Genomic DNA, 56,629 nt, shown 5'->3' with positions numbered 1-56,629 from the left:
CGGACGACGCGTTTGCCCTGGCGGCCGAGATCGACGAGCAGCTCGTTGATCTCTTCCTGCGACTTGGAATGACAGCCCTTGCGCTTGCCGACTGAAAGGCGTTCGGCATCGCGGCGGCCCATATCGACGATCGCCTGCGGCACGAGCGCATCGTAGACGATGACATCGGCTTCCATCATCACGCGCTGGGCGCGCAGCGTCAGCAGATCCTCAGCCCCCGGACCGGCGCCGACAAGCCAGACATGGCCGGCGACCTTATCCATCGAAGAGAGCAGCCGGTCGGCGGCATGGCGGGCCTGCGGCAGGTTGCCATTGGCGACTGCGTCGGCAACGGGGCCGGAAAAGAATCGGCGCCAGAAGACCCGGCGGGAAACACCACGGGGAACCAGCTGATCGACCGATTTGCGATAGCTCGTCGCCAGCGCGGCCAGACGCCCGAGCGAAGGGGAAAGAAGCTGGTCGATCTGGGCGCGGATCATCTGCGCCAGAACCGGTCCCGCGCCTTCGGTGCCGATCGCAACGGCGACCGGGGCGCGATTGACCAGCGCCGGCGTGAAGAAATCGCAGTAATCGGGCTGATCGACGGCATTGGCCGGGATCTTCGCGGCGCGGGCGGCATCGACGATCCGGCGATCTTCGGCCTCATCGCCGGTGGCGGCAAAGACGAGGGCCGCACCCTCGACCTGGCCGGCGGCAAAGCCGGCGCGCACCGTCTCGATGCGGTTGGCGATCAGGAAGGCATGATAATCGGCTTCCGGCCGCTCGGCATAGGCGACGATCCGTGCCCTCGTGTTCAAGAGCAGCCGCACCTTGGCGAAAGCCTCATCGCCATTGCCGAAGACAGCCGTCTTCTGGGCTTCCACGCGAAAGAAAGCTGGAAATACCGAAAGCTGCTCAGTCTTGGGAGACATTACCAATCCACTTCGAAGTTGCCAGAATATGCCCGTGATCGACAAGCGATTGAAGGAACAGAAATTCGAAAGCCCCGGCAAGCGCGTATTCTTTTGCTCGCCTCATCGGCGATTTGAGAAAAGTCAACCGTGCCGACGACAACCACCTGTTCCCACTCTCTTTGTTGCGGTGCAGTGTAAAGCCTGTGACAAACGTCGTCCACCGGCGTTTGCCGCATTTCGCTCGTGCCGCCAAGGCGATAGACTGGGGCAAAACCGGAGACCATCAATGCCCGACAAGACCATTGCCGCCCGCCTGCTTTCGGTCATCGAAGAGCATATCCTGCCGTTGACCGAACGCGGCGTCTCCTTGGGCAACAAGGTGTTCGGCGCGGCAATCCTGCGCAAATCCGATCTGTCGCTCGTCGTCGCCGAGACCAATAACGAGCTCGACAATCCGCTCTGGCACGGCGAGGTGCATACGCTGAAGCGCTTCTACGAGCTCGGCGACAAGCTGGCGACCAAGGAGCTGATTTTCCTGTCGACCCACGAACCCTGCACCATGTGCATGTCGGCGATCACCTGGGCGGGCTTCGACAATTTCTACTATTTGTTCAGCCACGAGGATTCCCGCGATGCTTTCGCCATTCCGCACGACCTGAAGATCCTGAAGGAGGTCTTCGGGCTTGAACCCGGCGGCTATCGCAGGCAGAACGCCTTCTGGAACAGCTTTGCCATCGCCGATCTGGTCGAGACCGAGGAGGCTTCCCGGAAGACGGCGCTGAAGGCGCAGACCGCCCGCATCAAGGTGCGCTACGATGTGCTGTCTTCCACCTACCAGTCGTCGAAGAGCGCCAACGACATTCCCCTGAACTGAGGCACCATGGAACCTTCCAAAGACATTTCGCGGCTGATCGAGATCATGGCGGCGCTGCGCCATCCCGAAACCGGCTGCCCTTGGGATATCGAGCAGAATTTCCAGACGATCAAGCCCTACACGATCGAAGAAGCCTATGAGGTCTCCGACGCGATCGAGCGCGGCGATATGGACGATCTCTGTGATGAACTCGGTGACCTGCTTCTACAGGTCGTCTTTCACGCCCGCATGGCCGAGGAGGCCGGCGAATTCTCCTTCGGCGACGTGGTCAACGCCATCACCACCAAGATGATCCGCCGCCATCCGCATGTCTTTGCCCGCTCGGCAGCCGATACGCCCGATGCAGTCAAGATCCAGTGGGACGAAATCAAGCAGGCGGAAAAACGCGAGCGCGCCGAGCGCCGGGCCAGGCGCGGCATCACCGAGGATTTCAAGGGCGGCTTCTTAGGCTCGGTGCAGCGTAGCTTTCCGGCGCTGACCGAGGCGCTGAAGCTGCAGGAACGCGCCGCCAAGGTCGGCTTCGACTGGTCGGCGCCCGAGCCGATCCTCGACAAGATCGAGGAGGAGATCGGCGAATTGCGGGTGGCGCTTCGGGAAGGTGACCGGGCGAAGGTCAGCGACGAACTCGGCGATTTGATTTTCGCGGTCGTCAACATCGGCCGGCACGTGAAGGCTGATCCGGAAGATGCACTGCGTGGCACGAATACGAAATTCCGGCGTCGCTTCAAGCACATCGAGAACGTTCTTGAAGCGGAAGGCGAGACGCTGGAGGCGGCCAGCCTTGAGCGGATGGAAGAGATATGGCAGGCTGCAAAGGCGATCGAAAGAGCGCTCGTGGCTGGGTAGGTCAGGCTGAGTTTGGCGAGGAACCAACTCCACTCTCCGTCGTCCTCGGCCTTGAGCCGAGGACCCATGCCACGACTGCTGGCGGATGCCGCGTGCTCGGCTCAAGGCCGAGCATGACGGAGGGTGGGTTAAAGTCGCCGGAGATAGCTCACCCTCAGCGCGAGCGAAGAAGAGCATGAAGGGCGTGCCGTGTGCCCCCTCATCCGACCCTTCGGGCCACCGACCGGGGTCGAGCCACAGGTCTCGACCCGTCCTTCGGACCCCCGCTGGGGAGAAGGGAGTGCCTCACCGCTCCCAATCCTCACGCGGCGGCTTCGGGCCGTTGCCAATGCGGCGTTCGAGTTCGGCGGCCTCGGTTTCGGAGAGCCGCAGGTCGAGCGTAATCGAGCCGTCCTCATTGTCCTCGCGGCCGTCGACGATGGCGTGGTCGTAGAGCCAGGGCAGTAGCGCCAGCTTGTCGACGGGAAGGCGGATGGTCGTTTCGGTCATCACGCCGGAAAGCCTGCGGCTGATCTCATCCATCAGCGTGTCGACGCCCTCGCCGCTGACGGCCGAGACGGCGACGACATTGCTGGCGCCCGTCGCCCTCTGCACCATGGTGTCGTGGACCTCTGGCTCCAGCCGGTCGATCTTGTTCCACACCTCGATCAGCCGCTTCTCCGCTTCGGCCTCGTCGATGCCGAGATCGCCGAGAATGCGCATCACATCGGAGCTCTGCGCCTGGTTGTCGGGATCGGACATGTCGCGGACATGCAGGATGAGGTCGGCTTCCAGCACCTCTTCCAGGGTGGCGCGGAAGGCGGCGACGAGATGGGTCGGCAGGTCGGAGATGAAACCGACCGTGTCGGACAGGATGACGGTGCGGCCGTGCGGCAGTTTCATGCGGCGCAGCGTCGGGTCGAGCGTCGCAAAGAGCATGTCTTCGGCCAGTACGCCGGCGCCGGTAATGCGGTTGAACAGGGTCGATTTGCCGGCATTGGTGTAGCCGACGAGCGCGACGATCGGGTGCGGCACCTTGCGGCGCTTGGCGCGGTGGAGCTGGCGGGTGCGCACGACCTGCTCCAGTTCGCGTTCGAGCTTGATGATGCGGTCCTGCAAGAGCCTTCGGTCGGCTTCGATCTGGGTTTCGCCCGGGCCGCCCATGAAGCCGCCGCCGCCGCGCTGGCGTTCGAGGTGGGTCCAGCTGCGGACCAGCCGGCCCTTCTGATAGTTCAGATGGGCGAGATCGACCTGCAGCGTGCCCTCCTTGGTAGAGGCGCGGCGGCCGAAGATCTCGAGGATCAGGCCCGTCCGGTCGATGACCTTGGCGTTCCATTCCTTTTCGAGATTGCGCTGCTGCACCGGGGTCAGCGGATGATCGACGATGACGAGACCGGAATCGCGCTCGTCGAGAAGCGCCTTGATCTCCTCGATCTTACCGGTGCCGAGCAGCGTCGCAGGCCTGGGATCATTGACCGGCACGATCGAACCGTTGACGACGTCGAGATCGATAGCCTGGGCAAGGCCCGTTGCCTCTTCAAGCCGGCTTTCCGGGGTGCGGGTCGAGGCCGATTCGGTCTGGCCGCCGCGGTTGCGCGATTTCAGAACCGGCACGACGACGGTCGCGCGCATATCGTCCCTGTGCTTGGCGGCCTCAGGGATGATCGAATCGTTCTTGGTATCGCGTGTCGAAATGACGGCTGATCCTGTTAGGACGCGGCTTCTTCACTCTCGAACATCTGCATGGGCTGACCCGGCATGATCGTCGAGATCGCATGCTTATACACGAGCTGCGAGTGGCCGTCACGGCGAAGCAGAACACAGAAATTGTCGAAGGAGGTAACAACACCCGTGAGTTTCACGCCGTTGATCAAAAAGATTGTCAGGGAAATCTTTTGTTTGCGAACAGTATTGAGAAATAAGTCCTGCAAATTCTGAGAACGTTCCGCCATCGCGCCGCTTCTTTCTTTATTGCCGACCCGTGTTGGCCGGTAGAATATCAATCAACCTCTCCATGCGAGACCGGCAACACCCTCATTCCACCGGTCCAGCAAATCTTGGTATCAAATCGCAATCTTTTCCGCAACGTCGAAAAAGGCTTCGCGGATTTTCTGCGAGACGCTGCCGGGATGGCCGTTGGCGATAGGCAGACCATCGACGGAAACGACCGGAAAACAGATACTTGTGGCCGCCGTCAGGAAGACCTCGCGGGCCGCGAGCATTTCGGAAACAGAGAAATTCCGCTCGGCGATCTTCAAGCTCAGCTTGGCTGCCACATCCATCAATGTGGTGCGGGTAATGCCGCGCAGGATGCCGTGTTCGGCCGGACGGGTCACCAGCGTTCCATCCGAATCGACCATCCAGACATTGGTCGCCGCCCCTTCCTTCACCATGCCGTCGCCATCGACATAGATCGCCTCCTGGGCACCGGCTTCCTTAGCCTGCTGGCGGGCCATGGCATTCGGCAGCAGGCCGACGGATTTGATGTCGACGCGGTCCCAGCGGTTGTCGGTGACGGTGATCGCCTTGATACCGTTGGCATTCTTGGCGGCGATGATCTTCGGATCGGTGCTCTTTGCGGTGATGACGAGCGAGGGCGGTGTGCCCTCAGCCGGGAAGACATGGTCGCGGCGGGCGACGCCGCGCGTCACCTGCAGGTAGAAAAGCCCGTTGCGCACATGATTGCGGCGCAGCGTCTCGCGAATGACTTGCGTCAGTGCGGCCCGGCTCATCGGCCAGGCGATGCTGAGTTCCCCGAGTGAACGGCCGAGCCGGTTCAGATGGCGGGTGAGATCGACGATATAGCCGTGGCGGATCTCGCAGACCTCGTAGACCCCGTCGGCGAACTGGTAGCCGCGGTCCTCGATATGCACGCTGGCATCGGAATGCTTGACGTAGCGGCCATTGACATAGGCAATTCTCGGCATGGGAAACTTGATCTTCGGGATGTGGGAGGGACGCAGCGCGGCGGCGGGCCGCGCCGACAGGATCAGACGCCGAGCGACTTCAGCTTGCGGTGCAGCGCCGAGCGCTCCATGCCGACGAATTCGGCGGTGCGCGATATATTGCCGCCGAAGCGATTGATCTGGGCAATCAGATAATCCTTTTCGAACATCTCGCGGGCTTCGCGCAGCGGCAGCGTCATGATGTGATAATCGTTCTTGGCCGAAACCTTGGGCAGCATGTCTCCGAGGTCGGTCGGCAGCATGTCGGCGGTGATCGGCGTATCCGGGCCGTCGGTGCGGGCAAGGATCATCAGCCGCTCGATGTTGTTGCGCAGCTGGCGGATATTGCCCGGCCAGTCATGCGCCTGCAGCACCGCCATGGCGTCGTCGCCGATGCGGCGCGGACGAATGCCGGCCTGTTCTGATATCTGGCGCATCAGCTGGTCGACGAGGAAGGGAATATCCTCGCGGCGTTCGGCAAGCTGCGGCACGCGCACCGGCACGACGGCCAGGCGATGATAGAGATCCTCGCGGAACCAGCCTTCGGCGATGCGGCTTTCGAGATTATAGGCGGTCGAGGAAATGATACGGACGTCGACCTTGACGCGCTTGGACCCGCCGACCCGCTCGAACTGCTGATCGACAAGCACACGCAGGATCTTGTTCTGCGTCTCGCGCGGCATCTCGCCGACCTCGTCGAGATAAAGAATGCCGCGATGGGCTTCCTCAAGTGCGCCGATCTTGCGCGCCTGGCCGGGCGTGCCTTCGGTGCCGAAGAGCGCCACTTCCATGCGATCGGGCGTGATGTTGGCAGCGTTGAGCGCGACAAACGGGCCGTTGGCGCGGGCCGACTTCTTGTGGATCATCCGCGCCACCAGCTCCTTGCCGGAGCCGGATGCGCCGAGAATCATGATGCGGCTGTTGGTCGGCGACACCTTCTCGATCGTCTGGCGCAGCTGCGAGACGGCGACCGAAGTGCCGATCAGCTCCAGGGCGTCGCCCGTGCGCCGCTTCAGCTCGGAAACCTCGCGCTTGAGCTTGGAGTTTTCCAGAGCGCGTTCGGCGATCAGGATCAGCCGGTCGGCCTTGAAGGGCTTTTCGATGAAATCGAAAGCGCCGCGCTTGATCGCCGAGACCGCGGTTTCGATGTTGCCGTGGCCTGATATCATCACGACGGGGAGATCGGGATGACGAGTCTTGATCTCGTCGAGCAGCGACAGTCCGTCGAGCTTGCTGCCCTGCATCCAGATATCGAGGAAGATCAGCCGCGGCACGCGATCTGATATCGCGGCCAGTGCGCTGTCGCTGTCATGGGCCGTGCGGGTCTCATGGCCTTCGTCGGAGAGAATGCCGGAAACGATCTCGCGAATATCGTGCTCGTCATCGACGACGAGAATATCAGAGGCCATAAGCGCTTTCCTTGTCATTGGCTGCGGGAGCGGCGGGCGCTGGCTCCAGGCGTGGCAGATGCACGCGGATCATGGCCCCTCTTCCCCGGTCAAAATCTGCGGGCGCATCGTGTAGCTCGAGCTGCCCGCCATGTTCCTCGATGATCTTCTTGACGATGGCGAGGCCGAGGCCGGTGCCCTTCTCGCGCATCGTCATATAGGGTTCCAGAATACTGTGGCGGTTTTCCACGGGCAGGCCGCGACCATTGTCAATCACGTCGACGGTGAAACGGTCGCGGGCCACATCGAGCGCGGCGCGCACGAGAACCTTGCGCTCGTCGCGCTCATCACTCGGAACGGCTTCCAGCGATTCCACGGCATTCTTGATCAGATTGCCGAAAGCCTGGCCAAGCATGCGACTGTCGAACAGGCCCTCCAGCGGCTTATCGCCAAACTCCGAGAGGAAGGTGACGTGATGATTGCCCATCTCGCGCAAGAAGATCGCGTCGCGCAGGATGTCGCGCAGGTCGCTCGGCTCCTTGGTCGGCTTCGGCATGCGGGCGAAAGCGGAGAATTCGTCGACCATGCGGCCGATATCGCCGACCTGGCGGATGATCGTATCGGTACATTGGTCGAAGACGGTGCGGTCGTCCTGGTTGATCTGCTTGCCGTAGCGGCGCTGGATGCGCTCGGCGGACAGCTGGATCGGCGTCAGCGGATTCTTGATCTCGTGGGCTATGCGCCTTGCCACGTCGCCCCATGCGGTCGAACGCTGGGCGATGACGAGATCGGTGATATCGTCGAGCGTGACGACGTAGGATTCACTCATGTCGCGCACTTCCTCGCGGGTGACCTGCACGCTCAGCGTCCTCACCGTACCGCCGCGCACCAGCGCGATCTGCTTGCGGAAATCGCCGCGATGACGCACCGCCGCCTCGGTCAGCACCTGATCGACCTCGGGCGCGATATCGGCCAGCTGCTTGCCGAGCATCTCGTCGGCCGGCAGCGCCATCAGCGTTTCGGCCGAGCTATTGACGATGGCGATGCGGCGATCCTGTTCGACGCCGATGACGGCGGCGGTCACGCCAGACAAAACCGCTTCGATGAAGCGCCGGCGGTCGTCGACCTCGTCCTTGGCCTCGAGGATCTCGTCGCGCTGGGTGCGGATTTCCGAGATCATCTTGTTGAAGGTGCGCGACAGGTTGGCGACGTCGCCATCGACGGCATGCACCGGCACGACGATATCCATATTGCCCGATGCAACGCTGTCGGCCGCCGTGATCAGCAGCCGGATCGGCCGCACGATGCGGTCGGCGACGGCAATCGCCGTCCAGATCGCCGCAAGCAGCACGATCAGCGCGAAGCCGATGTAGAGCACGGCGAAGGCGATCTGCAGCGAGAAGCGGTTGGCCTCCATCGAGCGGTATTCGGTGGCGTTTTCCTCCATCATGCGCATGGCGCCCATGACCTTGGGATCGACGGCCCGCACCGTATAGAGAAACGTGCCCTGAATGGCATCGAGCTTGATGATGGCGCCGACGAGGTTGGTGACGCCGGGCGGAATGAGCGTCGGCTGGCCGGCCGCGGCCTTTTCCAGCGCATCCTGCGGAATGGCCGGCAACGGTTTTTCCGTGGTGATATCGGCCTGGACGACCACCGAACCGTCGCTTTCGACAAGGAAGGCGCCGAGCAGGCCGCGGCCCCTTGCCTGGCGCGTCATCAGTTCGGCAAAGCCCGTCCTGTCGAGGCTGTAGAGGGCGCGGTTGCGCTCCAGGTCGTTGGCCATGGAGACCGTCTGCCCCTGCAGGTAGCTGGCGTTCTCCATCATGTAGGCCTGGCCGATATTGCGCGACGAGCTGACGATCGACTGGGTGCGCAGCGCAAACCAGCGATCGAGGCCGGCATTCAGCGTGATGCTGGCGAAGATGGCAACGAGGATCGCCGGCGTGATCGCGACGATCGAGAAGAGCACGACGATACGAATGTGCAGGCGCGCGGCCGCCCTGCCCCGTGTGCGCGCCTTGAGCAGCCTTGACACCTCGCGGGCGATCAGCGCCAGCAATGTCAGGACGAAGAAGGAATTGACGATCACCGAGGTGATGACGACATGCGAGGTCGGCGCGATCGGCGTCAGGCCAAGCAGGATGAAGAGTGTGATCGTGGCGCAGAGAAGCGCGCCGCCGGCGAGCACCAGGCCGGGCACGGCGAAAAGGGCGCGGCGATCGGTCACCGTCGTCACCGTCTCGCCCGCCGCCGCCGGCGCTACCCCATCCTGCGTCATTCGGCCTCTCTCCAGACGGCACCCCGCCGTCCCGCCATCCGACCGAAACCAAAGAACGCCGGCTCAGGAGAGCCAGCGTCGGAACGACTCGATCGGGAGCGAAATGTCCAAAACCCTTGCGTGACCTTTAAGCAACGCATTGTGGCGAAAATGCAACGCGCCCCATTACATTGTCAAGCTGCGCGCGGCCGTCTGACGACGTTGATCACAAGTGCCTTCAGCGCGGTCGGACCGCAGAAGGCGGAGAGACGGAATGATCGGCTTGATGACAGGTTCTTACCGGGTCAGTGCCTGCTTGATGCCGGCGAGGCCGCGGCGCAGGAACGGGTCCGAATGGATGTAGAAGAACCGGACACCGATTTCGAGCCAGCCGGGAAGTTCGTCGGCCGTCACCAGCGTTCCCGCGACCTTGCCGGCAGCGAGGATCTTGCGTACCGCTTCGCCAACCTTCTCGCGGACCTCAATCGGACGCGGCTCACCGAAAGGCGGCGCCGGCGGAAAACCCATGTTCTGCGAGAGGTCGCCGGGACCGATGAAGAAGACGTCGATGCCGTCGACCTTCAACATTTCGTCGAGATTGTCGACGGCATCGACGGTCTCGATCATCGCGACGACCAGGCGCTTGCCGAAATCCGACGGAAGGGCGTAGCGGACAGCCTCGACAATGGCGCGTGCCTGGTCGGCATTGTCGACCATCGGCACCATGATCCCATCCGCGCCGGCATTGAGATATCGAATGAGGACGGGACGTTCATGGGAATGCGGCCGCACGATCGCGGCGCCGCCGACCGAGCGGACGATCTGCGCCGTCTCGCGGACATCCTCGAAGCTCCAGGTGCCGTGCTCGCAGTCGACGAAAACCGAGTCGGCGCCGAGCTCCACCAGCCGGGCGGCGAGGCCTGATGACGCGTGGTGCGGCGTGAACATGGTTATGGGTTCGCCGGCTTGAAGCCGGGCGCGCAGCTTTGCACCATTCATGATGTGCTCCTCCTGATTATGTCTTTGGCAGGTCCGGCGTGTCGGCGGGTGCGCCTACCCAGCGCGCGACTTCGATGTCGGCCGACGTGTCGCGCATGAAGGTCGGGCAGATATGCAGCTCCGGAATCATCGCGCCCCTTTGCAGGCTCGCGCAGAGCGCAATCGCCCTTGCGACGTCATGGGGATCGAGCATGACGTCACGCTCGCTCTCCAGCGGCGGCCGGGCACGGTTGTTCAGGATCGGCGTATTGGTTTCGCCGGGCAGAATGGTTGTCGCCCGGATGCCCTGATTGCGATAGGTATTGTGCAGGAAGGTCATGAAGTTCTTGACGCCCGCCTTGGCAGCGCCGTAAGCGGCGCCGCCGAGCAGGTTCGGGTTGAGCGCAGCAAGCGACGACACCGTGATGACGGTTCCCTCGCCGGCGGCAAGCATGTCCGGAAGCACCGCCTGGGTGAGATTGAAAACCGCCGTCAGGTTTATGTTGACGGTGGCATTCCATTCCTCTTCGCTCAGAAATCTCGCATTCAGTACCTTGCTGGCGCTCCCGGCATTGTTGACGAGGATGCCGACCGGACCAATTTCCTGTTTCACCGATTTCACAGCTGCGAAAATGTCATCGCGCGAGGCGACGTCGAGCGCCCTTGCGAATGCCGCGCCGTCCTCGGCGGCGATCAGCTCGGCGACCTCGCGCAGCGGCTCGATGCGGCGGCCGGTCAGCACGACTCTGGCGCCCTCCCTGGCAAGAAGCCGTGCCGCTTCCTTGCCGATGCCCGTTCCGGCTCCCGTTACGAGAGCGACCTTTCCATCAAGCAAACCCATTCCAACGCCTCCTATTCTGCGGCCACAGCACTTCTGCCCTTGTAGCCGTAGATGGTTCTCGCTGCCTGCGGCGTAATCAAGCCCTCGGCCAGATCCTGCTCGATAAAGGCGACGGCGCGCTCGCTTGCGCGTCCCCAGCCGCCGCCGCCGGGCGTCTCCACTTCCAGCCGCTCGCCTGTCTTCAGAACGACCTTGCCCTTCGGAAATTGCGGCCTGCCATCCTTCATGACCTTGCCGGCGGATCCGCTCTGTCCGTCAACCACGCCGAAGCATGGGTGGCGGACACGCTCGGAGGCCAGATAGATATTCATCGGCGAGGTGCCGCGATTGCGCAGGACGACGCGCTGGCCGAGGCCGCCGCGGTATTTGCCGGCGCCGCCGGAATCGGCGATCAATTCCTTGCGTTCCGTCAGCGCTGGAACGGCAATCTCGAACATCTCGATCGCGGTGACCTTGCAGTTGGAGGGGAAGCTCAGCGTGTCGAGGCCGTCGAACTCGGCTCGGGCGCCCTGCCCACCATGGAAATTCTGGACAGAGCCGTATTGGGAGCCATCGTCACGCCGGCCGACGCAATTGGCCGCCCAGATCGGCGCGCCGCCGCTATCACCCATGACCTTGTCGGGAACCACGCCTTCCAGGGCCTTGAAGATCAGCGAGGGAATCGCGTGGCCGATCAGGTTGCGGGAATTGCCGGCCGTCCACTGTTCGGGGTTGAGGATCGAGCCGACCGGCGCATCGTCGGTAATCGGCGTGATGCAGCCTTCATTGTTGGGCGTGTCGGGATCGAGCAGGCATTTCAGCGCATAGACCGAATGGGCGTAGCGATAATTCGTGCGGCAGTTGATGGAATGCAGGACCTGGGGTGACGTGCCGGTGTAGTCGACATGGATGGCGTCGTCCTTCACGATCACCGTCGCCTTGAGCTTGATGTCGACGTCGTAGCCGTCGAGAAGCATCTCGGCCGTGTAGCTGCCGTTCGGCCATTCGCGGATCGCCTTGCGGGTCTGGGCTTCCGAGCGCGTGTGAATCGCGTTTGCCAGACCATCGACGTCGTCGAGACCATATTCATCGAGGAACCTTACCAGCTCGCGGCCCATGACGTTGTTGGCGGCGATCATCGATTCGAGGTCGCCGCGCACCTCGGTGGGCAGTCGCACCGAGGCTTCGACGATGTCGAACACATCCTTGTTCGGTACGCCGGCCTTGAGCAGCTTGACGATCGGGAAGCGGATGCCCTCCTCAAAAATGTCGCTGGCTTCGGAATGGAGCGGCGCTCCGCCGATATCGGGCAGATGCGCGATGGATCCGGCATAGGCCACGACCTTCCCATTCTTGAAGATCGGCGTGATCATCGTCACGTCGGGCAGGTGGCCGGTGCCGATCTCGGGGTCGTTGGTCGCAAGGACATCGCCCTCCTCGAGCATCTCGACCGGGAATTTGGGCAGGAAGAATTTCTGCGCGGCGGCCGGCAGCGAGGTAATGAAGACCGGGATCGACCAGGTGCATTGGGCAAGCGCCCGGCCCCTGCTGTCGAGCAGCACGGTGACATAATCGTGGTTTTCGCGCACGATTGGCGAGAAAGCCGTCTTGCCGAGGACGTTGTCGGCCTGGTCCGCGATGAAGATCAGGCGGTTCCACATGACCTGGAGATTGATCGGATCGTTGAAATCGGTGACGGGCTTCGACATCGGATGTTCCCTAGAGAATGTTGATCACGAGATTGCCGCCGGCATCGACATGAAAGACGCCGCTCGGGCCGACGACCGCGGTCGATTCACGCTGCTCGACGATGGCGGGTCCCTGGATCTCGTGGTTCACCGGAAGCTTGTAATGGTCGTAGACGGACGTTTCGGCATAGGCGCCGAGCTCCTGGAAATAGACCTGGCGGCTGCCTTTCCTGGCTTCTGCCACCTGGGTCTGATGCGGGCGGGTCACCTGATCCTTCTCTCCGCTCGCGCGAAGACGCCAGGTGATGACCTCGACGGAGGCTGCGACCGTGCGGCCGAAGAGTTCGCGGTAGAGCTTGAAGAAATTGTCGGTGAGCTGCTTCAGGAACTCTTCCTTCGGCAGGTTTCTGTCTGGCAATGCGACAGTGATTTCATGGCCTTGGCCGACGTGGCGCATGTCGACTGTGAAGCGATTGGCAATCGTTTCCTTCGCCACGCCGGCGGCCGAAACCACTTCGGCGCCCTCGGTGGCGAGGTCATCGAGAATCCGGTTCATCGCATCGACGTCCCAGGCATTCACCGGCATCGGGTGGCTCATCGAGAGATCGACCGCGACGGGCGCGATCAGAAGCCCGATGGCCGAACTGACGCCGGCGCCCGTCGGGCAGATGATGCGCTTGATCCCGAGCTTGCGAGCAATGCCGTAGGCATGGACCGGACCGGCGCCGCCGAAGGCGACCATGGGCAGCGAGCGGGGATCAACGCCGAGATCGGTCGCGTGCATCGCGGCCGCCTTGCTCATGGATTCGTTGACGAGGTCATGGATGCCCCAGGCGCATCTCTCGACGGATACCTCAAGCGAGGCGGCAAGCTTTGCCATCGCCTCGTGAGCAGCGTCCTTCGACACCTTGAAGGAGCCGCCGACGAAGGAGCCGGTGCCCATGTACCCGAGCAGAATGTCCGCATCCGTAACGGTCGGCTGCGTGCCGCCGCGCTGATAGGCGGCCGGTCCCGGCATCGCGCCTGCCGAATGCGGGCCGACATCAAGCAGGCCGAGCGAATTCTTGGCGGCGATGGAGCCGCCGCCGGCACCGATCTCGATCATCTGGATCGACTGAATCTTCAACGGGAAGCCCGATCCCTTGCGGAAGCGCTGGTAATGGGCGACCTCCAGATCGGTGCCGACATTCGGCTCGCCGTTCGGGATAAGGCAGAGCTTGGCCGTCGTCCCGCCCATGTCGAACGACAGGACGCTGGTCTCCCCCGCGACCCGGCCGAACTCGGCGGCAGCGACCGCACCCGCCGCAGGCCCGGACTCGATCAGGCGGACCGGCAACTCGGCGGCGCGCCGGCTGGGCACCAGCCCGCCGGATGACGTCATCCACAGGACCTGCCGATCGATCCCTCTCTCGGCGAATTCCCGTTCGAGATGGGCGACGTGACCGGCCATCTGAGGACGGGTATAGGCATTGACGACGGTCGTCGATGCGCGGTCGAACTCGCGCATTTCCGGGCAGACCTCCGAGGAGATCGAAACGAATATGTCGGGATTCTCCTCCCGAAGGAGAGCGGCCACCCTCTTCTCGTGCTGGGGATATTTATAGGCATGGAGGAGGCAGACGGCGACGGAGCGGATGCCCTTCTCGCGCAGCCGTCCGGCGATCTCGCGCACGCTCTCGTCGCTGAGCTTCGTCATCACTTCGCCGTCGGCGGCGATCCGCTCTTCGGCGCCGTGGCAATTGGCGCGCGCCACCAGCGGATCGGGATATTTGATGTTCAGATCATAAAGGTCATAACGGCCTTCGTTGCGGATGCGGAGCATGTCCTGAAAGCCGTCGGTGGTGACGAACCCCGTTTCGACGCCCTTGCGCTCCAGCACGGCGTTGGTGACGACCGTCGTGGCTCCGAGAACCTGGAGCCGCTCCTTTTCGATCGATCCAGCGTGCATTTCCAGAAGCTCCGAAACGCCCTGGACCACAGCCTCGGCGGGGTTGTGCGGCGTGCTCAGGACCTTGTGAAGGTGCAGTTCACCGAGATCGTCGAGAAGCGCGAAATCGGTGAAGGTGCCGCCAGTGTCGAAAGCCAGTTTTGCCATGTTTCCCTCGAAGCAGAAGCTTGGCGCCGGATGCGCCGGTTGCCGCGGGCTCGACGGTCGAACCCTTTATCTTCCACAAGGTTAGGAGAGTTCCGCAGCGCTTGGCCAACACAACTACTGTCTGCCGCTATAGGGTTTGCTTATGGCGAATGCAGTAGCGGTTCCCGCAAAAAGAAGGACCGCGCTCGCAGGCGGCTGCGAGGCGTCCGCGCCCGAATCCAGATTTGATGTCAGACGGCGCGGATGCCCGGATGCTGGCTGCCCGTCATGTGGCCGACGATTTCGAGAAGGACCGCCCTAGCCGCAAGTGCCGGTTCCGACAACGGAAGATGATCCGATACGCATAAGGAAACGGTGGCGTCGATAACCGGTCGCGTGAGCGCCCTCACCTGCGCGCCGGCAAAAGACGGTGTTGCGGTGACCACCGACGCCGGAAGAATGGTCGAGCCCAGGCCATCGAGGACGGCGGCACTGAGGGCCGGCACTGATTCAATCTCCGAAACGACCGCGGGCGTCACCCGTGCGCGGGCGAGAGCATCGTCGATCAGGCGGCGAAGCAGATGGTTCTTGCTTGGAAGGAGCAAGGGCGTATCCGCGAGGGAGCCCAAGGGAAGAGCTTCGCCGGCACCGCCCGAGAGCTTCGTATCCGGCGGCGAAACCAGAAACATCTCCTCCTTGAACAGCGGCTGCAGCGTGACGCCCTTGATCGGATCGGAGGCATAGATCAGCGCCATGTCCATCTTGCCGGTCATGATCAGCTCGCTGAGGATCTGGCCAAAGCTGTCGTTGATGTGCACGACGATCTGCGGGTGCCTGTTCTTCATTTCCCGCAGAAGCGGCAGCGAAAGCGAGCTGGAGGTGGAATAGGTCGCCAGACCGATCGACACGCGGCCAGCCAGCGAATGTGCCGCCTGGTTCATGTCGGTCTGGGCCTGATCGATCTGCTTCAACATCAGCTGTGCATGGCGATAGAGAATGAGACCCGCTTCGGTGGGCGTGATTCCGACATTGCTGCGGATCAGGAGCTTGTGCTTGAAGTGCGTTTCAAGCGACGCGATCTGCTGCGACAGGGCCGGCTGCGCGGTTCGAAGGATCGCCGCGGCGCGAGACACGCTGCCGGTATCGACGATTTTTACAAAGCTTCGCAGCTTGCGGAAGTCAACGCTCATGGTTCCACGCTCTTTTGGTGGACCCTACTGCATAATTCCTCAAATCGGAATCGGTTTAGGGACAAATGACGCAGCAATTCAAAGTGCTGCAGCAGCCTTGGCGCGTCTGAAGGAAGAGCGACATTGTCGTCTTTCGGGCAGGACGCACCGAGAGGCCCCTGCCCGAGTGAGCCGGCCTTATCGAAGCGCCCGCACGGCGCTCTCGATCCGGTCGCATGCTTGCCTGATCGCTTCCATCGACGTCGCGATCGACAGCCGGAAATAAGGTGAGAGGCCGTAAGCGGCGCCTTGCAGCGCTGCGACGCCCACGCCATCGAGCAGGTAGAGCACAAAATCCAGGTCGGTCTCGATCACCCGGCCTTCCGGCGTCGTCTTGCCGATCACACCGGCGCAGTTCGGGAAAAGATAGAAGGCGCCGTCGGGCACCTGGCAGGAAAGACCGGGAATGGCGTTGAGGCGTGCGCAGGCATAGTCGCGGCGGTCCTTATAAACCTTGACGCTGTCATGCACGAAAGTCTGGTCGGCGGAAAGCGCGTAGGCCGCCGCCGCCTGGCTGACTGACGAGGGACACGAGGACATTTGCGACTGCAGCTTGTTGATGGCCGCGATCAGCGGCGCCGGTCCGGCCGCATAGCCGATGCGCCAGCCGGTCATCGCATAGGACTTCGATACGCCGTTCGTCAGCAGCACGCGGTCCTTCAGGGCCGGTGCGGCCGCAACCAACGTCGTCATCGGCTCGTCCCGGAACCAGACCTGGTCGTAAATATCATCCGAGAGGATAAAGACATGCGGATGCCGCAGGAGCACCTCGCCAAGGGCCTCCAGCTCCTGCCTCGTGTAGGCGGCGCCTGTTGGATTCGACGGGGCGTTCAGGATCAGCCACAGGGTTTTCGGCGTGATCGCTTTTTCAAGTGCCTCCGGCGTCAGCTTGAAGCCTTGCTCCTGCGGGCACTCGACGATGACGGGCTTGCCGTCATTGGCGATCACCATGTCCGGATAAGACACCCAGTAGGGAGCCGGCACGATCACTTCGGCGCCGTTTTCGACGCTTGCCATCAATGCCAGAAACAAAATCTGTTTGGCGCCGCCGCCGACGCAGATTTCATTGTCGGCATATTGCAGGGAAAGGCGCCGCTGAAAGTCGCCTATGATGGCCTTGCGCAGTGCCGGCGTCCCGTTCACTGCGGTATACTTCGTCTCTCCCCGGTCAATGGCCGCGTGTGCCGCGGCCTTGACGTTCTCGGGCGTGTCGAAATCCGGCTCGCCGACTGTCATGTCGACGATGTCCTTGCCCGCCGCCTTCAGCTCGCGAGCCCTTGCGGCCGCAGCAGTACTCGGCGAGATCTTGATGCGCGCCACACGCGACGCGGCAACGAAATTGGTCATGATTGTTCCTTGGTCTAGTGCGTGGTTTCGAGCTCGCCGCGCATCTTGCCGGTCAGGAATAGCTCGCCCAGTTCCTCGTGGGTGATGTCCTTGGGCTGGCCGTCCCAGATCACCTTGCCGAGACGGAGGATCACGGCCCGTTCGGCCACCTCCATCGCCTTCTTGGTGTTCTGCTCGACGAGCAGGATCGTCTGCCCGGCAGCGTGGAGGCGAAGCAGTTCGTCGAACACGATGCCGATCGCCGCAGGAGAAAGCCCTACCGACGGCTCGTCGACGAGAAGCACTTTCGGACGCTGCAGCACGGCCATCGCCACCTCCAGCAGCTGCTGCTCGCCGCCGGACATATTGCCGGCCAAGGTCGATCGGCGGGTCTTCAGGATCGGAAAGAGATCGTAGACATAGTCCCGATCCGCCTTCACCTTGGCATCGCGGATGGTGTAGGCGGCCATCTGCAGGTTCTCGTCGACCGTCATCAGCGGAAAGTTGCATCGGCCCTGGGGAACGAAGGAGATTCCCTCCCCGAGAATGGCGGGCGATTTGAAACCCGCGATGTTCTTGCCCTGCCAGCCGATGCTGCCGTCCTTGATCGTGGTCATGCCGTAGAGCGTCTTGAGCAGAGTCGACTTGCCGGCGCCGTTCGGGCCCATCAGAGCGATGAACTGGCCGGGCGGCACGTCCAGATCGACGCCGTTGAGAATATCGAGGTTGCCGTAGCCGGCCCGCAGGCCCTCGATGCAAAGATTGGAATCAGCCTCCAAGATAGGCCTCCCTCACGCGCTGGTCCTGGATGATATCCTGAGGCAATCCCTCGACGAGCTTCGCCCCCTGGTCGAGGACGATCACACGCTGGCAGATGCTGGTCACGACGTCGATATTGTGCTCGATCACGAGAAAGCTCACGCCGAGATTCTTGTTCGCATAGAGAATGGTTTCAACCACCCGCTCGATGATTTTCGGATTGATGCCCGCCATCGGTTCGTCGAGGAGAATGAGCTTCGGCTCCGGCATCAGCATCGACGCGAACTGGATCAGCTTCTGCTGGCCGCCGGACAGGTTTCCGGCCGGCTGGTGGCGCACGTCCCACAGCCCCGCCATCTTGATAAGGTCGCGTGCCCGCTCCCTGAGCCCGGCCACCCTTCTGCTCGACGTCGAGCCGAGAGCGAAGGTCGACCAGAGCGACGGAAAGGTGAACATCTGGCCTGCGATGATCAGATTCTCCTCGACATCGAGCGATCTGAACGTGACTGTCTTCTGGAAGGAGCGCAGCATCCGCCCTTCGCGGGCAATCCTGTTGAGCGACCAGCCGGTGATGTCCTGGCCGTCGAGGATGACCGCGCCGGTGTCAGGCCGTGCGAGGCCTGTCGAGCAGTCGAAGAAGGTCGACTTGCCTGAACCGTTGGGGCCGATGAGCCCGGCGATCTCACCGCGTTCGATATGCATGCTGACGTCGTTGACCGCTCTGACGGCACCGTAGGACTTGCTGAGGTTCCTGATCTCGAGAATGGGAAGATGGGATGTCATTTCGCACCTCCGATCGCGCCCCAGAACCGGTTGATCAAAGGCGCGAAACCTTTCCTGAACCAGAAGACGAGCACCAGAAGGCAGAGCCCGTAGACGATCATTCTAAGCTCGGGAGCCACACGCAACGCTTCCGTCAGGCCGACGAAAAGCAGGCTTCCGATGATCGTGCCGGAGATCGTTCCGGCGCCGCCGCCGAGCACGATGATGAGCACGGTCGTGGAGTAGTACATCTGAAAGGTCAGAGGGCTGACCACTGTCAGATAATGGGCGTAGAGGCTGCCGCCGGCACCGGCGAAGGCGGCGCTGATCATGAAGACGATCAGCTTGTAGCGCCAGGTCGGAATTCCCACGGATTCGGCCAGCGTCTCGTTCTCGCGAATGGCGATCATGTTGCGGCCGGCGGGCGAGCGGACGACTGCCCAGACGGCCAGAGCGGCGAGCGCGGCGACCGCAAGGGTCAGATAGTAGAAGTTGGTGGTGCCGGACACGGTGAACGACCACGGACCAAGTGCGAAATGCGGCTTCGGGATACTGGAGAGACCCATGTCGCCGCGGGTCAGCGAAATCCAGTTTTTTGCAATCGCCTGCCCGATGATCACGAATCCGAGCGTACACATGACGAAGGAGGTCGCTCGCAGGCGAAGGGCGGGAATGCCGAGCGGGAGTGCCAGCGCGCCTGCAATCGCAGCGGCGGCAACCAGATTCACGTAGAAGGGCGTGCCGTAATGGACGGCGAGCAGACCCGAGGCATAGGCGCCGATGCCGAAAAAGGCCGCCTGAGCGAGAGACAGCAGCCCGGTATAGCCGACCAGCAGATTCAGTCCGTGCGCCGGCAGCATGAAAATCAGGGCGATGATCAGGGCGTGCGTGACATAGCGGCTGCCGATGAAGGGCGCTGCCACGGCGAGAACAATCAGCAGGGCTGCCAGCGGGATGCGCAGATCACGCCGCCGCGCCTGTGAAGTGGTTTCTGTGAGAGACATGTCGTGTCCTCGGAGTTCGAGAATGGACCGGCGCTGCGCTCAGAAGCGCGCCTGCGTCGAGAAGAGACCGTAGGGCCGCCACATCAGCATCAGGATCAAGGTCGCAAAGCCGACGGTGTCGCGGAACTGGAGACCGACATAGGTCGCCACCAGGCTTTCAGCGATGCCAAGGATCATTGCGGCGAAGAAGGTGCCGCGAACATTGCCGAGACCGCCCATGATGATGATCGGCAGCGTCTTGAAGGTGATGAGCTCCCCCATCCCACCATAGACGCTGACGTTGACGGGCGCCGTCAGAACGCCCGATAGAGCCGCCAGCGCCGCGCCCAGAATGAAGGTGCGCAACACCACCTGCGAAACGTCGATGCCGACGACTTCGCAGCATTCGACGTTCTGCGAGACGGCGCGCATGGCCTTGCCCATGCGGCTGTAGGTGACCATCAGTTCGAGGCCGATGAAGACGAGAAGCGTGACGACAAGGATCAGAATGCGCTGTTCGGCAAGGCTGAAGCCGAGGATCGACACCGGTTCGATATAGCCGCCGGAGAAGAACTTGTAACCGCCGCCGAAGACCAGGATGACCGTGTTCTGCAGAACCAGCGCGATGCCGAGCGTGGCGAGCACCCCGGCCTCGGCCGGGGCTCCGACCATGCGCTGCATGACGAAGCGCCCGACGACATAGGCGATGACGATCGTGGACAATACGCCGACCACGATGGATGCTTCGTAGGACAGACCGAGATAATCGATCGCAAACCACGCCCCGAACGTTCCCAGCATATAATATTCGCCGTGGGCGAAGTTGATCGCCCGGAGGACGCCGAAGATCATCGTCATGCCGACGGCGACGATCGCATAGACGGAACCGGTGACGATCCCGTTGACGACCTGCTCGAGAATGGTCGAGAACATGGTGGTGCTCCTCGCGACCGGATTACTGGGTCGGGTACTTGATGTCTGCGGCGTAGGCGCCCTTGATGCTGGGTTTGCCGTTCTCGATCTGCAGCAGGATCATCGGCAGACGCGCCTGGTTGTGATCGTCGAAGGTGACCTCGCCGACCGGGCTCTTGTGCTTTATCTTCGACAGCGCGTCACGCACCTTCTCCTGATCCGTGCTGCCGGCCTCGTGGATCGCCTCGGCCAGAAGGTGGACGGTGTCCCAATGGACGTAAGCGTGGTTGTTCGGCGCCTCGTTATAGGCCTTCGTGAACTTCTCGACAAAAGCCTTGCTTTCCGGAGAATCCCAGGCCGGCAGCCAGGCTGCCGCCTCGACGGCGCCCTCGAGAGCCGTCGGCGCCGAGGCGATGGTCTTCGCAGTATTGAATTCGCCGTTGCCGATCAGTGTCACCTTGCCGGCCAGACCGAGCTCGACCATCTGTCGCGCGACGATCGGCGTCGTATCGGCAAGCCCGTACATGATGATCGCCTGCGCGCCATTGTCACGGATCTTCGACAATACGCTGCGGAAGTCGACCTCGCCTTCCTTGTAATAGTCCTCGCTGAGGATTACGCCCTTGAACTGCGGCAGATACTTCTTGGTGAATTCGATCGCCGAGCGTCCGTAATCGGTATCGACCGAGAGGACGGCATATTTCGTGAAGCCGCGCTGCTCGGCGGCGTATTTGGCGACGACCAGAGCGCGGTTTTCATCCGTCGGATAGTTGCGGAAGGTCCACTTGTAGCCGCCGACGCCCGCGCCGTAGGTGATCTTCGGATTGGAGGACGCGGCGTTCAGCAGAAGCACGCCGGCGTCTTCGACGACCGGTTGCATCGCCAGCGTGACCGAGCTGGAAACGTCGCCGATAATGAAAGAGACCTCGTCTTCGTCGATCAGGCGGCGCGTCGCCGAGACGCCTTCGACGGGCGTTCCCTGGCTGTCGGCCGAGTAGATCTCAATCTTGTGGCCATCGACCCCGCCGGCCTGATTGATCTCGTCGACGGCGAGTTCGGCGCCATGCATGGAGAAGGCGCCATAACGGGCATTCGGGCCGCTCATCGGCGAAACGATGCCGAGCTTGATGGTTTCGTCGGCGGCGAATGCCGGGGCCGCGAGGTTCGGGACCATGGCAACGAGCGACAGGATTGCCGTAGAAATGCAAAGCGTTCTGCGAGATAGAGAATATATCATGTTCCGCTCCGTGTGGTGATGACCCTGGCGCCGCTTATGCGGTTCTTCCAGGCCGGCTCCCAGCCGACAGCGTCACAGTACGTTCATGTCTCGGAGTTTGGCCAACACAACTCCATTCTGCCGCTATAGCGTTTCGCTATGGCGATGTCGACAACAGGCGCGGGCCGGACGGCAGGCCCGAACGTCGATAACAGTTGGCAAAGCAGATTAGCGAGCTGCCGGGGCAGACCCGACGTGTTTCCGGCCACGAGCCTTAGTCAGGCCCGTGGCAGCAGTTTTTGTATCGCTTAGAAGCGACGCGGCCCCTCGGGTTTGTTTCCGGCAATCGCGTCAATACGCTCCAACACATCAGCCGTCAGCTTGTGCCTGTGCGAAAGGGCCGCGAGATTATCCTGCAGCTGGCTGGCGCGCGAGGCGCCGAGAATGACGGTTGAGACGTTGCGATTGGCGAGGCACCACAAAAGCGCGAGATGGGTGATCGACAAGCCAATCTCGTCCGCGAGTTTTGCGAGTTCGCCGACTTGTCGGAGCTGAGCGCGGCCGGCATCGCTCGACCATCTTTCCTTCAGCCATTCGTAGCCGGGCAGATTCATGCGGCTGTCGGCCGGCACGCCATTATTGTATTTGCCGGTCAGGACGCCGGAGGCGAGCGGCGACCAGATCGTGGTGCCAAGGCCGATCAGGTCATAGAGCGGGAGATAATCGGCTTCGACCTTCTGCCGTTCGAAGATATTGTATTGCGGCTGCTCCATGGTGGGCGGCGTGATGCGAAGGTCGCGGGCAACGGCGTAGGCTTCGGTCAACTGCTGTGCGGACCATTCGGAGGTCCCCCAATAGAGCACCTTGCCCTGGGCGACGAGATCATGCATCGCCCGCACCGTTTCCTCGATCGGCGTGTCGATATCCGGGCGGTGGCAGAAATAGAGGTCGAGGTAATCGACCTGAAGCCGCTTCAGCGCGGCGTGGCAGGCGTCGGTCACATGTTTGCGCGACAGACCGCGCTGCGTCGGCCTCTCACCTCCCCAGAAAACCTTGCTCGAGACGATGAAGCTGTCGCGGCTCCAGCCGAGCGACTTGAGCGCCTCGCCCATGACGATCTCCGACTTGCCGCTTTCATAACCTTCGGCATTGTCGAAGAAATTCACCCCATTGTCGTAGGCAAGCCGCATGAGATCGACGGCGTCGCCGCCGTTCACCTGCTTGCCGAAAGTGACCCATGAGCCGAAGGAGAACTCGCTCACCTTCAGACCCGACTTTCCCAAACGACGATATTCCATCACGCAGCTCCCGCAGGTTAGAACATGGGCCGATCATTAACCGGCCTCGACATCACACGATCGATCAGCGACCGACCGCTCTAATCTATGGCATGAACACCAATATGCGAGCCTGGTGCAACAGTTCCGCTACCGCAGGCGGAGAAATGTCGCCTTGATCAAGGCCAGCGCCTCAGTCAGGCCTAAGGCCGCCCCGAAAAGCGCTCAATGCGGTTTTGATGCCTCCTCGATATTGGCTCTCATTTCCTCGGCCGATTGCGCGCCGGTAAATTTCTTGCCGTTAACGAAGAACGTCGGCGTACCCTCGACTTTGAAGTCGTCCCGCGCCTGAGACGTGAGCTTGCTCAATCCGTCGAGGATCGACTGATCGGAAACCAGCCGGTCGAATGTCGGCTTATCGATACCGGCTGATGCGGCAATATCGCGAAGTTCCTTCTCAATATCGCCGGTCTGAGCAATCTCATCGTATTTGGAATAGAAAAGCTTCGTTAGCTCTTGATATTTCGAGCCTTCCTGCCACTCGCACAGCATGAATATCGCCATATCGACATTGTTGCGAACGAACGGCCTGAAGATCAAGCGCGCCTTTCCCCGCTCGATAAACTCCTTCTCGATCTCGGGCGCAACCTGCGTTCGGTAGTCGACGCAATGAGGACAGGTCGGAGACGAATACTCGATAATTGTAACCGGCGCTGAGGCCGAGCCGATCGGGTGATCCATACGGCCGATCGGTTCGAGAAGATCCGCCCCTCGCGAATTTATCGGGAAGAGCGCCATCGCAACAGCAATCGCGGCGATGCCAAGACCGATGCGCGTTGTCTTCATGGAGAGCACGGAATGTCCTTTCATCATAAATGCGGCAGCGAATACGGTTCTCAGTGTTTGAGGACCTGGCCAAGGAACAACTTCGTCCGCTCGGATCGAGGGGCCGAGAAGAATGCCGCCGGTTCGTTTTGCTCGACGATCTGGCCTTGGTCCATGAAGATCACGCGATTGGCCACCGCCTGAGCAAACCCCATCTCATGGGTGACACAGACCATGGTCATACCGTCCTCGGCGAGCTGGATCATCGTATCGAGAACCTCCTTGATCATCTCCGGATCAAGCGCCGAGGTGGGTTCGTCGAAAAGCATGATCTTGGGATTCATGCACAGCGAACGCGCAATCGCGACGCGCTGCTGCTGTCCACCTGACAGCTGACCCGGATATTTGCGAGCTTGATCCGGAATTTTCACCCGCGTGAGAAAGTGCATGGCAACCTCCTCCGCCTGCTTTCTCGGCATCTTTCGAACCCATACCGGGGCGAGCATGCAGTTTTCAAGAATCGTGAGGTGCGGGAAGAGATTGAAATGCTGGAATACCATCCCGACTTCCCGACGCACATTGTCGATGTTCTTCAAATCGCTTGTCAGTTCGATACCATCGACGGCAATACGCCCCTGCTGGTGCTCTTCCAGGCGATTGATACACCGGATCATCGTCGATTTACCGGAGCCGGACGGCCCGCAGACGACGATACGTTCGCCCCGCCGTACGGTCAGATCGATGTTTCGAAGAACATGAAATGATCCGTACCACTTGTTCAGACCGCTGATGTCGATTGCGACCGGATTGCGTTCGACACTATTTCGAGCTGCATTCATCTTCACCGGCTCCCCTCTTTGTTAACGATGATCGGTCTTAAGCCGATGTTCGAGATAGACGGAGTAGCGGGACATCCCGAAGCAGCACACGAAGAATAGTGCACCGACAAAGATGAACAGCTCCCAATAGATTCCCTGCCAGTCGGTCGTCGCCCGGATGGAGTTCGTCAATGCAATCGGATCGAGAAGGCCGATGAAGACGACGAGAGTGGTGTCCTTGAACAGACCGATGAACGTATTGACGATGCTGGGAATCGAAATCTTGAGGGCCTGCGGCATGATGATGAGCCGCTGCGCTTGCCAGTAGTCGAGTCCGAGCGACTCGGCTGCCTCATACTGGCCACGCGGCAGCGCCGCCAATCCACCTCTGATAACTTCCGCCATGTATGCCGTTGCAAACAGCGACACCATGATGATCACGCGCAGGATCAGATCGAAGTTAGTCCCGGGTGGCAGGAAGTAGTTCAAGAGCAGGGAGGCCGTGAAGAGCAGAGTGATGAGCGGCACGCCACGGATGAACTCGATGAAGATTACGCTCACTGCTTTGATGAAGGGCATGCGCGATCGGCGGCCAAGCGCAAACAGGATGCCCATCGGGAGCGAAAGGGCGATACCGGTGACGCCGATCACGACGGAGAGCAGGAAGCCGCCCAATTCGTGTGACGGCACGGCAGAAAGCGAGAGCGGGATCGCGTTTTCGAGCAGCCTTTCCACAGGCGTCGCCGCAGCAAACCACCAGAATAGGCAACCCAGAAGGGCCAGTGCGGCCTGAACGCCGGTGTTCATGCCTTTTGTCGCGGTGCCGATAAGCACGGCAAAAACGAAACCGGCGTAGACGGAGACCGGGAACCAGATGGAGCCGCCCCAGATCAGGAAGTAAGCCAGCCCGGGAAAAACGGTGCTGAACCAGGCCAGCCTTCTGGAAGCACCTGAAAATAGGATCGGCAGAAGGGCAACGAAGAGGAGAAGGAATGCGAGAACCGGGCGCCAGTACATCTGTGCGGGATAGAATCCGAACAGGAGCTGAGGCCAGCGATCACGGATAACGCCCCAACAAGCGCCGCCGGAGTCACCGAGGATCTGGCGGCATTCGGCAAGAGAGGTAGCCGACCAGATCGAATTCCTGAGCCAGGGCCCGATCGCGCTGACAAGCCAGAAGATGGTGAATGCCGACAGGACGGTCAGGCTTGTATTGATCCAGCCGCTGAACAGGTTCTTTCGCGACCAGCGGATCACGCCCGCCTGGCGTGCCGGCGGCGCTGCGGCAGGAAGGATTTCCTGGCGAACAAACGCCATCTCTTGCCGAGCCATTTCATCGCTCCTTGAGTTTGACGCTGTTGTTGAAGACATTCATCGCACCGGAGATGGACAGGCTGGCAAGCAGGTAGACGAGCATCATGAGGGTCATTCCCTCCAGCTCTCTTCCGGTCTGATTGATGGTGATGCCGCCGAGCGTCGAGCGAAGGTCCATATATCCCACGGCCAAACCGAGCGACGTATTCTTCGTGATGTCGAGATACATGGAGATCAGCGGAGGCATGATCACGCGCAGGGCCTGCGGCAGGATGACCAGCCGCATTGTTCGGCCAGGTCTGAGCCCCAAAGCGTGCGCTGCTTCGGACTGGCCCTTGGAGATGGCAAGGATACCGGCGCGGACGATCTCGGCGATGAAAGCGCCGGTATAGATGCTGAGCCCGAGCCACATGGCGATCAGCGCGTTCCGCAGCTGAACGCCGCCTTGGAAATTCAGTCCCCGCAGCGCCGGGTATTCCCAGTGGAACCCGAGGGTCCAAAGCAGAATGAGCGGCGGCAGGAGAAGTACGACAATGCTTCTCCACCAGATTTTCGGCCGTATTCCGGTCTCGCTTTGAACCCTTTGCGCACGGTTCACCAGCGCGCGGTTGAGGAAAAGACAGAGCACGACGACCGCAATAACGGCGAGCAAACCGACGCTGAGCTGAACAAACCCAAGATCGATGACGCCAAGATCAGCCGCCAGGGCCGGTGACGGGGCGTAAACTCCGCGGTTGGTGACGGCTATGGCACCGAAAATCATGCTTGCCGAGGGGTGATCTCCGCGAAACGCATTCGGCGCCGGCACCGCCTCGGTCATGATTGCGCCGAAGACCAAAATCCAGAGCAGTGCCGGGATGTTTCGGAACAGCTCGACATAAATGGTCATCAGCCGCGCAACGATCCAATTGTTGGAAAGCCTGAGGACGCCGGCAAAAATGCCGATGACAGTGGCGGTCACGCACGACATGGCCGCCAGAATGATCGTGTTCAGAAAACCGACCAAAGCCGCCCGGGCATGGCTCATCTGACTGGAATATTCGATCGGGCGTTGATTGATGTCGTAACCGGCAGGAGCCCAAAGGAAGGAAAACGAGTAGTCCTTTCCCATGGCGGCAAGGTTATGAGCGGTATTGTCGACCAGCCACGCCACCCCCAACATCAGGCACATCAGCGCAAAAATCTGGATAGTATAGGACCGGTATCGCACATCATCGAGCAGCATTCGCAGTCGAAACGGCTCGCTCGGAGCACCAAGATCGGTAGTCACCATTCATTCCTCCGGGGATGACCGCCGCGATCTGTGATCGCGCGCGCTTTATCGCGCAGAAAAGGCGCGGACCCTGATCCGCGCCCAAGGCGTCTCAACGGAATGGCTGGGCGTACTGAAGGCCGCCTTTGTTCCACAGTGCATTCGGGCCGCGATGCATGGCGATAGGCGTCTTCTCGCCAAGATTGGCCTCGAAGATCTCGCCGTAGTTGCCATCAACGGCGATCGCTCGCTTGGCCCATGCATTGTCGAGGCCAAACTGCTTGCCGAGATCGCCCTCGGCCCCCAATATGCGTTTCACTTCCGGGTTGTTGGACGACGTCGCCATCTCTTCGACATTCGCCTTGGTCACGCCGAATTCTTCGGCCGCGATCAGAGCGTTCAGCGTCCAATGGACGACATCCGCCCATTGCTCGTCACCTTGGCGAACGATTGGGCCGAGCGGCTCCTTCGAGATCATTTCCGGCAGGATGACATGATCGTCCGGGTTCTTGAAGCTCGAGCGTACGGAGGCCAGGTCGGATGCGTCGCTTGTGTAAACATCGCACGCGCCGGCGATGTACTTTTGTTGTCCCTCAGCGCTCGACTCCACCGGAACGGAATCGTAGGTGATCCCGTTGAGCTTGGCGTATTCCGCCAGATTCAACTCCGTCGTCGTGCCGGTCTGGATGCAGATCGTCGCCCCGTTCAAGTCTTTGGCCGAGTTGATGCCGGCGGACTTCGGGACCATGAATGCCTGGCCATCGTAAAAATTCGTCCCGGCGAATGTGAGCTTCAGATCGACGTCGCGCGAAAAGGTCCAGGTCGTGTTGCGGGAAAGAAGGTCGATTTCGCCGGATGCCAGCGCCGTCAGGCGGGTCTGACCGGTCGTGGGAACATACTTGACCTTGCTCGCGTCGCCGAGCACCGCCGCGGCGACCGCCTTGCAGATCGAAACGTCAAATCCGGTCCATTTCCCGGTGGCATCAGGGGCTGCAAAACCGACCAGACCGGTGTTGACGCCGCAGTTCAATAGCCCACGCGCCTTGACGTCCTCGAGGGTCGATGCCTTGGCCGCTGCCGAAGAGGCGACAACAGCGCAAAGCGCTCCGAGTATAAGTTTGTATTTCATTGACTTCTCCCAGTTGAGCCGTTCATCGACGGCGGTTTCCTTATGAGGAGCCCATGGCGGGCGCCTCGCATTCCCCGGATTTCTATTTTGGATTTGCTCGTGCGGTCAGCGGCTCAATTGGCGACTGACTTCGCCGGTTCGGGAAGCTCTATTTCAAGCTTCTCCAGGCGGCGCTCGACGGAGTTGATCATGGTCGAAGCTCCCTAGATTGCCGCGACGGCAGAGGTGATACGGCGGATCGCTTCGTCCACGGTGGAGCGAGGGCACCCCAGGTTAACGCGCATGAAGCCGTGTCCTTCGATGCCGAACTTCTGGCCCTTATCGAGCCAAACCCGTCCCCGGGTCAGCATGAATTTGTTCAACGCTTCCGCGTCCATGCCGAGACCACGGCAATCCATCCAGGCCAGATAGAGGGAGTCCGTCGGAAGGACTTTCAACCGAAGTTCGGCACCGTTGACGGCATCGGCAAAATGCTTGTGGTTGCCGCGCAGATATTCGAGCATATCCTCGACCCATTGCTCGCCATTGAGATAGGCAGCTTCGGCAGCGACCATTCCAAGCACGTTCACCAGGTGGAAAACATTTCGCTCGTATTGCCGCTGCAGTTCGGCGCGGAGTCTCCTGTTGGGCACGAAGACGTTGGCGCTCTGCAGGCCGGGCAGATTGAAGGTCTTACTCGGCGCCGTGCAGGTAATGCTGTTCTGGGCAAATTCCTCACACAGAGAGGCGAAGGGAATATGCTTCTTCGCCTTGTTGAGGATGAGGTCTTCGTGAATCTCGTCTGATATCACCAGCACGTCGTGGCGGGCGCAGATTTCGCCCATCGACCGCAGCTCGGCCTCCGACCAGACATTGCCGGTCGGATTGTGCGGATGGCTCAGGATAAAGAGTTTCGTGTCGGGCCGGATCGCGGCTTCAAAGGTCTTTTCGTTGTAGGCGTAGTGCGTGCCATCGTAGTCGAGTGGTGCGAAAGCAAGGCGCCGCCCGTTTAAAAGCACGTCGTTGTGGAAATGGGCGTAAACGGGCGGCTGGATCAGAATAGAATCGCCGGGAGCGGAGAAGGCCTGGATGGCAGTCTTGAGCGTCGTGATGATGCCCGACGTCTGAAGGACCCATTCCTTGGCGACGTCCCAGCCAAACCGCTTCTGCTGCCATCCAACGACGGCATCGACGTATGAAGCGGTGGCTCCGCCCGGATATCCGAAGACGCCGTGCGACACCGCATCGTGGAGGGCGTCGATCACCGCCTGCGGCGCCTTGAAATCGGTGTCGGCAACCCACATCGGCAGGGGATCGGCGGCCGCTTCATCGGCGGCGAGCATCTTGCCGGCATAGGCCCATTTCATCGAATTGCTGTTCTTGCGATCAACGACCTCATCGAAGATCGATGGCGCGAGCGCCTCAGTCCGGTCGAGGTGTTTTGCTAGAGCCTGCTGGTTCACGAGCTTCCCTTCAATCATTCACTCACGCGGTCCGCGGTGAGATTGACGAAGAGGTTAGCCGCAACGCATTATGAGCGGAAATGGTATGAATTCATCGATCAATGAACAGAGATCATAGATGATTGACAGGCATCACCTCTCCATCCTGCGGGAAGTAGACCGTTGCGGCAGCGTCACAGCGGCCGCAGACAAGCTCAACGTTACCCAATCAGCGCTCAGTCACACCATTGCGAAGTTCGAAGAACGCCACGGCATCAAGGTCTGGATGAAGAAAGGGCGCAGCCTGCGCCTGACCCAGGCTGGAGAATATCTCCTTGGTGTAGCGGAGCGTCTGCTTCCACAAATTGACCACGCCGAGCGGGTCCTACGAGATTTCGCCCTTGGCCGGCGCGGGGCAATCCGCGTCGGCATGGAGTGTCACCCGTGTCAGCGCTGGTTGACGAAGATTTCGACGCCCTATCTTGCGGCCTGGCCGGACGTTGATTTCGAGGTCTGCACGGCGTTCCGTTTCGATGGCGTCGCGGCGCTGATCGGGCATGAGATCGACGTTTTGATTACGCCCGATCCGGTTGATTTGCCGGATGTGATGTTCACCCCGGTTTTCGACTACGAACTGGTTCTCATGGTTCATGAAGACCATCCGTTGGCCGCCAAGACCATTGTCGACCCCCACGACCTTCTCGACGAGGAGCTTATTACCGTTCCGGTGAGTTTGGAGCGCCTGGATATCTATACGCGCTTTCTGGTTCCAGCGCTTTGCCGCCCCCGTCGGCACAGAACGGCGGAAACAGTCGATCTCATGCTCCAGCTGGTCGCCGCCAAGCGGTGCGTGACGGTGCTTCCTGATTGGCTGCTGCAAGACGAGGCGGCCAACCTGCCGATCAAAACGCTCCGCCTTGGCGATGCAGGAATCCGAAAAAGCATAAATCTCGGAATTCGTCGCGGAGAGGAGACCGTCTCCTATATCAGCGGCTTCATCGATGCCGCCCAGCGGCAGCAAAGCTCAATTTGAGAAAGTTTGATGTGCCGACGCCCAGCGCAACACCTCCCCGCTTTCAAAGATGAGCACCGGCCCGCAATCTCAGATCATGCAGTTCTTGGCAGTCGCGCCGATTGCCATACGAGCGGAACGAGCACCAAGGCGACGGCCGGAAACACGAACCAGTTCACGGTCTCCCAGCCGGAGCTGAACATCAGCGAGCCCGAAAAGAATGAAGCCAGCGCCACGGTGCCGAACACCAGGAAGTCGTTTGCCCCTTGGACTTTGCCGCGTTCCTCAGGGGTGTGGCAATCCGACACCATTGCCGTCGCTCCGATGAAACCAAAATTCCAGCCGATGCCCAGGAGGATAAGCGAGCCCCAGAAATGTCCGATATCGAGGCCGGCTAGCGCCGTCATCGCCGATCCGCCGATTAAAACCAGCCCGATGGCGGTGACTCTCTCTTTGCCGAAATGCGCCATCAGACGACCCGTCAGGAAGCTCGGGCCATACATGGCAAGAACGTGCCACTGGATGCCGAGCGCCGCATTGTCCATCGAATGGCCATGACCGACCATTGCTATCGGTGCGGCCGTCATGACGAAGGTCATGAGACCGTAGGAAACCACGCCCGCCGCGACGGCCAGGACATAGCGGGGCGTGGTGAGGATTTCGGATAGTTTACGTCCGCCATCGCCTCGATCGGCCCTCGCGGCAGGGCTCGTGCTGCGGTAGGTCAGAAGCAGTGGGATTGCGAGGAGCGCCAGCCCTGCCTGACTGATAAAACTGCCGGCGAAGGGAAAGCCGGGCAATGAATCACGCGTCCAGATAACGAGCTGAGGCCCAATGATAGCGGCAAGCAGGCCACCCACCATCACCCGGGAAATGGCCTTGTCGCGCTGCGCCCCCGACATCTCATCGCCGGCTGCGAACCTGTAGCTTTGAACATAAGAGCCGTAGAAGCCGGCCGCCATTGTTCCCAGGCAAAAGATCAAGAACAGCTTTGCGACGATCCCCACAGCGGCAATCAGACCGCCGGCGATACCCAGAAAGGCTCCCAATATATATGCATTGCGTCGGCCAAGACGGCGCATGAAGTAAGCGGCTGGAAGAGTGCCGAGCGCCAGACCGACATTGTAGAGACTGACGGGAAGCGTCGCGAGCGCCGGGTTGGGCGACAGATGCTGTCCGACCAATCCACCCAGGGAAATCACAATCGGACCATTGGCGCCACCAAACACCTGGCTTGCCCCCAGGATGTACGTGTTTCGGTTCTTGGCGCGGTCATCGATCATGGTTCACCTGCAATTCGTTAGGCCAGGCAGCTTATTGCCACGCATTTGCCGGGCTTGTCTGGAATAGAAAAACTGACCCATAATGCAAGGAGGGGCGACGCCTCCTCAGCCGACAATGCGGCCCGCCGCCATGGGACGGCCGAGGCAATTTAAAGTTTCACCCCACGCTGACAACATCGAAAAACTCCGCTCGCGGCAAAGAAAAGGTTTCCATGAAATCGCCCGTTTATCTCAATGCTCTGCGCGCGTTCGAGGCCAGCGCCAGACATGGCAGCTTCGTCGAAGCCGCCGCCGAGCTCCACGTGACGGCGCCTGCCGTCGGGCAGCTCGTGCGCGGCCTTGAAGAATGGATAGGGGCGCCCCTCTTTTATCGAACGGCGACCGGCAAAACCCGGCTGCTGCCGACGGAAGCAGCAAATCGAGCCTTGCCTGACATCCGGGAAGGATTGGATCGACTGAGCCTCGGACTTGAGCGCCTGAAGGAAGGATCAGTTGGCCGGGTTCTCACGGTCACGGTCAGTCCCGCTTTTGCGGCAAAGTGGCTGCTTCCGAGGCTCGAGCGGTTTCAAGCGAAAGTGCCGGACGTCGATATTCGCCTCGACACCAGCCTGAAGCTCGCCGACTATGCTGCGCAGGGCATCGATATCGGCGTCCGGTACGGCGCCGGCGACTGGCCCGGGCTGGTTTCGGAAAAGTTGATGGAGGAAGAGGTTTTTCCGGTATGCTCTCCAGCGCTGAAGGCTTCCCTGACACTGCGGCGGCCGGACGAACTGGCTGCCTGCACGCTTATCCACGACGTCTCGGTCGATCCGAATTCCGGGTTCATGACATGGGATTTGTGGTTCAAGACGATCGGCCTCAGTCAAACGGCGCAGCCGAGGGGTTTAACAATTAACAATTCGGCCGCCGTGCTCCAAGCCGCGATCGATCGACGCGGCGTCGCTTTGGCCCGGAGCATCCTGGCTCATGATGACTTGGCGGCCGGACGGCTGGTCAGGTTGTTTCCCGATCGATCCGTCGCTTCGTCACTGGCCTATTACGTCACTTATCGCCCTGATTTTGCCGCACTGCCGCGTCTTGCCGCATTCCGGGACTGGCTTTTCGAGGAAGCGCTCAGCGAGCGTTCCTCACCTGAATAGTTTTTCTTTCCCACAGACGAAGAACTTCGCGTTTGCGAGTTGGTGAGCTTCGGTCAATCCTGACATCGAAGGCGTGTCTCCCACGGGGATAAGGCGTTGCGTCGCTTGGCAATTGCGATTTGCGGAGACCGAAAGTTTTTCTTTCGATCAAACCCTCCCCTTGCGCGGCGGGTTTCGGGAAAGCGGATATGTTGAACAAAGAGACCTATCTTCGAGGCGGCCGATGAGCCTTCCAGTCATGATTGTCGGCGGAGGCATTTCGGGGCTGACGCTTGCTCATGCCATGCATTCGGCCGGCATCGAGTTCGTTCTCATCGAAGGGCGCGACCGGCTGGGAGGCCGGATCTTTTCGGCGGGGATCGATGGATTGCCATCCGAAGACGGATTCGATCTCGGCCCATCCTGGGTTTGGCCGGAGATGCAGCCTGTCCTCTGTTCTCTGGCGGAGAGTTTGGGCGTCCAGCTTTTTCCGCAGAACGAAGAGGGCGACATCGTCTTTGAACGGTCGGCAAGCGTCGCGCCTCAACGCTTTCCAGCCTTTCAACGCGAACCGCGTTCCATGCGGATTGCGGGTGGCACGGCCTCCGTGATCGCGGCGTTGAAAAGCCGAATTGCCGCTGAACATATACGGCTCGGCACTGGAGTGACCGGGCTTGCGCGTAGGGGCGGCTTGGTGTCGGCAACGCTTGCGAGGCCGGATGGAACGGCCGAGACGATGGAGGCGGCGATCGTGGTGCTCGCAATGCCGCCCCGCCTCATCGATCGTTCGATCAAGTTCGAACCGCCCGTCGATCCTGCGCTGGCCCGGCGATGGCGTTCGACGCCGACCTGGATGGCTCCGCATGCCAAGTTTTTCGCAATCTACGACGAAGCATTTTGGCGAGGAGATGGGCTCTCCGGTGCGGCGCAGAGTATGATTGGCCCCCTCGGCGAAATACATGACGCGACGACATCGTCCGGCAAGGCAGCTCTGTTCGGCTTCATCGGCATAAATGCCGCAGAGCGTCGACGGATTGGGCCGGAACCAATCATTCAAGCAGCGGTTCAACAGCTCGTCCGGCTGTTCGGAGACAAGGCTTGGACACCCGTGGCGACCTTATACAAAGATTGGGCCGCCGACGCGTTGACGGCAACCGAGGACGACTTGATTGCCACCGGCCACCCCCTCTCCGATAGCCGACCATGGGTATCGGGAGACTGGGCGCCAGTGCTGATGCTGGCTGGTTCCGAAACCAGCATGACGAACCCGGGTTATTTGGAAGGCGGAGCTGAAGCGGCTCTGCGTGTTGCGGCAGACATCGAACGCATGTGGCCAAGCTTTTCCAAGCGCTCGGCATCGGGATCCCACTTGTGAAATCCCTGGAGGTTCAAATGAAACGGACATATCGCGCGATGCAGGTGACGAGTCCAGGCACGCTTGAGCTGGTGGAAAGAGCTATTCCGACGCCGGGCGATGGCGAGGTGCTGATCGAAGTCGATGCCTGCGGAATCTGCGGTGCGGACGCCAAAGACATTGAGGGGCCGGACACCAATGGCCGTTTGCCTCGGGTCCCGGGTCACGAGGTGGTCGGCAGGATTGCGGCCATAGGACGGGGGACACCCGGACGATGGAAAATCGGCCAAAGAGTTGGAGTCGGCCGCCTTGGCGGTCACTGCAACGAATGCGACCAGTGCCGACGCGGCCAATTTCAGCTGTGCACGAACCAGCCGATCGTCGGCGCGACCTGTGACGGCGGCTATGCCGAGATGATGATCGCCCGCAATACCGGGCTTGTGGCGATCCCCGACGAACTCACGGCCGAGGAGGCAGCGCCGATCCTGTGCGCGGGGCTGGCGACCTTCAACGCACTGAAGAAATGCGGCGCGGAAGCCGGCGACGTCGTGGCCATTGTCGGCATAGGCGGTCTTGGCCACATGGCGCTGCAGTATGCCCGCAAGATGGGTTTCAAGGTGATTGCCATCGGACGGGGCGACGACATTGCCGACGACGCCAGATCGCTCGGAGCTCATGATTATATCGATACGGCGAGGGAAAACGCAGTAGAATGTCTGCAGCGCCTGGGTGGTGCGAAGGCCGTTATTTCCACCATCGGAGATCTCCAGGCGGTTTCGGCACTCATACCAGGTGTCGCGGCTCAAGGCCGGCTTGTCGTCCTTGGAATCGGAAAGGACCCTTTGGCGGTGTCATCAGGACCGTTGGTCGGCGGTGAGCGCAGCGTGTTGGGTTCGATCACCGGGACGCCTTTCGAGAACGAAAAAACCTTGGACTTTTCCGTCCTCGTTGGCGTGCGTCCCCAGTTCGAGACGATGCCGTTCGAACAGGCCACGAGCGCCTTCGAAAAGATGAAGTCCGGTGGCGTCAAGTTTCGGGTGGTGTTGACCATGGAGAAAACCGATGCGTCTGAATGATGATTTCACCAAGCCGACGGTCGTGCACGCCGCGAAACTGGATTGGGTCGCCAGTCCGGCTCGCGGGGTCGATCGCCGGATGCTTTATCGCGTCGGCGAGGAAGTGGCTCGGGCGACGTCGATTGTCCGCTATGCCGCAGGCAGCGTATTTCCGTCTCATACACACACGGGCGGTGAGGAAATATTGGTGCTCGATGGCATATTCGAGGACGAACACGGTCGCTTCCCGGCCGGATCATACTTTCGCAATCCGCCGGGTACGTCGCATGCGCCTGCATCCGCTGACGGGTGCACCATCTTCGTCAAGCTCTGGCAGTTTCGCGAGGGCGACGAGGCTCAAATCGTGCGCAGACCGGGTGAAGGAGAACCTGGATTTCAAAACGATGCCGTTACCGCAACAATCCTGTTCGATGACGGCCATGAGCAGGTCTATCTGCAAAGGTGGGCCAGCAGCGCCTCGATCAATCTTTCGAATCATCGTGGATTGGAGCTGCTGGTTCTCGAAGGCGAGCTGTCCGTCGGCACGCAACGGCTTGTATCCCAGAGCTGGATGCGGCTGCCCGCAGGCGAAAACCTGATGACAAACGCCGGGGTACAGGGCGCCTATGCTTGGATCAAGGACGCGCCATTGCAGCATGCCGATGTTTTGAAACTCCCCTAGCAAGGCAACCTCTGTCTTTGACTAGACGCCGGCCCGTGGGGCCCTGTAATAAGCCCGAGCTGAATTCGCCCGCATCCGCATTCTGCCGGCAAGCCAGAGGTATGTTGATGAAAAGATGCCAAGTCGCGATCGTCGGTGGAGGGCTCGCTGGGCTCTGCGCCGCACGGGCCTTGAATTCGAAGGGCGTCGACTTCCTTTTGTTTGAAGCGAGAGATCGACTTGGCGGTCGCATCCTGACGACAGATGAACATGGGATTCCCTCCGACAACGGGTTCGATCTCGGTCCGTCCTGGTTCTGGCCGATGATGCAACCGGAGCTTGCCGACCTGGTGCTGGAACTTGGGCTTTTGTCGTTCGCGCAAGCCAACGACGGCGATGTGATCTTCGAGCGAATGTCGCGTGAAGGACCGCAGAGGTATCGCCCTGTCGAACAGCAAGGAAAATCTCTTCGCTTGATCGGCGGGTCGGCGGCGCTGGTGCGTGCTTTGGAACGAGACATTCCTGCCGGCAGAATTCGACTCAATACCCATGTGTCGGCGATGGCGCTTACCGGTGACGGTGTCGAGATTACCTCGAAGGCTGCCGACGGCACGGCCGCAGTGATCAAGGCGCAGCAGGTCATTTGCGCCCTGCCGCCTCGACTGCTTGAGGCGAATGTGACTTTCACGCCGCAGCAGGACCAATCCACCTTGGCTCGCTGGCGGGATACGCCGACCTGGATGGCGCCGCACGCCAAGTTTTTCGCGATCTATGATCGGCCTTTCTGGCGCGACAGCGGGTTATCGGGAACCGCCCAGAGCATGGTTGGCCCCATGGTCGAAATGCATGACGCGACCCTCGCGGATGGAAAGGCAGCCCTCTTCGGCTTCATCGGCACCGGCGCGGATCAGCGAGCGGCACTCGGCGAGGAGGTGTTGAACAAGGCCTGCCTTGCTCAGTTCGGGCGAATTTTCGGCGCTGGCGCATTGCAGCCGCTCAGCACTATTTTGAAAGACTGGGCAGCCGATCCATTGACTGCCACAAGCCGTGACCGCGTCGCGGTGGGACACCTATCGGCCGAGGATACGAATTGGGTGTCGGGACCTTGGAGCCGGCGGCTGGCCATGGCCGGCAGCGAGACGAGCTCGATTGAACCCGGCTTCCTTGCCGGGGCCGTAGCCGCTGCGAAACGGGCGGTTTCAGCGGTTGTCACGTCACGCTGATCGCGAAGAACTACATCCTCAATGGCCTAAGCCGACGGAAGCAACGGCGATGACGCGACTTGGAACGGATTAGCAACATCCGGGCGAAATCGGACCGCCTTCGCCCGCTGACCGGCCCATGTCATCCACCTGTTATCCACAGCTTATCCACAGGCGTGGTGGCGGCGACCGCAGCAACTTCAATGACATTGCCCGGCGGCAAACAATAGCTCGCAAATACTATGTGACTATCAAATGACACTGCGCTTTTGTTTGCGGGCGCAGATACAAACCGCGATCGGGCTCGGATAGATTTACTCTGTTCCCGACCGTGGCGGCGGATACTGGGAGGAGGAGGCGGTGGGCCAACGAGGGGCTCACCGCCTTTTTTCAGGCGGTGCGGGAGCTTCTGTAAACAGAGACGCCGAGTTCCCTGATCTTCTTGCGCAAGGTGTTGCGGTTGAGGCCGAGAAGGTCGGCCGCCTTGATCTGGTTGCCGCGCGTTGCCGTGAGCGCCGCGAGGATCAGCGGATATTCCATTTCGGTCAGAACCCGGTCATAGAGGCCCGGCGGCGGCAGGTTTTCGCCGAAGCTGGCGAAGTAGGTGCGCATGTTCTCCTCGACGGCTTGCGCGATCGTCATCGAGCCGTTGCGGATCGGCCCCTTGTCGATCGGGCTGTCGGGCACGTCGGAACGCAGCTCGGCATCGATGATCTCGCGGGTGATGACATCCTGCGGATAGAGCGCCATCAGGCGGCGGATGAGATTTTCCAGCTCGCGGACATTGCCCGGCCAGGCATAGGCCTTCATCAGCTCCAGCGCTTCCTGATCGAACCGTTTGGAGCCGAGCCCCTCCTTTTCGGCCTGCTGGATGAAATGGCGCACGAGATCTGGAATGTCCTCGGCACGGTCGCGCAGCGGCGGCAGGCGCAGCGGCACCACGTTGAGCCGATAATAGAGATCCTCGCGGAACAGGCCCTGATTGATCGCCTGCTTCAGATCCTTGTTGGTGGCGGCAACGATGCGCACGTCGGTACGGATCGGCGTGCGGCCGCCGACGGTGGTGTATTCGCCCTGCTGCAGCACGCGCAGAAGCCGCGTCTGGGCGTCCATCGGCATGTCACCGATTTCGTCGAGGAAGAGCGTGCCGCCTTCGGCCTGCTCGAAGCGACCGGTCGAGCGGGTCTGCGCGCCGGTGAAGGCGCCCTTCTCATGGCCGAAGAGTTCGGATTCGATCAGGTCGCGCGGGATCGCCGCCATGTTGATTGCGACGAACGGGCCGTTGCGGCGCTTGCCGTAATCATGCAGGGCGCGGGCGACGAGCTCCTTGCCGGTGCCGGACTCGCCGGTGATCATCAGCGTCAGATCGGTCTGCATCAGGCGGGCGAGCACGCGATAGATTTCCTGCATCGCCGCCGAGCGGCCGACGAGCGGCATGCCGTCCTGCATGTCCTCTTCGAGTTTGGCGGGCTTGCGCTTCGGCTCGGCGAGCGCCCGGCCGATGATGCCGATCAGTTCGGTCAGGTCGAAGGGCTTCGGCAGATAATCATAGGCGCCCTTCTCGGACGCCTTGATGGCGGTCATAAAGGTGTTCTGCGCGCTCATGACCAGGACCGGGAGATCGGGACGGGCCTTCTTGATGCGCGGCAGGAGGTCGAAGGCGTTCTCGTCGGGCATCACCACGTCGGTGACGACAAGATCGCCCTCGCCCGCCGAAATCCAACGCCAGAGGGTTGCGGCGTTGGAGGTGATGCGAACATCATAGCCGGCGCGGCTCAAAGCCTGGTTGAGCACGGTCCGGATGGCCGCATCATCATCTGCAACGAGGATCGTGGCTGTCATCGAGAAGGTCCTGTCGAGCTTACGGAAGAGGCATCCTCGAGCGAGGCATCCTTCGACGCCGGCATGAGAACGCGGAAAGTCGTGCGGCTGTTCTGGCTGTCGCATTCGATGATGCCGCCGTGATCGCCGATGATCTTGGCGACCAATGCCAGGCCGAGACCGCTGCCGTTCGTCTTGGTGGTGATGAACGGATCGAAGAGGTGCGGCAACAGATCGGCGGGAACGCCGGGGCCATTGTCGTGGACGCAGAACTCCAGCGGCAGCGAGATCTTTTCACGCGTGCCGGCGACCGAGAGACGAATGCCCGGACGATAGGCCGTCGTCAGCATGATCTCGCCATCCGGCCGGTCGCCGACTGCTTCGGCGGCGTTCTTCACCAGGTTGAGGAACACCTGAACGAGCTGGTCGCGATTGGCATAGACGGCCGGCAGCGACGGATCGTAACTCTCGGTGATGCGGATATTGCGGGCAAATCCCGCCTTGGCGACCGCCTTCACATGATCGAGCACGGAATGGATATTGACCGGCATGCGGTCGACCGGCCGTTCGTCGGAAAAGACTTCCATGCGATCGACCAGCGAGACGATGCGGTCGGTCTCGTCGCAGATCAGCCGGGTCAGCGCCCGGTCGTCATCGATCGCCGATTGTTCGAGCAGCTGGGCGGCGCCACGGATGCCGGAGAGCGGGTTCTTGATCTCATGCGCCAGCATGGAGGCAAGCCCGGTGACGGAACGGGCGGCGGCGCGATGCGTCAACTGCCGGTCGATCTTGTCGGCCATCGAGCGTTCCTGGAAAACGATAACGACGGCGCCGGGTTCACTCAGCACCGGAGCGACATAGAGATCGACGAGCTTGTCCTGGCCGAGGCGCGGCGAACTCAGGTCGACACGGTATTCGTTGACCGGCGCCTTGCGCTCACGCACCTGGTCGATCAGGGCGAGCAGCGGACTGCCGAAGGGGATGAAAGTCGAGATCCGGTATCGCGCCAGATGCGAGGCGCTGGCGCCGAAAAAGGCCTCCGCCTCCCAGTTGGCGAAGGCGACGAAACCGGATTCGTCGACCATGACGACGGGGTTCTGGATGGCGTTCAGCACGGCCATGGCGACGGTTCCGCCGGCGTGGTCGGGCGGAGATGTCATATCTTTCGTCATGCCGCCTCCCGGCTGTCGACAGTGGCTGTATCGAGTGCATCGTGAAGGCGCGCAGCCACCTCGCTCGGGTCGCGCGAGGTCATGATGTCAGCCTTCTCGCCGCCGGCAAGGCCGGGAGCAAACCGCTCGAGATACCAGCCGAGATGCTTGCGGGCATGGCGGATCGCCACCGCCTCGCCGTAAAAATCGAGCATCATCCGATAATGTTCGACGGCGATATCGGCAATATCTTCGCGTCGCGGTTCCGCTGCTCCGGCGAGGACGCCGGCATGCCACGGCCTGCCCTGGCAGCCTCGGCCGATCATGACGGCATCGGCGCCGGAGCGGCGCAGGATTTCCTGCGCGTCGTGCGCGCTCTCGACATCGCCATTGGCGATCAGCGGAACGGAGATCACCTCGCGGACCGCACGGATCGCGTCCCAATCGGCGCGGCCTTCATAAAATTGCATGCGGGTGCGGCCATGAATGGTCACGAGCTGGATGCCGGCCGCCTCGGCGCGGCGCGCAATGTCGGGCGCGTTGATGGAATTCTCATCCCAGCCGAGGCGCATCTTCAGCGTCACCGGAATGTCGACGGCGTTGACCGTTGCCTCAATCAGACCGAGCGCATGATCGGGATCGCGCATCAGCGCCGAGCCGGAATAACCGCCGATCACCTTCTTTGCCGGACAGCCCATGTTGATGTCGATGATATCGGCGCCATGATCGGCCGCGATCTTCGCCGCTTCCGCCATCCAATGCGCCTCGCGCCCGGCGAGCTGCACCATATGCGGCCGAAAGCCGGCAGCCTTGAGCCGCGACCAGGATTCGGCGGTGTGGTTGACCAGCTCGCGGCTCGCCACCATCTCGGTGACGACGAGGCCGGCGCCGAAGCGCCAGGCAAGCTCACGGAAGGGCATGTCCGTGACGCCGGACATAGGCGCCAGCACAACGCGGTTCCGCACGGACACGGGTCCGATTCGGAAAGACGCTGCGAGATTCTTGCAAATCAAATGATTATCTTTCAGGCACACCATAGAACTGCATTATTTTTAGCCACAGATCCATGCCTTTGCCAAGGGGGCTCGGATCGGAATCGATATTTTTCGGGGCAGACGCTGGAAAAGGCCAAAGCAAGAGGTTAGAGCACTCCGGTCAATTCCGCATAATTTAGGGGATTTATGCTGCAAATGCCGTCCAAGCAACCGATATCGGCTGGAATTGTCATCGTTGCCGCCGGTCGCGGCGAGCGCGCCGGATCCTCCACGGAAGGCCCCAAGCAATATCGCATGATCGGCGGCAAGCCGGTTATCGTTCATACGCTTGAAAACTTGATGACATGGGAAGCCGCCAAACAGATCGTCGTCGTCATTCATCCCGACGACGAGGCGCTGTTTGCGAGGGCGTTTCGCCATATCATTTCGGCAACGCCGATCGAAACGGTACATGGCGGTGCGACAAGGCAGGAGTCCGTGCTTGCCGGCCTGAGACACCTCAAGGACAAGCATGTCAGCCATGTGCTGATCCACGACGCAGTGCGGCCGTTCTTCGACCATGTTCTTCTCGACCGCATTGCCGAGCGCCTTGGCGACGGCGCGCCGGCGGTGCTGCCGGCGATGCCGGTCACGGATACGCTGAAACGCGCCGACAGCGCCGGCACCGTGCTGACAACGGTCTCGCGCGAGCACCTCTACGCGGCGCAGACGCCGCAATCCTTCGCCTTCGCAACAATCCTTGACGCGCATGAGAAGGCGGCGGCGAGCGGGCGAAGCGATTTTACTGACGACGCCTCGATCGCCGAGTGGTCGGGCATTCCGGTGACGATCGTCGAGGGCACGCCCGATAACGTCAAGCTGACGGTCAAGCGCGATATCGCCATGGCCGACGACAAACTCTCGGCTTCGCTGCTGCCCGACGTGCGCACCGGCAACGGCTATGACGTGCACCAGCTCGAGCCGGGCGACGGCGTGACACTCTGCGGCGTGTTCATTCCGCACGATCAGAAGCTCAAGGGCCATTCCGATGCCGACGTGGCGCTGCATGCGCTGACAGACGCGCTGCTTGCCACCTGCGGCGCCGGCGATATCGGCGATCATTTCCCGCCGTCCGATCCGCAATGGAAGGGAGCGGCTTCGAAGATATTCATCGAGCATGCCGCTCGGATCGTGCGTGAACGCGGCGGCACGATCATGAATGCCGACGTCTCGCTGATCGCCGAGGCGCCGAAGGTCGGTCCCCATCGCGAGGCCATGCGGGCAAAACTGTCCGAATATCTCGGAATCGACATCGAACGCTGCTCTGTCAAGGCGACGACCAATGAGAAGATCGGCTTCGTCGGGCGGCGCGAAGGCATCGCGGCGATCGCCACGGCGACAGTCGTCTATCGGAGAATGAAGCGATGAGCCTTTTTCCCGCGGATATTCATTCGGCGGCAGAAGCGATTATCCGCGACTTCGCGGCTGCCGGGCTGATGATCTCGACGGCCGAATCCTGCACCGGCGGACTGATCACCGGAGCGCTGACTGAAATATCGGGTTCGTCGGCCGTCGTTGATCGCGGCTTCGTCACCTATACGAACACGGCGAAGATGGAACTGCTCGGGGTGCAGGAGCAAACGCTGCTCGGCTTCGGGGCGGTTTCCGAAGAGACGGCCCGGCAAATGGCGCATGGCGCCCTCTTCCGCTCGCGGGCCGCGATTGCCGTCGCGGTCACCGGCATTGCCGGTCCCGGCGGCGGGTCAGCGGAGAAACCAGTCGGGCTCGTGCATCTTGCGGCCGGATCGCGGACCGGCGCATTCATCCACCGAAAGATGCTATACGGCGATATCGGCCGCAGCGCGGTCAGACTGGCAACGGTGCGGACGGCGCTGGAATTGGTGCATTCTCTGCTGCCCGACTGACGCCGGTTGCGATCGTCTATCACACCGAGGCGTAGATCCTGTTCGCCCTTGTCTCGAAGGCTTCGGTGAACATGCGGAAAGCGCGATCGAACATCGAGCCCATCAGCGCGCCCAGAATGCGGCTCTTGAACTCATAATCGATGAAAAAATTGATGGTGCAGCCGCCGGCCGGCGTTTCGGCAAAATGCCACCGGTTTTCGAGATATTTGAACGGGCCGTCGATATATTTGACCTCAATGACACGCTCGGCCCGGTTCAACAGCACCTGGGTCGTGAAGGTCTCGCGGATCGCCTTATAACCGACCGTCATATCGGCAAGGAGCAGGATCTTGCCCTCGCGCTCCTTGCGGCTCCTGACCGAAAGCGCTTCGCAGAGCGGCAGGAATTCGGGGTAACGCTCGACATCGGCAACGAGATCGAACATCTGGTCGGGCGTGTGCGGGACGGAACGGTGCGTTTCGAATTGAGGCATAGGCGGCACTTAAGCGGGCCGATCCAGAAGATCAAGGAGTTCGCGCATCCGGCGGCGGGATTTTAGCTGAAGGACCGGCACATCGGGACCATGTTCGGCGATCCCGGCGGCATAATTGCGAAGTGCAGCCTCAATCAAGGGGACGGCGTCCCGCTCGAAATTCCAGATATAAGTGAGTAGTTCCAGCGAAAGGCGTTCAGGGCAGCCGGCAGGCAGCTCTGGACGGCTACGCCCGAAATAACGGAACGTTCTTGAGATGGCTCCGTACAAGCACGCATATCTTGGCAGACGCAGCCAAATGACGGCTTCGGCACGCGGCAGGCGGAGATGGAAGGAACTGAGACCGGTTCCATCCATGACCCAGCGCTCTTCCGTAACGGCTTCGGCGATCAAGCGGTCGATCTCATCGCGCGGCCTCTTTATCCAGCCCGGCAGCCAGTAGAAGTCGCGATCCATGGAGATGTAGCGAAGATCAAGCGATCGCGAGAGCTGTTTTGCGAGCGTGCTCTTGCCGCTGCCGGGGCAGCCGATCACCAGGATACGATCGGCTTCGGCCAGCATCGCTTTCGAACTGGATGCGCCATTCATCGGCGGCAGCCCGTGGAAAAAACCGCGATAAAAACCATTGCGGTCAGTTTGGTAACTAACGTGCTCTTACTTGGCGTCATCCTCGGCCTTGTGCCGAGGATCTGCTGCCCTCTCGACTAGGAGCAGATGCTCGGGACAAGCCCGGGGTCAAGCCCGAGCATGACTAAAGAGAGGTTGGCAGGCATTGTCTACCAGCGGTCTGACCGCAGCGAAAGATCGCCAGAGCCGCTTCCCCAAGCAAACGCCGATCTTACTCAGCAGCCATCAGCAGCTTCTTTTCGCGCGCCGCACGCAGCCGGGCGAAATCGTCGCCGGCGTGGTGTGACGAGCGGGTCAGCGGGCTGGAGGCGACCATCAGAAAACCCTTGCTGTAGGCGACCGTCTCATAGGACTTGAACTCTTCGGGCGTGACGAAGCTTTCGACCTTGTGATGCTTGCGGGTCGGCTGCAGGTATTGGCCGATCGTCAGGAAGTCGACATCGGCTGTGCGCAGGTCGTCCATCAGCTGCAGCACTTCATTGCGCTCCTCGCCGAGGCCGACCATGATGCCCGACTTGGTGAACATGGTGGGATCGAGTTCCTTCACCCGCTGCAGCAGGCGGATGGAGTGGAAATAACGAGCGCCGGGGCGAACCGTCAGATAGTTGCCGGCAACCGTTTCCATATTGTGGTTGAAGACGTCGGGCTTAGCGGCGACGACGCGCTCCAGGGCGCCCGGCTTCTTCAGGAAATCAGGCGTCAGGATCTCGATCGTCGTTGCCGGCGAGGCGGCACGGATCGCCCAGATCACCTTTTCGAAGTGCTCGGCGCCGCCGTCCTCCAGGTCGTCACGGTCGACCGAGGTGATGACGACGTGGGATAGGCCCATCTCCTTGACCGCCTTGGCGACGTTCTCCGGCTCGGCCATGTCGAGCGCGTTCGGTTTGCCGGTGGCGACATTGCAGAAGGCGCAGGCGCGGGTACAGATCTCGCCCATGATCATGAAGGTGGCGTGCTTCTTGTCCCAGCACTCGCCGATATTCGGGCAGCCGGCCTCCTCGCAGACGGTGACGAGCTTGTGCTCCTTCACGATCGCCCGTGTCTCGGCATAACCCTTGGAGGTCGGCGCCTTGACGCGGATCCAGTCCGGCTTGCGCATGACTTCCGTATCCGGCCGATGCGCCTTTTCGGGATGGCGCACGCGCTTGGCGTCGGGATTGATCGTGTCGAGAATGGTCACCATTGCAGTTTCAGCTTTCCGTCGCCCTTAAAGCGGCATCATCTCTTGATCTAGCGCCGCACCAGCCGCGCAACGAATATCAGCAGGCAGGCGCCGAGGAAACCCGTCACGAAATAACCGATCCGTCCGCCGGCCAGTTGGACGTGAAACTGGGCGAGGATGGCAGTGGCGACGACCGAGCCGACAATGCCGAGCACGATGTTGAGGAAAATCCCGTATCGTGCATCCATCAGCTTGCCGGCGAGCCAGCCTGCAAGTCCGCCGATGATGATTGCCGAAATCCAGCCCACGCCTTCCATGCCTGTCCTGCCCTCAAACTGCCCTAAGCGACCGCCCTTGCGACCAGCACCACGATGATGGCGCCGACGGTGGCGTGGATGATCTGCACGACCAGCGCATTCTCAATGCCCAGCGAAATGCCCAGCGCGCTGAACAGATAGCCGCCGACGAAGGCGCCGAGGATGCCGCTCAGCAGGCATCTGATCAAACCGCCGCCACCGACGACGAGACTTGCCAGGAAGCCCGCAACAAGGCCGATCAGCAAAAACACCAGCAACGCCTGCGCCTCCATAGACATGATGATTTCCTTTCGCTTTTTCCACCCTGCCGGAGTGGCTTTCCATTCCGGGAACAGGGCGGCGCCCCGAAAATTCTCAAGCGTTCAGCACACGACCATAAGCATCGAGCACCGCTTCCTTCATCGTCTCGGATACCGTCGGATGCGGGAAGATCGTATGCATCAGCTCTTCCTCTGTCGTTTCGAGGTTCATCGCGACGACGAAGCCCTGGATGAGTTCGGTGACTTCGGCGCCGACCATGTGGGCGCCGAGCAGCTCGCCGGTCTTCTTGTCGAAGATCACCTTGACCATGCCCTGATCTTCACCGAGCGCGATCGCCTTGCCGTTTGCCGCGAAGGAGAAGCGGCCGACACGGATGTCGCGGCCAAGCTCCTTGGCCTTGGCTTCGGTGAGGCCGACGGAAGCGACCTGCGGATTGCAATAGGTGCAGCCCGGGACCTTGCCCTTGTCGGTGGGATGAACATTCGGCAGGCCGGCGATCTTCTCGACGCAGACGACACCCTCGTGCTCGGCCTTGTGGGCCAGCATCGGCGGGCCGGCCACATCGCCGATCGCATAGATGCCGGCGACATTGGTCTTGCCGTAACCATCGGCAACGACGCAGCCGCGGTCGGTCTTCACCCCAAGTCCCTCGAGGCCGAGGTTTCCGATGTTGCCCTGAACGCCGACGGCCGAAATCATCCGGTCGGCGGTGATCTGCTGGACCTTTCCATCTGAAGTCTCGACATGGGCGGTGATGCTGCCGGCACCCTTCTCGACCTTCGTGACCTTGGCGCTGGTGAAGATCTTGAGGCCGCGCTTTTCCAGCTGCTTGCGGGCGATGGCGGTGATTTCGGCATCCTCGACCGGCATGATGGTCGGCATGACTTCGACGACCGTGACATCAACACCCATCGAACGATAGAAGCTTGCGAATTCGATGCCGATCGCGCCCGAGCCCATAACGATCAGCGACTTCGGCAGCGCATCCGGCTTCAGCGCCTCGAAATAGGTCCAGATCAGCTTGCCATCGGGCTCGATGCCCGGCAGCGCGCGCGGACGGGCGCCGGTCGCGATGATGATGTGCTTGGCGGAATAGGTGCCCTCGCCCTTGACGTTCTTCGGCAGCGGGTGCTGCGGCTCGACCACCGGTTTCGACGATTTGCCGACGACGATCTCGCCTGGCTTGGTAATTTTTGCTTCGCCCCAGATGATGTCGATCTTGTTCTTCTTCATCAGGAAGCCAACGCCGGCGTTGAGGCGGGCGGAGACAGCGCGCGAGCGGCCAACGACGGCCTTGGCATCCGGCTTGACCGTGCCTTCGAGAACAAGGCCGAAATCCTTGAAGTGATTGGCGTGATCGAGCACCTCGGCCGAACGCAGCAGCGCCTTGGTCGGGATGCAGCCCCAGTTCAGGCAGATGCCGCCCATATGCTCGCGCTCGACGATCGCGGTCTTGAGGCCGAGCTGAGCTGCGCGGATGGCGGCGACATAGCCGCCGGGGCCGGAGCCGATGATGATGACGTCGTAGGATTCAGCCATGTGTTTCCTGCCCTTTTGTTACGCTGCGCTGCGGGTCATGAGCACCCACGCGTGTCTCTTGCTGTTTTCGAAGAGCGGCACGGCATCAGCGCGCGCAGCCTCCAGGAATCCGTTTCTTGCATAAAGCGACAGAGCCGCCTCGTTATCACTTGCGGTAATGAGACTGACGGGGCGGTAACCCGCCCTTTCGATCTGATCGCCCAGCAGCCTGCGCCCGATGCCAATGCCGCGCATATGGCGGTAAACGCCGAGACTGCCGATGAACCAGCTTCCCACAACCGTTTTCTGCAAGGCGAGCATCGGCTCCGTCGCCGCGATCGTCGCCTCGATATCGCTTATGCCTTCATCCAGCGCATGACCGATCGCGACACCTGCGACCTCGCCATAGGCCTCGGCGATGACCGCATCCCGCCAGCCTCCGATGGCTTCCTCCTCGCTCATCTTCAGCCTGCCCCGCTCCAGCGGCGTATCGCTGACGTCTTTCGCGACATCGGCGAACCAGAGCCAGGAGGCAAAACCGTGCGATGCGATATCCGCCAGGATCGCCAGCTCCGAGGCATCCCGCCGTGAGGCCTGCCGCAGCGCGATGAAGGCGGTCATGCTCAGATCCCCAGCATCATCCGCACGATCGATTCCAGTCCGCGTCCGAGTGCGCGGGTATTTTCCGCATCAAGGTGAATGCCGTCGATCGGCGTGGTCTTGGCGACGGAATTGCCGTCGAAGAAGCCACAACCGAGCTCGTCGGCAAGATCGCGATAGAGTGTCGCAAGCTTTGCCGATTCCTCGATGCCGCCGGGAAAGGATGCGGCGAAGGGCACATTGCCGGTCGCGCAGATCGCCGGCGGCGCCACGATCAGGATCTCCGGCCCGTCGAATTCGAAGGGCCAGGCGTGATTGCGGATCAGTCGCACGAGGCGGCTGATGCCCTGGCAGGCGGCAAACGCGGAGCCGGCCACAACGGGCTTCATGTCGTTGGTGCCGAGCAGCAGGATGACGAGGTCGAGCGGCGCATGCGTCTGCAGGATCGTCGGCAGGACGCGCGCACCGTTGCGGTCACAATCGGCAAGGTGGTCGTCGAAAGCGGTGGTGCGACCGTTCAGCCCTTCGGCGATAACACGCGCCTCGCTGCCGAGCGCTGCCTGAAGCACGCTCGGCCAGCGATTCTTGTACTCATGACGGCCGATTGTCTCGGGGTCATGACCCCAGGTCAGCGAGTCGCCATAGCAAAGAACGGTCTTGGTCATTTCCGCCTCCGTTTCGCTATCAGACAAGCATGCCCATCGGGTTTTCGATGTAGCCCTTGAAGGCCTGGAGCAGCTCGGCGCCGAGGGCGCCGTCGACGCAGCGATGGTCGGTCGACAGCGTCACCGACATCACCGTGGCGATGGCCATCTCGCCGTTCTTGACCACGACCCGCTGCTCGCCGGCGCCGACGGCCAGGATCGTCGCATGCGGCGGATTGACGACGGCGGCGAAGTTCTTGACGCCCATCATACCCATGTTCGAAACCGAACTGGTGCCGCCCTGATATTCCTCGGGCTTCAGCTTGCGGTCCTTGGCCCGCTTGCCGAGATCGCGCATCTCGTTGGAGATGACAGACAGCGTCTTCTGCTCGGCCTTGCGGATGATCGGCGTGATCAGGCCGCCGGGGATCGAGACAGCGACGCCGACGTCGGCGTGCTTGTGCTTGACCATGTTGTTGTCGGTCCACGACACATTGGCGTCCGGAACATCGCGCAGCGCCAGCGCCATGGCCTTGATGACCATGTCGTTGACCGAGAGCTTGTAGGCCGGAGCGTTGTCCTTGCGCGGAGCCGCATCATTCAGCTGGGCGCGGAGCGCCATCAGAGCATCGAGCTCGCAATCGACGCTGACGTAGAAATGCGGGATCGTCTGCTTGGATTCGACCAGCCGCCGGGCGATCGTCTTGCGCATGCCGTCATGCGGCACAAGCTCGTAGGAGCCCGGCTCGAAGAGCTTGAGCACGGCGTCCTCGGAGCCACCCTTCGCGGCGGCCGGAGCCGGCGCGGCAGCCTGTGAAGCCAAAGCAGCGGCAGGCGCCGGAGCGGGCTTGGCGCCGCCGGCAAGAGCAGCTTCGATATCGCTCTTGATCACGCGGCCATGCGGACCGGAACCGGCGACATTAGAGAGGTCGATACCGGCTTCCCTGGCCAGGCGGCGTGCGAGCGGCGAAGAGAAGGTGCGGTTGCCACCAGCCGAAACGGCCGCGGGCGCGGCAGGCGCCGGTGCCGCGGCCGGAGCGGCCTCAGCCTTCGCCGGCGCAGCGTCGGCCTTCGGCGCAGGTGCGGCCTCTGCCTTGGCCGGAGCGGCGGAACCTGCGGCGCTCGCAGCAGCGGAAACATCTTCGCCATCGGCGGCGAGAACGGCGATCAGCGCATTGACCTTGACACCTTCGGTGCCGGCAGGAACGACGAGCTTGGCGACCGTGCCTTCGTCGACGGCTTCGACTTCCATCGTCGCCTTGTCGGTCTCGATCTCGGCGATCACATCGCCAGACTTGACCTTATCGCCTTCCTTGACCAGCCACTTGGAAAGATTGCCTTCTTCCATGGTCGGAGAGAGGGCGGGCATCGTGATATTGATCGGCATCGAGATACCCTCCCCTTATTTGTAGCAGACAGCCTTCACCGCATCGACGACTTCGCCGACGTTCGGAAGTGCCAGCTTTTCAAGATTGGCGGCGTAAGGCATCGGCACGTCCTTGCCGGCGATCGTCAGGATCGGCGCATCGAGATAATCGAAGGCCTGCTGCATCACGCGGGTGGCGATTTCAGTGCCGACCGAAGACTGCGGATAACCTTCCTCGACGGTTACCAGACGGCCGGTTTTCTTCACCGATTCGATAACCGTCGGCAGGTCCATCGGGCGGATGGTGCGAAGGTCGATCAGTTCGACGTCGATGCCGATCTTTTCGAGTTCGGCAACCGCCTTCGTCGCATAGGTCATGCCGATGCCGAAGGACACGACGGTGGCGTCCTTGCCCGAACGATGGATGCGGGCCTTGCCGATCGGCAGGACGAAATTATCGAGCTTCGGCACATCGAAATGCTGGCCGTAGAGAATTTCGTTTTCGAGGAAGATGACCGGGTTCGGGTCGCGGATCGCAGCCTTGAGCAGGCCCTTGGCGTCGGATGCCGTGTAGGGCATGACGACCTTCAGGCCGGGGATGGCGCTGTACCAGGCGGCATAATCCTGGCTGTGCTGGGCGCCGACGCGGGCGGCCGCACCGTTCGGGCCGCGGAAGACGATCGGAGCGCCCATCTGGCCGCCGGACATATAGAGGGTCTTGGCGGCCGAGTTGATGATGTGGTCGATCGCCTGCATGGCGAAGTTGAAGGTCATGAATTCGACGATCGGGCGAAGGCCGGCCATGGCGGCGCCGACGCCGACACCGGCAAAGCCGTGTTCGGTAATCGGCGTATCGATGACGCGGCGGGGGCCGAATTCCTGCAACAACCCTTGAGTGACCTTGTAGGCGCCCTGATATTCGGCAACTTCCTCGCCCATGACGAAGACGTCGTCACTGGCGCGCATTTCTTCGGCCATGGCGTCGCGGAGCGCTTCGCGCACAGTCATCGACACCATTTCGGTGCCGGCCGGGATTTCCGGGTCGTTCGGAACCGCAGCCTTGGGCTCTGCGGGTACGGGAGCAGCAGCCGAACCGGAATTTGTCGGCTTTTCTTCCTGAGCAACCTGCGGAGCAGCGACCGGAGCCGGCTGAGCAGCAGGAGCAGCGGAAATCGCGTCGGCCGATTCGCCGTCCTGCAGCAGCACGGCGATCTTGGTGTTGACCTTGACGCCTTCGGTGCCGGCGTCGACCAGCAGCTTGCCGATGACGCCTTCGTCGACGGCTTCGACTTCCATCGTCGCCTTGTCGGTTTCGATTTCGGCAATGACGTCGCCTGAAGTGACCTTGTCACCTTCCTGCTTCAGCCATTTGGACAGCGTGCCTTCTTCCATCGTCGGAGAGAGGGCGGGCATGAGGATATCGATAGGCATGGGTTCCCTCCCCCGATTAGAGCAGAATGTCGGTGTAGAGCTCGGATGCATCCGGCTCCGGATCGGCCTGGGCGAAATCGGCGCTGTCGGCGACGATGTCGCGAACATCCTTGTCGATCGCCTTCAGATCGTCTTCGGAGGCCCAGCCCTTTTCGATGAGGCGTGCCTTGACCTGCTCGATCGGGTCCTGCTCGGAGCGCATCTTCTGCACTTCTTCCTTCGTGCGATATTTCGCCGGATCGGACATCGAGTGGCCGCGATAACGATAGGTCAGCATTTCGAGAATGATCGGGCCCTTGCCGGAGCGGCAATGTTCGAGCGCCTCATCGGCCGCGGCCTTGACGGCGCGAACATCCATGCCGTCGACCTGAATGCCGGGGATGCCGAAGCCGGATCCGCGCAGCGAGTAGTTCGACTGAGCCGTCGCACGGGCGGTCGAGGTGCCCATTGCGTAACGGTTGTTTTCGACGATATAGACGATCGGCAGCTTCCAGAGAGCCGCCATGTTGAAGCTCTCGTAAACCTGGCCCTGGTTGGCAGCGCCGTCGCCGAAATAGGCGATGGCGACATTGCCGTTGCCGCGGTAATGGTTTGCAAAAGCAAGCCCTGTTCCGAGCGAAACCTGGGCGCCGACGATGCCGTGACCGCCGTAGAAATGCTTCTCTTTCGAGAACATGTGCATCGAGCCGCCCTTCCCGTGGGAATAGCCGCTGCGGCGCCCGGTCAGTTCCGCCATGACGCCGCGCGCCTCCATGCCGGTTGCCAGCATGTGCCCGTGGTCGCGATAGGCGGTGATGACCTGATCGCCTTCCTTCTGTGCCATCTGCATGCCGACGACGACAGCTTCCTGACCGATGTAGAGATGGCAGAAGCCGCCGATGAAGCCCATGCCGTAAAGCTGACCGGCCTTCTCCTCGAAGCGGCGGATCAGTAGCATCTCGCGATAGGCCTTGAGTTCCTCATCCCGATCGAAGTCGGCTACCGGGCCTCCATTCGATGCTTTGGCTGCTGGTTTTGCTGCAGTTTTGCGGCTGGAAACGGTCGCGGTCTTTCGCGGCGCCATTCAACCCTCCCTATGGGTTTGTCGTTTCTCGGTGGCGCGTACCATAGGGAAGAAATATGACCACAGCAATGCCATAATTGCATGGCTCGTATTCGGCGCTAAATTATTGGAAATAAATCAGAAATTTCAATTAACCGAATTCCGGTTAATTGGAATAATGGTTGAATATGACGATCTCGTCCGCACGCGACATATTCAGCTGATATCGCGCCTTTTCGTCCAGCATATCCTTGTCGAGCGAGCCATCACTCAGCAGCGCCACCTGGCTCTCCAGATGTTCGCGCTTCGCCTTCAAGACGGCAAGCTCTCGTTCGCGCGCGACGCGCTGACGCTCGAACGTCTCCGTCGCCCGCAGGCCATAATCGCCATGGATGCAATGATAACCGAAATAGGAAAGGAAGGCGACCGTCATGGCCGGAATGACGAAGCGGCCGAGCTTTCTCTTCTTATGATGCTTTGTCCACATACACGCATGCTCTTGAACGCATTACCAATTCGTTCAGCATAACGCACAGAGATTAACCGTTCATTGACCGTAAAAAGCGCGCAAGAAAAAACCCGCGCCGGGAGGCGCGGGTCGAGCCGTAAAAATCGGAAGGATCAGCCTTTGATGATCGAGCGACCGGCGTACTGCGCCTGAGGGCCGAGGCCTTCCTCGATGCGGATCAGCTGATTGTACTTGGCAAGACGGTCGGAACGCGACAGCGAACCGGTCTTGATCTGGCCGCAGTTGGTGGCGACGGCGAGATCGGCGATGGTCGAATCTTCGGTTTCGCCGGAGCGGTGCGACATGACGGCGGTATAGGCCGCCTTGTGCGCCGTGTTGACAGCATCGAGCGTTTCCGTCAGCGAACCGATCTGGTTGACCTTGACGAGGATCGAGTTGGCGACGCCCATGCGGATGCCGTCGCGAAGGCGCGCGGAGTTGGTGACGAAGAGATCGTCGCCGACGAGCTGGGTCTTGTTGCCGATCAGATCGGTCAGTGCCTTCCAGCCATCCCAGTCGTCTTCGGCCATGCCGTCTTCGATCGAGATGATCGGGTATTTGCCGGCAAGCTCGGCCAGATATTCGGCCATGGCGCCTGATTCGAGCGTGCGGCCTTCACCTTCGAGAACATACTTGCCGTCCTTGAAGAATTCCGTCGAGGCGCAGTCGAGGCCGAGGCACATGTCGTCGCCCGGCTTGTAGCCGGCTTTCTCGATCGACTTCATGATGAAGTCGAGGGCTTCGGGCGCGCTCTTCAGGCCGGGGGCGAAGCCGCCTTCGTCGCCGACATTGGTGTTGTGGCCCTGCGCGGCAAGCTCCTTGCGGAGCGTATGGAAGACTTCCGAACCCATGCGCACGGCTTCGGCGATCGAATCGGCGCCGACCGGCAGGATCATGAATTCCTGGAAGTCGATCGGGTTGTCGGCATGGGCGCCACCGTTGATGATGTTCATCATCGGCACCGGCAGGAGGCTCGCGGAAGCGCCGCCGACGTAACGGTAAAGCGGCAGGCCGGATGCCTGGGCGGCAGCCTTGGCGACGGCGAGCGACACGCCGAGGATCGCATTGGCGCCGAGGCGCGACTTGTTCGGCGTGCCGTCGAGCTCGATCATGATGTTGTCGATCTGGATCTGGTTTTCGGCGTCGATGCCGCCGATCGCGTCGAAGATCTCGGTGTTGGCCGCCTCGACCGCCTTTTCGACGCCCTTGCCGAGATAGCGCTTGCCGCCGTCGCGCAGCTCGACCGCCTCATGCGCGCCCGTCGAGGCGCCCGAGGGAACGGCCGCGCGGCCCATGCTGCCGTCTTCGAGATAGACGTCGACTTCGACGGTGGGATTGCCACGGCTATCGAGGATCTCGCGGGCGATGATATCGGTGATTGCAGTCATGGGTTCTTCCTGCTCGGTGGGTGATCAAACGTTCGAAGCCTGTCATAATCGAAGGCGTGCAAATTACAATGCGCAATTACCAGCCTTCGAATCGGCGTTCCCAAGTGGCCTAGACCACGATCATGTCATCCTGTTGAAGGTCAGGCCTTGGCGACCGCATCAAACGCAAGCAATTTCTCAAGCAGCCGCGGCATGTCCTTGAGATAGACCATGTTCGGGCCGTCGGATGGTGCGTTGTCAGGGTCCTGGTGTGTTTCGAGGAAGACGCCGGCAATACCCGTCGCCACTGCCGCGCGTGCCAGCGTCTCGACGAACTCGCGCTGACCGCCCGAGGATTCGCCCTGCCCGCCCGGCTGAGCGACGGAGTGGGTCGCATCGAAAATGACGGGCGCGCCCATCGCCGCCATGATCGGCAGCGAGCGCATGTCGGAAACCAGCGTATTGTAGCCGAAGGAGGCGCCGCGCTCGCACAGCAGCACGTTCGGATTGCCGCTGGCATTGAGCTTCTTCAGGACGTTCTTCATATCCCAAGGGGCGAGGAACTGGCCCTTCTTGACATTGACGGCGCGGCCGGTCCTGGCTGCTGCGATCAGAAGGTCGGTCTGACGGCAGAGGAAGGCCGGGATCTGCAGGACATCGACCACCTTGGCCACCTCGGCGCATTGCTCGGCCGTATGGACGTCGGTTATGACGGGAAAACCGAATTCCTTCTTGAGGTCGGCAAAGACCTCCATGCCTTTTTCCAGGCCGATGCCGCGCTCTGCCGAGAGCGAGGTGCGGTTCGCCTTGTCGAAGGAGCTCTTGTAGACAAGGCCTATGCCGAGCTTGCCGCAAAGCTCCTTCAGCGTGCCGGCGACCATAAAGGCGTGATCGCGGCTCTCCATCTGACATGGGCCGGCAATCAGCGACAGGCGGGCGATATTGGAAAAGGTGACCTGGCCTTCGCCTTCGCCGATCCTGACTTCGGAATTCGTGTCGGTGCTCATCGTTTTTCCTCGAAGGCGAAGAGCGCACCCTGCCCGGGCGTGGGCTTCACCAGAATGCGGTTGTTCTTGCGCGTGTAGGTCACCCCGTTAGCAGCCAAATGCGCTTCTGTCACGGCAAGATCGGCGACAGTGAAGAGGATTGCCCGGCCGCGCAGGCCACGATCGGCGGAGGAGACGACAAGCTCGAAATAGGCCTCCAGCCCTTCCGGCGTCATCAGGCTGATCTTCGCATTCGATGCCGCGATATTCACGCCGAAACCGGTTTTCTCCGCCGCCGCCTGCCCTATCGCAAGTCCGACGAAAGCGGCGAATGCCGCCGGGTCCGGCGCACAAAGCGCGATCTCGGCAATACCGATCACGCCATTGGCATGCGTCTCCAGCGCGGCGCGATCTGTCGGGAACGAATTGATGCGCTGGCAGGTAAAGAGAAAGAAATCGGGGGCGCGCAAATCAGCTGCAAAGGCCAGCTTGAAGCTGCCGACGCTCTCCGAACCATCCGGCATCCGCATCGGCCGGCTGAATTGCAACATCTCACCGGCGCTCGCGCCGTTGCCGACCAAGCGCTTATGATCGACGCCGGCATCCTCGCTGAGGAAGGCCAGCGCAGAAAGTCCCTCCTCGCCGCAGCGGAAACGGAAGGCGCGATTGCGGGCAATGAAGACATTGCCCTGGCGGGCCGCTGCCTCGCTCTCCTCGACACTCGCAACGCCAAGCGGCTCCAGATAGGTCTTGTCGGCGAAAAAGACGCAGGCATTCTCCGTTCCGAAGGGATGGCGCGCATCA

53 protein-coding genes (2 of these 53 only partly in view) are annotated in these 56,629 nt (G+C 61.4%); 10 read left to right on the top strand and 43 right to left on the bottom strand.

What is annotated here, in order from left to right; all coding sequences use genetic code 11:
- Nucleotides 1–911, bottom strand: partial view of a siroheme synthase CysG gene (gene cysG / locus AMK02_RS10095; RefSeq protein WP_064802398.1) — the 5' portion only. The gene continues 526 nt to the left of window position 1, outside the view; 911 of the gene's 1,437 nt are visible here — the first part of the coding sequence; the start codon lies at nt 909–911; its stop codon lies beyond the left edge, outside the window.
- A gap of 268 nt (nt 912–1,179) precedes the next feature.
- On the opposite strand from cysG, the gene AMK02_RS10090 reads away from it, so the two are divergent.
- Together AMK02_RS10090 and mazG are read left to right on the top strand one after the other, a co-directional pair.
- A complete protein-coding gene (locus AMK02_RS10090; protein WP_064802396.1) occupies nt 1,180–1,767 on the top strand; it encodes a deaminase in 588 nt (195 codons plus the stop codon).
- Nucleotides 1,768–1,773: 6 nt separating this feature from the next.
- Nucleotides 1,774–2,613 carry a nucleoside triphosphate pyrophosphohydrolase gene (gene mazG, locus AMK02_RS10085; RefSeq protein ID WP_064802394.1) on the top strand — a complete coding sequence of 280 codons (840 nt, stop codon included), beginning with the start codon at nt 1,774–1,776 and terminating at the stop codon, nt 2,611–2,613.
- Between the two features lie 285 nt (nt 2,614–2,898).
- Here mazG and hflX read toward each other — a convergent pair whose 3' ends face one another.
- The 23 genes from hflX to AMK02_RS09970 form a co-directional block, all read right to left on the bottom strand.
- Nucleotides 2,899–4,224: a GTPase HflX gene (gene hflX / locus AMK02_RS10080; RefSeq protein ID WP_064802392.1), complete on the bottom strand. Its 1,326-nt coding sequence runs from the start codon at nt 4,222–4,224 to the stop codon at nt 2,899–2,901.
- 77 nt (nt 4,225–4,301) lie between these two features.
- Complete coding sequence (hfq, locus tag AMK02_RS10075; protein WP_003539403.1) at nt 4,302–4,544, bottom strand: RNA chaperone Hfq; 243 nt, start codon at nt 4,542–4,544, stop codon at nt 4,302–4,304.
- Between the two features lie 111 nt (nt 4,545–4,655).
- Nucleotides 4,656–5,519 carry a D-amino-acid transaminase gene (locus AMK02_RS10070; protein ID WP_064802391.1) on the bottom strand — a complete coding sequence of 288 codons (864 nt, stop codon included), beginning with the start codon at nt 5,517–5,519 and terminating at the stop codon, nt 4,656–4,658.
- 62 nt (nt 5,520–5,581) lie between these two features.
- A complete protein-coding gene (ntrX, locus tag AMK02_RS10065; protein WP_011425228.1) occupies nt 5,582–6,946 on the bottom strand; it encodes a nitrogen assimilation response regulator NtrX in 1,365 nt (454 codons plus the stop codon).
- Nucleotides 6,936–9,206: a sensor histidine kinase NtrY-like gene (locus AMK02_RS10060; protein WP_064802389.1), complete on the bottom strand. Its 2,271-nt coding sequence runs from the start codon at nt 9,204–9,206 to the stop codon at nt 6,936–6,938. The genes ntrX and AMK02_RS10060 overlap by 11 nt, the downstream gene beginning before the upstream one ends.
- A gap of 276 nt (nt 9,207–9,482) precedes the next feature.
- On the bottom strand, nt 9,483–10,184 hold the full coding sequence (locus AMK02_RS10055) for an HpcH/HpaI aldolase family protein (protein ID WP_064802387.1): 702 nt from the start codon (nt 10,182–10,184) through the stop codon (nt 9,483–9,485).
- Between the two features lie 16 nt (nt 10,185–10,200).
- A complete protein-coding gene (locus AMK02_RS10050) occupies nt 10,201–11,004 on the bottom strand; it encodes an SDR family oxidoreductase (protein ID WP_064802385.1) in 804 nt (267 codons plus the stop codon).
- 11 nt (nt 11,005–11,015) lie between these two features.
- Entirely contained in the window at nt 11,016–12,692 is a 1,677-nt protein-coding gene (locus tag AMK02_RS10045; RefSeq protein ID WP_064802383.1) for a hydantoinase B/oxoprolinase family protein, read from the bottom strand.
- Between the two features lie 10 nt (nt 12,693–12,702).
- Nucleotides 12,703–14,766 carry a hydantoinase/oxoprolinase family protein gene (locus AMK02_RS10040; protein ID WP_064802381.1) on the bottom strand — a complete coding sequence of 688 codons (2,064 nt, stop codon included), beginning with the start codon at nt 14,764–14,766 and terminating at the stop codon, nt 12,703–12,705.
- Between the two features lie 230 nt (nt 14,767–14,996).
- Nucleotides 14,997–15,935, bottom strand: coding sequence for a nitrogen assimilation transcriptional regulator NAC (nac, locus tag AMK02_RS10035; RefSeq protein WP_064802379.1), 939 nt, complete (start codon nt 15,933–15,935; stop codon nt 14,997–14,999).
- A gap of 177 nt (nt 15,936–16,112) precedes the next feature.
- A complete protein-coding gene (locus AMK02_RS10030; RefSeq protein ID WP_064802377.1) occupies nt 16,113–17,321 on the bottom strand; it encodes an aspartate transaminase in 1,209 nt (402 codons plus the stop codon).
- A 14-nt stretch (nt 17,322–17,335) separates the two neighbouring features.
- Complete coding sequence (locus tag AMK02_RS10025) at nt 17,336–18,079, bottom strand: branched-chain amino acid ABC transporter ATP-binding protein (RefSeq protein WP_064802375.1); 744 nt, start codon at nt 18,077–18,079, stop codon at nt 17,336–17,338.
- Complete coding sequence (locus AMK02_RS10020) at nt 18,069–18,842, bottom strand: ABC transporter ATP-binding protein (protein ID WP_064802373.1); 774 nt, start codon at nt 18,840–18,842, stop codon at nt 18,069–18,071. Before AMK02_RS10020 ends, AMK02_RS10025 begins: the two co-directional genes overlap by 11 nt.
- A complete protein-coding gene (locus AMK02_RS10015) occupies nt 18,839–19,825 on the bottom strand; it encodes a branched-chain amino acid ABC transporter permease (protein WP_064802371.1) in 987 nt (328 codons plus the stop codon). Before AMK02_RS10015 ends, AMK02_RS10020 begins: the two co-directional genes overlap by 4 nt.
- A gap of 39 nt (nt 19,826–19,864) precedes the next feature.
- Nucleotides 19,865–20,737, bottom strand: a complete 873-nt coding sequence (locus AMK02_RS10010) for a branched-chain amino acid ABC transporter permease (RefSeq protein WP_064802369.1) — start codon at nt 20,735–20,737, stop codon at nt 19,865–19,867.
- 22 nt (nt 20,738–20,759) lie between these two features.
- Nucleotides 20,760–21,953 (bottom strand): ABC transporter substrate-binding protein, encoded by a 1,194-nt coding sequence (locus tag AMK02_RS10005; protein WP_064802367.1) that lies wholly within the window; start codon nt 21,951–21,953, stop codon nt 20,760–20,762.
- Between the two features lie 287 nt (nt 21,954–22,240).
- Nucleotides 22,241–23,230, bottom strand: a complete 990-nt coding sequence (locus AMK02_RS10000; RefSeq protein WP_064802365.1) for a potassium channel beta subunit family protein — start codon at nt 23,228–23,230, stop codon at nt 22,241–22,243.
- Nucleotides 23,231–23,434: 204 nt separating this feature from the next.
- Nucleotides 23,435–24,055 carry a DsbA family protein gene (locus AMK02_RS09995; protein ID WP_237358345.1) on the bottom strand — a complete coding sequence of 207 codons (621 nt, stop codon included), beginning with the start codon at nt 24,053–24,055 and terminating at the stop codon, nt 23,435–23,437.
- A gap of 50 nt (nt 24,056–24,105) precedes the next feature.
- Nucleotides 24,106–24,873, bottom strand: a complete 768-nt coding sequence (locus AMK02_RS09990; RefSeq protein WP_064802361.1) for an amino acid ABC transporter ATP-binding protein — start codon at nt 24,871–24,873, stop codon at nt 24,106–24,108.
- A gap of 21 nt (nt 24,874–24,894) precedes the next feature.
- The gene (locus AMK02_RS09985; protein ID WP_082929654.1) at nt 24,895–26,184 is read right to left on the bottom strand and encodes an amino acid ABC transporter permease; all 1,290 of its coding nucleotides are present in this window, start codon (nt 26,182–26,184) and stop codon (nt 24,895–24,897) included.
- Nucleotide 26,185: 1 nt separating this feature from the next.
- Nucleotides 26,186–27,439 (bottom strand): amino acid ABC transporter permease, encoded by a 1,254-nt coding sequence (locus AMK02_RS09980; protein WP_145924226.1) that lies wholly within the window; start codon nt 27,437–27,439, stop codon nt 26,186–26,188.
- A 91-nt stretch (nt 27,440–27,530) separates the two neighbouring features.
- Nucleotides 27,531–28,547, bottom strand: coding sequence for an amino acid ABC transporter substrate-binding protein (locus tag AMK02_RS09975; protein WP_064802357.1), 1,017 nt, complete (start codon nt 28,545–28,547; stop codon nt 27,531–27,533).
- A gap of 203 nt (nt 28,548–28,750) precedes the next feature.
- Complete coding sequence (locus AMK02_RS09970) at nt 28,751–29,989, bottom strand: MalY/PatB family protein (protein WP_237358344.1); 1,239 nt, start codon at nt 29,987–29,989, stop codon at nt 28,751–28,753.
- Between the two features lie 118 nt (nt 29,990–30,107).
- Here AMK02_RS09970 and AMK02_RS09965 point away from each other — a divergent pair, with 118 nt between their 5' ends.
- Nucleotides 30,108–31,001 carry a LysR substrate-binding domain-containing protein gene (locus tag AMK02_RS09965; RefSeq protein WP_064802353.1) on the top strand — a complete coding sequence of 298 codons (894 nt, stop codon included), beginning with the start codon at nt 30,108–30,110 and terminating at the stop codon, nt 30,999–31,001.
- 74 nt (nt 31,002–31,075) lie between these two features.
- On the opposite strand, the gene AMK02_RS09960 is transcribed toward AMK02_RS09965, so the two are convergent.
- Entirely contained in the window at nt 31,076–32,263 is a 1,188-nt protein-coding gene (locus AMK02_RS09960; RefSeq protein ID WP_064802352.1) for an MFS transporter, read from the bottom strand.
- A 212-nt stretch (nt 32,264–32,475) separates the two neighbouring features.
- Between AMK02_RS09960 and gcvA the strand changes: the two genes are divergently transcribed.
- From gcvA to AMK02_RS09935, 5 genes are all read left to right on the top strand, one after another.
- Nucleotides 32,476–33,402, top strand: coding sequence for a transcriptional regulator GcvA (gene gcvA, locus AMK02_RS09955; RefSeq protein WP_064802350.1), 927 nt, complete (start codon nt 32,476–32,478; stop codon nt 33,400–33,402).
- Between the two features lie 283 nt (nt 33,403–33,685).
- Nucleotides 33,686–34,756 (top strand): flavin monoamine oxidase family protein, encoded by a 1,071-nt coding sequence (locus tag AMK02_RS09950; protein WP_237358343.1) that lies wholly within the window; start codon nt 33,686–33,688, stop codon nt 34,754–34,756.
- A gap of 17 nt (nt 34,757–34,773) precedes the next feature.
- Nucleotides 34,774–35,811 (top strand): alcohol dehydrogenase, encoded by a 1,038-nt coding sequence (locus tag AMK02_RS09945; RefSeq protein ID WP_064802346.1) that lies wholly within the window; start codon nt 34,774–34,776, stop codon nt 35,809–35,811.
- A complete protein-coding gene (locus AMK02_RS09940; RefSeq protein WP_064802344.1) occupies nt 35,798–36,472 on the top strand; it encodes a cupin domain-containing protein in 675 nt (224 codons plus the stop codon). Before AMK02_RS09945 ends, AMK02_RS09940 begins: the two co-directional genes overlap by 14 nt.
- 107 nt (nt 36,473–36,579) lie before the next feature.
- Nucleotides 36,580–37,674 (top strand): flavin monoamine oxidase family protein, encoded by a 1,095-nt coding sequence (locus tag AMK02_RS09935; protein ID WP_064806108.1) that lies wholly within the window; start codon nt 36,580–36,582, stop codon nt 37,672–37,674.
- Between the two features lie 369 nt (nt 37,675–38,043).
- Here AMK02_RS09935 and ntrC read toward each other — a convergent pair whose 3' ends face one another.
- Genes ntrC through dusB form a run of 3 tightly spaced genes read right to left on the bottom strand, consistent with a single transcriptional unit; the run spans nt 38,044 to nt 41,662 of the window.
- Entirely contained in the window at nt 38,044–39,495 is a 1,452-nt protein-coding gene (gene ntrC / locus AMK02_RS09930; protein ID WP_064802342.1) for a nitrogen regulation protein NR(I), read from the bottom strand.
- On the bottom strand, nt 39,492–40,646 hold the full coding sequence (locus AMK02_RS09925) for a two-component system sensor histidine kinase NtrB (protein ID WP_064802337.1): 1,155 nt from the start codon (nt 40,644–40,646) through the stop codon (nt 39,492–39,494). Before AMK02_RS09925 ends, ntrC begins: the two co-directional genes overlap by 4 nt.
- Nucleotides 40,643–41,662, bottom strand: coding sequence for a tRNA dihydrouridine synthase DusB (dusB, locus tag AMK02_RS09920; RefSeq protein WP_064802335.1), 1,020 nt, complete (start codon nt 41,660–41,662; stop codon nt 40,643–40,645). Before dusB ends, AMK02_RS09925 begins: the two co-directional genes overlap by 4 nt.
- Before the next feature lie 144 nt (nt 41,663–41,806).
- Here dusB and AMK02_RS09915 point away from each other — a divergent pair, with 144 nt between their 5' ends.
- Nucleotides 41,807–43,027 (top strand): bifunctional 2-C-methyl-D-erythritol 4-phosphate cytidylyltransferase/2-C-methyl-D-erythritol 2,4-cyclodiphosphate synthase, encoded by a 1,221-nt coding sequence (locus AMK02_RS09915; protein ID WP_064802332.1) that lies wholly within the window; start codon nt 41,807–41,809, stop codon nt 43,025–43,027.
- A complete protein-coding gene (locus tag AMK02_RS09910) occupies nt 43,024–43,524 on the top strand; it encodes a CinA family protein (RefSeq protein WP_064802330.1) in 501 nt (166 codons plus the stop codon). Before AMK02_RS09915 ends, AMK02_RS09910 begins: the two co-directional genes overlap by 4 nt.
- A gap of 19 nt (nt 43,525–43,543) precedes the next feature.
- On the opposite strand, the gene AMK02_RS09905 is transcribed toward AMK02_RS09910, so the two are convergent.
- From AMK02_RS09905 to AMK02_RS09835, 15 genes are all read right to left on the bottom strand, one after another.
- Nucleotides 43,544–43,996, bottom strand: a complete 453-nt coding sequence (locus AMK02_RS09905; protein ID WP_064802328.1) for a type II toxin-antitoxin system RatA family toxin — start codon at nt 43,994–43,996, stop codon at nt 43,544–43,546.
- A gap of 9 nt (nt 43,997–44,005) precedes the next feature.
- Entirely contained in the window at nt 44,006–44,584 is a 579-nt protein-coding gene (locus AMK02_RS09900) for an AAA family ATPase (protein WP_064802324.1), read from the bottom strand.
- Between the two features lie 250 nt (nt 44,585–44,834).
- Nucleotides 44,835–45,806, bottom strand: coding sequence for a lipoyl synthase (lipA, locus tag AMK02_RS09895; protein ID WP_038688717.1), 972 nt, complete (start codon nt 45,804–45,806; stop codon nt 44,835–44,837).
- Nucleotides 45,807–45,853: 47 nt separating this feature from the next.
- Nucleotides 45,854–46,102: a GlsB/YeaQ/YmgE family stress response membrane protein gene (locus tag AMK02_RS09890; RefSeq protein WP_064802322.1), complete on the bottom strand. Its 249-nt coding sequence runs from the start codon at nt 46,100–46,102 to the stop codon at nt 45,854–45,856.
- A gap of 23 nt (nt 46,103–46,125) precedes the next feature.
- Complete coding sequence (locus AMK02_RS09885) at nt 46,126–46,380, bottom strand: GlsB/YeaQ/YmgE family stress response membrane protein (RefSeq protein ID WP_064802320.1); 255 nt, start codon at nt 46,378–46,380, stop codon at nt 46,126–46,128.
- A gap of 76 nt (nt 46,381–46,456) precedes the next feature.
- Nucleotides 46,457–47,902, bottom strand: coding sequence for a dihydrolipoyl dehydrogenase (gene lpdA, locus AMK02_RS09880; RefSeq protein ID WP_064802318.1), 1,446 nt, complete (start codon nt 47,900–47,902; stop codon nt 46,457–46,459).
- An 18-nt stretch (nt 47,903–47,920) separates the two neighbouring features.
- Entirely contained in the window at nt 47,921–48,502 is a 582-nt protein-coding gene (locus AMK02_RS09875) for a GNAT family N-acetyltransferase (RefSeq protein WP_064802316.1), read from the bottom strand.
- Nucleotides 48,503–48,504: 2 nt separating this feature from the next.
- A complete protein-coding gene (locus AMK02_RS09870) occupies nt 48,505–49,146 on the bottom strand; it encodes an SGNH/GDSL hydrolase family protein (protein ID WP_064802314.1) in 642 nt (213 codons plus the stop codon).
- Nucleotides 49,147–49,165: 19 nt separating this feature from the next.
- Nucleotides 49,166–50,512: a pyruvate dehydrogenase complex dihydrolipoamide acetyltransferase gene (locus AMK02_RS09865; RefSeq protein WP_064802311.1), complete on the bottom strand. Its 1,347-nt coding sequence runs from the start codon at nt 50,510–50,512 to the stop codon at nt 49,166–49,168.
- A 15-nt stretch (nt 50,513–50,527) separates the two neighbouring features.
- Entirely contained in the window at nt 50,528–51,922 is a 1,395-nt protein-coding gene (locus AMK02_RS09860; protein WP_064802310.1) for a pyruvate dehydrogenase complex E1 component subunit beta, read from the bottom strand.
- A gap of 16 nt (nt 51,923–51,938) precedes the next feature.
- Complete coding sequence (pdhA, locus tag AMK02_RS09855) at nt 51,939–52,985, bottom strand: pyruvate dehydrogenase (acetyl-transferring) E1 component subunit alpha (protein WP_011425209.1); 1,047 nt, start codon at nt 52,983–52,985, stop codon at nt 51,939–51,941.
- 145 nt (nt 52,986–53,130) lie between these two features.
- On the bottom strand, nt 53,131–53,451 hold the full coding sequence (locus tag AMK02_RS09850) for an FtsB family cell division protein (protein WP_064802306.1): 321 nt from the start codon (nt 53,449–53,451) through the stop codon (nt 53,131–53,133).
- 134 nt (nt 53,452–53,585) lie between these two features.
- The gene (gene eno / locus AMK02_RS09845) at nt 53,586–54,860 is read right to left on the bottom strand and encodes a phosphopyruvate hydratase (RefSeq protein ID WP_064802304.1); all 1,275 of its coding nucleotides are present in this window, start codon (nt 54,858–54,860) and stop codon (nt 53,586–53,588) included.
- A 140-nt stretch (nt 54,861–55,000) separates the two neighbouring features.
- Entirely contained in the window at nt 55,001–55,846 is an 846-nt protein-coding gene (gene kdsA, locus AMK02_RS09840) for a 3-deoxy-8-phosphooctulonate synthase (RefSeq protein ID WP_064802302.1), read from the bottom strand.
- On the bottom strand, nt 55,843–56,629 hold the 3' portion of the coding sequence (locus tag AMK02_RS09835; protein ID WP_064802300.1) for a VOC family protein. Its footprint extends 110 nt past the window's final position; 787 of the gene's 897 nt are visible here — the last part of the coding sequence; its start codon lies beyond the right edge, outside the window; the stop codon is at nt 55,843–55,845. The genes kdsA and AMK02_RS09835 overlap by 4 nt, the downstream gene beginning before the upstream one ends.

Origin of the sequence: Rhizobium sp. N731, from assembly GCF_001664145.1 — a bacterium.
GTDB classification, from domain to species: domain Bacteria; phylum Pseudomonadota; class Alphaproteobacteria; order Rhizobiales; family Rhizobiaceae; genus Rhizobium; species Rhizobium esperanzae.
This window is presented reverse-complemented; position numbering and strand designations above follow the sequence as displayed.

What these genes read in the sequence shown, in the direction of transcription:
- dusB (WP_064802335.1), bottom strand. Translation starts at nt 41,662, where the DNA reads ATGGTGTGCCTGAAAGATAATCATTTGATTTGCAAGAATCTCGCAGCG.
- AMK02_RS09915 (WP_064802332.1), top strand. Translation starts at nt 41,807, where the DNA reads ATGCTGCAAATGCCGTCCAAGCAACCGATATCGGCTGGAATTGTCATC.
- lipA (WP_038688717.1), bottom strand. Translation starts at nt 45,806, where the DNA reads ATGGTGACCATTCTCGACACGATCAATCCCGACGCCAAGCGCGTGCGC.
- eno (WP_064802304.1), bottom strand. Translation starts at nt 54,860, where the DNA reads ATGACTGCAATCACCGATATCATCGCCCGCGAGATCCTCGATAGCCGT.
- AMK02_RS10045 (WP_064802383.1), bottom strand. Translation starts at nt 12,692, where the DNA reads ATGTCGAAGCCCGTCACCGATTTCAACGATCCGATCAATCTCCAGGTC.
- AMK02_RS09960 (WP_064802352.1), bottom strand. Translation starts at nt 32,263, where the DNA reads ATGATCGATGACCGCGCCAAGAACCGAAACACGTACATCCTGGGGGCA.
- ntrX (WP_011425228.1), bottom strand. Translation starts at nt 6,946, where the DNA reads ATGGCCTCTGATATTCTCGTCGTCGATGACGAGCACGATATTCGCGAG.
- AMK02_RS10050 (WP_064802385.1), bottom strand. Translation starts at nt 11,004, where the DNA reads ATGGGTTTGCTTGATGGAAAGGTCGCTCTCGTAACGGGAGCCGGAACG.
- AMK02_RS09935 (WP_064806108.1), top strand. Translation starts at nt 36,580, where the DNA reads ATGAAAAGATGCCAAGTCGCGATCGTCGGTGGAGGGCTCGCTGGGCTC.
- pdhA (WP_011425209.1), bottom strand. Translation starts at nt 52,985, where the DNA reads ATGGCGCCGCGAAAGACCGCGACCGTTTCCAGCCGCAAAACTGCAGCA.
- AMK02_RS09925 (WP_064802337.1), bottom strand. Translation starts at nt 40,646, where the DNA reads ATGACGAAAGATATGACATCTCCGCCCGACCACGCCGGCGGAACCGTC.
- AMK02_RS10055 (WP_064802387.1), bottom strand. Translation starts at nt 10,184, where the DNA reads ATGAATGGTGCAAAGCTGCGCGCCCGGCTTCAAGCCGGCGAACCCATA.
- AMK02_RS10030 (WP_064802377.1), bottom strand. Translation starts at nt 17,321, where the DNA reads ATGACCAATTTCGTTGCCGCGTCGCGTGTGGCGCGCATCAAGATCTCG.
- AMK02_RS09950 (WP_237358343.1), top strand. Translation starts at nt 33,686, where the DNA reads ATGCATTCGGCCGGCATCGAGTTCGTTCTCATCGAAGGGCGCGACCGG.
- AMK02_RS09985 (WP_082929654.1), bottom strand. Translation starts at nt 26,184, where the DNA reads ATGGCTCGGCAAGAGATGGCGTTTGTTCGCCAGGAAATCCTTCCTGCC.
- AMK02_RS09910 (WP_064802330.1), top strand. Translation starts at nt 43,024, where the DNA reads ATGAGCCTTTTTCCCGCGGATATTCATTCGGCGGCAGAAGCGATTATC.
- AMK02_RS09885 (WP_064802320.1), bottom strand. Translation starts at nt 46,380, where the DNA reads ATGTCTATGGAGGCGCAGGCGTTGCTGGTGTTTTTGCTGATCGGCCTT.
- AMK02_RS09860 (WP_064802310.1), bottom strand. Translation starts at nt 51,922, where the DNA reads ATGCCTATCGATATCCTCATGCCCGCCCTCTCTCCGACGATGGAAGAA.
- hfq (WP_003539403.1), bottom strand. Translation starts at nt 4,544, where the DNA reads ATGGCGGAACGTTCTCAGAATTTGCAGGACTTATTTCTCAATACTGTT.
- AMK02_RS10005 (WP_064802367.1), bottom strand. Translation starts at nt 21,953, where the DNA reads ATGATATATTCTCTATCTCGCAGAACGCTTTGCATTTCTACGGCAATC.
- AMK02_RS10000 (WP_064802365.1), bottom strand. Translation starts at nt 23,230, where the DNA reads ATGGAATATCGTCGTTTGGGAAAGTCGGGTCTGAAGGTGAGCGAGTTC.
- AMK02_RS10020 (WP_064802373.1), bottom strand. Translation starts at nt 18,842, where the DNA reads ATGACATCCCATCTTCCCATTCTCGAGATCAGGAACCTCAGCAAGTCC.
- AMK02_RS09995 (WP_237358345.1), bottom strand. Translation starts at nt 24,055, where the DNA reads ATGAAGACAACGCGCATCGGTCTTGGCATCGCCGCGATTGCTGTTGCG.
- AMK02_RS10040 (WP_064802381.1), bottom strand. Translation starts at nt 14,766, where the DNA reads ATGGCAAAACTGGCTTTCGACACTGGCGGCACCTTCACCGATTTCGCG.
- lpdA (WP_064802318.1), bottom strand. Translation starts at nt 47,902, where the DNA reads ATGGCTGAATCCTACGACGTCATCATCATCGGCTCCGGCCCCGGCGGC.
- AMK02_RS09980 (WP_145924226.1), bottom strand. Translation starts at nt 27,439, where the DNA reads ATGGTGACTACCGATCTTGGTGCTCCGAGCGAGCCGTTTCGACTGCGA.
- AMK02_RS09890 (WP_064802322.1), bottom strand. Translation starts at nt 46,102, where the DNA reads ATGGAAGGCGTGGGCTGGATTTCGGCAATCATCATCGGCGGACTTGCA.
- AMK02_RS10015 (WP_064802371.1), bottom strand. Translation starts at nt 19,825, where the DNA reads ATGTCTCTCACAGAAACCACTTCACAGGCGCGGCGGCGTGATCTGCGC.
- AMK02_RS10090 (WP_064802396.1), top strand. Translation starts at nt 1,180, where the DNA reads ATGCCCGACAAGACCATTGCCGCCCGCCTGCTTTCGGTCATCGAAGAG.
- kdsA (WP_064802302.1), bottom strand. Translation starts at nt 55,846, where the DNA reads ATGAGCACCGACACGAATTCCGAAGTCAGGATCGGCGAAGGCGAAGGC.
- AMK02_RS09945 (WP_064802346.1), top strand. Translation starts at nt 34,774, where the DNA reads ATGAAACGGACATATCGCGCGATGCAGGTGACGAGTCCAGGCACGCTT.
- nac (WP_064802379.1), bottom strand. Translation starts at nt 15,935, where the DNA reads ATGAGCGTTGACTTCCGCAAGCTGCGAAGCTTTGTAAAAATCGTCGAT.
- AMK02_RS09875 (WP_064802316.1), bottom strand. Translation starts at nt 48,502, where the DNA reads ATGACCGCCTTCATCGCGCTGCGGCAGGCCTCACGGCGGGATGCCTCG.
- AMK02_RS10060 (WP_064802389.1), bottom strand. Translation starts at nt 9,206, where the DNA reads ATGACGCAGGATGGGGTAGCGCCGGCGGCGGCGGGCGAGACGGTGACG.
- AMK02_RS10010 (WP_064802369.1), bottom strand. Translation starts at nt 20,737, where the DNA reads ATGTTCTCGACCATTCTCGAGCAGGTCGTCAACGGGATCGTCACCGGT.
- AMK02_RS09850 (WP_064802306.1), bottom strand. Translation starts at nt 53,451, where the DNA reads ATGTGGACAAAGCATCATAAGAAGAGAAAGCTCGGCCGCTTCGTCATT.
- AMK02_RS09865 (WP_064802311.1), bottom strand. Translation starts at nt 50,512, where the DNA reads ATGCCGATCAATATCACGATGCCCGCCCTCTCTCCGACCATGGAAGAA.
- ntrC (WP_064802342.1), bottom strand. Translation starts at nt 39,495, where the DNA reads ATGACAGCCACGATCCTCGTTGCAGATGATGATGCGGCCATCCGGACC.
- AMK02_RS09940 (WP_064802344.1), top strand. Translation starts at nt 35,798, where the DNA reads ATGCGTCTGAATGATGATTTCACCAAGCCGACGGTCGTGCACGCCGCG.
- AMK02_RS10070 (WP_064802391.1), bottom strand. Translation starts at nt 5,519, where the DNA reads ATGCCGAGAATTGCCTATGTCAATGGCCGCTACGTCAAGCATTCCGAT.
- AMK02_RS09975 (WP_064802357.1), bottom strand. Translation starts at nt 28,547, where the DNA reads ATGAAATACAAACTTATACTCGGAGCGCTTTGCGCTGTTGTCGCCTCT.
- AMK02_RS09900 (WP_064802324.1), bottom strand. Translation starts at nt 44,584, where the DNA reads ATGAATGGCGCATCCAGTTCGAAAGCGATGCTGGCCGAAGCCGATCGT.
- AMK02_RS09965 (WP_064802353.1), top strand. Translation starts at nt 30,108, where the DNA reads ATGATTGACAGGCATCACCTCTCCATCCTGCGGGAAGTAGACCGTTGC.
- AMK02_RS09870 (WP_064802314.1), bottom strand. Translation starts at nt 49,146, where the DNA reads ATGACCAAGACCGTTCTTTGCTATGGCGACTCGCTGACCTGGGGTCAT.
- mazG (WP_064802394.1), top strand. Translation starts at nt 1,774, where the DNA reads ATGGAACCTTCCAAAGACATTTCGCGGCTGATCGAGATCATGGCGGCG.
- AMK02_RS09905 (WP_064802328.1), bottom strand. Translation starts at nt 43,996, where the DNA reads ATGCCTCAATTCGAAACGCACCGTTCCGTCCCGCACACGCCCGACCAG.
- AMK02_RS09990 (WP_064802361.1), bottom strand. Translation starts at nt 24,873, where the DNA reads ATGAATGCAGCTCGAAATAGTGTCGAACGCAATCCGGTCGCAATCGAC.
- hflX (WP_064802392.1), bottom strand. Translation starts at nt 4,224, where the DNA reads ATGCGCGCGACCGTCGTCGTGCCGGTTCTGAAATCGCGCAACCGCGGC.
- gcvA (WP_064802350.1), top strand. Translation starts at nt 32,476, where the DNA reads ATGAAATCGCCCGTTTATCTCAATGCTCTGCGCGCGTTCGAGGCCAGC.